Genomic DNA, 55,427 nt, shown 5'->3' with positions numbered 1-55,427 from the left:
CGCGGCGTCAGCGCGTGGCCGGCCAGGTGGTTGACGCCCACCAGCGGCAGCCCGGCCCCCGCCGCGATGCCCTTGGCGCACATGACCCCGGCCATGACCCCGCCGATCAGCCCCGGCCCGGCCGTCACCGCCACCCCCGCCAGATCGCGCAGGCCCAGCCCCGCCTCGGCCAGCGCCTGCTCCACGACAAGGTCCAGCCGCTCGGCATGGGCGCGGGCGGCGATCTCGGGGACGACGCCGCCGAAGGCCTCGTGCAGCGCCGTCTGGCTGCTGACCACGTTCGACAGGATGCGCCGATCCGCCGTCACCACGGCGGCGGCGGTGTCGTCGCAGCTGCTCTCGATGCCGAGGAAGATCAGCTCGCCCATCCTTGCCCTGTCCCTGCGCCGCCCTTACGCCTGAAGCGCCTAGCACCCGAGAAGGGATAAGCCAATGCCGCCGCCCCTGCTGCTGACCCGCCCCGAGGCCGACGCCCGCCGCTTCGCCGCGCTGCTGCCGGGCTGGCCCGCGGTCATCGCGCCCATCCTCAGGATCGAGCCCGTGGCCCATGACGCGCAGGCGCTGGCCGAGGCGCCGGGCCTCGTCTTTACCTCGGCCCATGCGGTCCCTGCGGCGGGCGCGGGGCGGGGCCGCCCGGCGATCTGCGTCGGCGCCCAGACCGGCGCGGCCGCCCGCGCGGCGGGCTTTTCCGTGACCGAGGGGCAGGGGACCGCCGCCAGCCTCCTACCGCTGATCGCGGCCGCCTCCGTGCCGCTGATCCATCCGCATGGCCGGCACCTGGCCCGCGCGCTGCCGGTGCCGGGCATGGTGGTCTACGACCAGGTGCCGCAGCCCCTCGGCGCCGAGGCCGAGGCGCTGCTCGCGGGCGCGGCGCCAGTGATCCTGCCGGTCTTCTCGCCTCGCTCCGCGCGGCTTCTTGCCGAGGCGGTCGCGACCGCCCGCGCGCCCCTGTGGCTGGCCGCGATCAGCGCGGCGGCGGATGACGCCTTCGCGGCCCCGGCGGCGCAGCGGGCGCTGGCCCCCGCACCCTCGGCCGCGGGGATGGTCGCGGCCATCCGCGGGCTTGCCGCAGCGGAACGAAGTTGAGAAGGGCGGGTTGAGCAGCAGGCCGGCCCTCATTAGGCTGCGCCGAGCCGCGCTGCCGCATATCGTTGCGGGCGTGATACGGGGACCAGACGTGACGAAGCCAACCAAGCCACAGCCGACCAAGCCGCGGAGCCGCAAGCCCGACACCGACAACCCCTCCGGCACGGATACCGCGATGGACGCGGCATCCGCCGCGCCCGAGACATCCGCGACGCCGCGGCCGCTTCCGGCCGCGCCCGGCACGCTGTCCAGCACCGAGATCGGCGCCGGCAAGCCCGCCCAGGCCGGCCAGCCCGGCGAGATCAGGCCCATCGAATCGACCCTGGTGGGCGCGGGCGGCGGCCTGCCCGCGGCCGCGCCCAAACCGGATGCGGCCAAGTCGGCGTCGGCCAAGCCGGAGGCTGCGAGCGCCGGACCGGCCCCGGATCGTCCGAAACCTTCTTCGACCGCAGTGCCGCCCGCGACGGCCCCGGCTGCGCGCCGCGAGACGCCCCGCCGCGGCGGCTTCCTGCCGCTGGCCTTGGGCGGCGCCGTCGCCGCCGGCCTCGGCGCCGCGGCGGCCATCCTCGTCCTGCCGCAGCTTCCGCCCGAATGGCAGCCCGCCGGCGGCGCCGCGCCCGAGGCCGCCGCCCCCGAGGCCGCGCCCGTGGACGAAGAGGCGATCCGCAGCATTGTCGCCGCCGAACTCGCCGCCCGGCCCGCGCCCGAGCCGGCCGCGCCCGGCGAGGCGCAGCTTCCGCCCGAGATCGCCCAGCAGCTCGAAGACCAGGCGCAGCGCCTGGCCGCGCTGGAAGGCGCCGAGGCCCCCGAGCAGCCCGATCTCTCGCCGCAGATCGAGCAGCTGACCCAGCAGCTCGCCGCCCAGGCCCAGCAGATCGAGGAGCTGGCCGCCCGTCCCGCCTTCGACGCCGAGGCCACCACCGCCGCGCAGCAGCAGATCGAGCAGGCCGCCGCCGAGGCCGAAGAGCGCCTTGCCGCCGCCCAAGCCGAGGCTGATGCCCTGCAGGCCGCCGCCGCAGAAAGCACCCGCCGCGCCGAGGCCGTCGCCGCCATCGCCGCGCTTCAGGCGGCGCTGGACGAAGGCGTGACGCCCGAGGACGCGCGCCAGCGGCTAGAGGCCGTCGGCGTCGACTCGCCCGAGGCGCTGAACGCCCCGGTCGCCAGCCTGGCCGAGCTTCAGACCGGCTTCCCCGAGGCGTCGCGCGCCGCGCTCCGCGCCTCGTACCAGACCGAAAGCGCGCAGGGCGGCGGCAACGTCATCACCAATTTCCTGCGCGCCCAGACCGGCGCCCGCTCGGTCGCCCCGCGCGAGGGGGACGATCCCGACGCCATCCTCTCGCGCGCCAATGCCGAGATCCAGGCCGGCCGTGTCGCTCCTGCCGTTGACGAGCTGGCCGCCCTGCCCGAACCCGCCCGCGCCGCCCCCGCGATGGCCGACTGGCTGACGCGGGCCGAGGGTTACATCGCAGCGCAGGCGGCCCTGTCCGACCTGTCGGCGCAATCGAATTGAGGACCGCCCGATGCTTCTGTCGCTGCTGAAAATCCTGTTCTTCTTCGCGGTCGTCCTCGCCCTCGCTCTCGGCGCCACATGGCTGTCCGAAACCGGCGAGATGCTGCGGATCGAATATGGCGGGATGGAGTTCGTCCTGACGCCCGTGAAGGCCGTGGTCGCCCTTCTGGTCCTCGTGATCCTGGCCTGGCTGACCGTCAAGCTGCTGGGCCTGCTGGTCGCCTTCCTGCGCTTCTTGGCCGGGGACGAGACCGCCATCAACCGCTACTTCGCCCGCTCGCGCGAGAAGAAGGGCTACGCCGCCTTCGCCGAGGGGATGCTGGCCGTCGCCTCGGGCGAGGGCAAGCTGGCGCAGGACAAGGCCGCCAAGGCCGCGAAATACCTGAGCGAGCCGCACCTGACGAACCTTCTGGCCGCGCAGGCGCACGAGACCGCGGGCGACCGGCAGAAGGCCATCGCCGTCTACCGTGACCTGCTGTCGGACGACCGCACCCGCTTCGTTGGCGTGCGCGGCCTCATGCGCCAGAAGCTGGCCGAGGGCGACACCCACAAGGCGCTGCTGCTGGCGCAGAAGGCCTATGCCCTCAAGCCCCGCCACAAGGAGGTGCAGGACACGCTTCTGGACCTGCAGACGCGCGAGCATGACTGGAAGGGCGCCCGCAAGACCCTCAAGGACAAGAAGGCGCAGGGCGATCTGCCCAAGGACGTGGCCCTGCGCCGCGACGCGGTCCTGGCGCTGCAGGAGGCCAGCGAGGTTCTGGCCAAGGGCAACTCGATCAGCGCCCGTGAGGCTGCCATCTCGGCCGCCAAGGCCTCGCCCGACCTGATCCCGGCCGCCGTTCTGGCGGCGCGCAGCTACATCGCGCAGAAGGACTTCCGCAACGCTTCGCGCATCCTCGAGAAGACCTGGAGCGTGCGCCCGCACCCCGATGTCGCCGCCGCCTATGCCGAGATCGTGCCGGACGAGACGCCGGTCGCGCGCCTTAATCGGTTCGACCGCCTCATCAGCGCGAACCGGGACCACGAGGAATCGCGCCTTCTGCAGGCCGAGCTGCTGCTGGCGGCCGAGGACTTCCCCGGCGCCCGCCGCGCCCTTGGCGATCTGGCCGAGCGGCATCCGACGGTGCGAACCCTCTCCATCATGGCGGCCGTGGAACGCGGCGAGGGCGCGGACGACGCGGTCGTGCGCGCCTGGCTGACGCGGGCGCTGAGCGCCTCGCGCGGGCCGCAATGGGTCTGCGACAAGTGCCACAACGTGATGCACAACTGGGCGCCGGTCTGCGACAGCTGCAACGGCTTCGACACCCTGACCTGGCGCGAGCCCGACACCGAGCTGGCCCGCCCCGCCGCATCCTCGACCGGCTCCGAGATGCTGCCGCTTCTGGTCGGCCGCGACAGCAAGCCCGCGCCCACGGCCGGGCAGGGCGAGATCCCCGACCTGTCCGAGCCGGTCCAGCCGCACCCGCCCGGTCCCGCGGCGCCAGAAGGCCGCCCCGCCGCTGCATCGCGCGCCCCGCGGGTCGCGCCCGGCATGGTCCCGCGCGAGTCCGACTACGACGACGGCCCCGAGCCTTCGCACACGGTGACGACTCCGCAGGCGTCCGCTCCGGCGCATGGCGGCGCCGCACCCGCGGCCCCAGCAGCGGCAAGCCCCATCCTGGCGCCGGTCCCCGAAACCGCGCCCGAGGAAACCGAGGCGCCCGGCGCTGTCCCCGAGCTGCGCCTGCCGGACGATGCCGAACCCGCGCCCGCCCCGGTCCTGCCGGCGGACGTGCCCCGGTTCGAGCGTGCCGGCCGCCCCGAGCCGGCGCTCGGGCCGACGCCCGCGCCGCTGGACGAGCCGCGCATGGTCCGCCCCGATGTCGAGCCGCTGGACGAGCCCGCCTGGACCGAGGGCAAGCCCCGCCGCTGAGGCTCAAACGACGCGCGGGCAGGTGAAAAATCTGCCCGCGCCCCCTTCCCCCCCTCGGCGGAAGGTGCTATCCGCCCTCCACAGCCTGGACGCCGCTGTAGCTCAGCTGGTAGAGCACGTCATTCGTAATGATGGGGTCGGGGGTTCGAGTCCCTTCAGCGGCACCAGGTTGCATTCCGCCACGCACCCGCGCTTCGGCGCCCGTGGCCCCCTCTCCCTCAGGATTGACATCGACAGCCCGTCCGTCGCAGCACGGTAGCGTGCCGAGCTTTGCCCGAAGGAGATGCCATGACGGTCACGCATGAGGACGAGCTGGACGGGCTGAAGGCGATCGGCCGCATCGTCGCGAACACGCTTCACGCCATGACCGCCGCCGCCCGGCCGGGCATGACCACGCGCGAGCTGGACGAGATCGGCGCGCGCCTTCTGGCGCAGGCGGGCGCAGTCTCGGCGCCCCGATCCACCTACGGCTTTCCCGGCGCCACCTGCATAAGCGTCAACGAAGAGATCGCGCATGGCATCCCCGGCGAGCGGCGGCTTGCGGCGGGCGATCTGGTCAACATCGACGTCTCGGCCTCGAAGGACGGTTACGTCGCGGATACCGGCGCCAGCTTCTGCCTCGGGCCCGCGCGACCGGCGCTGCGCCGGCTCTGCCGCGACGGCCGCCGCGCGATGCAGGTTGGCATCGCCGAGGTCGGCCACGGCAAGCCCCTGGCCGGCATCGGCAACGCCATCGGCGCCTTCGCGTCCGGGCGCGGCTATACGCTGATCCGCAATCTCGCCAGCCACGGCACGGGCAGGGCGCTGCACGAGGCCCCCGAGGAGGTGCCGACCTGGCCAACCACCGGCGACCGGCGCCGCATCCATGACGGGCTGGTGCTGACGGTCGAGCCGTTCCTGTCGCGCGGCGGCAACTGGGCGGACACCAGGCCCGGCGACGACTGGACCCTCTACAGTCGGCCCGTCGCGCCGGTCGTGCAATACGAGCACACGGTCGTCGCCACCCGCCGCGGCCCGGTCATCGTGACCCTGCCGGGCTGAGGCGGGGGGCGGCGCTACGCGCGCGGCCCGACGATCCCGCGATAAAGATCCAGCATGTCCTGCAGCGCCGGCGCGATGCCGTCCGGCGCAGCCGCCTCCCAGGCCCGCCACAGGGCCGATCCGGCCTCGTAGCCCTGGGGCAGGGCGGCGGTGCTGCCAAGGTGCAGGGGGCCGGGCGAGAGGCCATGTCCCGGCCTCACCTCAGCCCGCGTCGCCGCGGCCAGCGCCCGCAGATGCGCCAGCCCCTCGGCATGCCCAAGCGCCGTCAGCGCGTCCGCCGCGCCGTGCTGGAGGGCAAGGACGATCCGCTCCTCGGTGGCGTCGATGAAGATCGCGACGTAAAGCCCGCGCCGCATCGAACGGGTCACATGCGGGGCGAAGAAGGCCATCCACGGCACGGCCGCCCAGCCCGGCGCGCCGGTGCTGGCGCGGACCAGCAGCCGCTCGGGTCGATGCGCCACCGCCGCGCGGGCGATCTGCGCCAGCTCGACGCGGAAGAAGCGGGCGAAGGCGCTGCCCGCCACCGGCCCGGCGCGGGCGGCGCCGTAGCCCCGCGCGGCGAGGGCCAGCGCCTCGGGCAGCGTCAGACCAGCCGCCCTTCCTCCATCGCCGCGCGGACGAAGCCGGCGAACAGGGGGGCGGGCGCGAAGGGCTTGGACTTCAGCTCGGGATGGGACTGCACGCCGATGAACCACGGGTGGTCGGCATATTCCACGACCTCGGGCAGCCGCCCGTCGGGCGACATCCCCGAAAAGCACAGGCCCGCCTTTTCCAGCTGCTGGCGATAGGTCGCGTCGACCTCGTAGCGGTGGCGGTGGCGGTCCTCGATCTCGGTCGCGCCGCCATAGATCTCGGAGATGCGCGAGCCCTCGGCCAGGATTGCCGTGTAGGCCCCAAGCCGCATCGTGCCGCCCTTGTCGTCGCCGACCTTGCGCTTCACCGTGTAGTTGCCCTGCACCCATTCCTTGAGGTGGTAGACGACCGGGGTGAACCGCGTCTTGCCGGCCTCGTGGTCGAACTCCTCCGAGCCCGCGTCGGGCATGTCGGCGAGGTTCCGCGCCGCCTCGATCACCGCCATCTGCATCCCGAGACAGATGCCAAGATAGGGCACCTTCTTCTCGCGCGCATAGCGGGCGGCGGCGACCATGCCTTCCGTCCCGCGCTCGCCGAAGCCGCCCGGCACGATGATGCCGTGATAGCCGTCCAGAAGATGCGCGCCCTCGCCCTCCAGCTTCTCGCTGTCCACCCAGTCCGCCTTGACCCGCACCCGGTTCGCCATCCCGCCATGGGTCAGCGCCTCCGAGATGGATTTGTAGGCGTCCTCGAGCTGCGTGTACTTCCCGACGATGGCGATGCGGACCTCGCCCTCGGCGTTCTGCAGCCGGTCCATCACGTCCTCCCACCGCGCCAGGTCGGGGCGGGGGGCGGGGCTGATCGCGAAGGCATCCAACACGGCCCGGTCGAGGCCGGCGCGGTGATAGGCCAACGGCGCCTCGTAGATCGTCTTCAGGTCATAGGCCGGGATCACCGCATCGGGCCGTACGTTGCAGAAGAGCGCGATCTTCGCCCGCTCCTTCTCCGGGATGGGATGCTCGGAGCGGCAGACCAGCACGTCGGGCGCGAGGCCGATCGACTGCAGCTCCTTGACCGAGTGCTGCGTGGGCTTCGTCTTCAGCTCGCCCGAGGCCGCCAGATAGGGCAGCAGCGTCAGGTGCATCAGGATGCACTGGCCCCGCGGGCGCTCGTGGATGAACTGGCGGATCGCCTCGAAGAAGGGCAGGCCCTCGATGTCGCCGACCGTGCCGCCGATCTCGCAGAGCATGAAGTCGACCTCGTCCGCGCCGATGGTCAGGAAGTCCTTGATCTCGTTGGTGACATGCGGGATCACCTGGATCGTCTTGCCCAGATACTCGCCCCGCCGCTCCTTCTCGAGCACGTTCGAGTAGATCCGCCCCGAGCTGACGCTGTCCGTCCGCCGCGCCGACACGCCCGTGAACCGCTCGTAATGGCCGAGATCGAGATCCGTCTCGGCGCCGTCATCGGTCACGAAGACCTCGCCATGCTCGAAGGGGCTCATCGTGCCGGGATCGACGTTCAGGTAGGGGTCCAGCTTGCGCAGCCGCACGGTGAAGCCGCGGGCCTGGAGCAGCGCGCCCAGGGCCGCCGAGGCCAGCCCTTTGCCAAGGCTCGACACGACGCCGCCGGTGATGAAGATGTAACGCGCCATGAGGCCCCCGTGATCTGTCAGTCAAGCTCGACGCGGGCCGCCGGGGCGACAGGCATCACGGGACCCAGCAAATACCCGATTCGCCTGTCAGCCGCAACGGACCGCAAGTTGATGTGGGCCGGCGCAGCGCCGCCCCAAGAAGTGGTGTTGTCTCAGTTGGCAGGCGGCGCGGTGACCTCGCCCGCCGGCGCCGGCGCGGCAGGTGCCGCAGCCTCGGGCGCGGCCGGAGCCGGAGTTTGAGTCGGAGCCGGAGCCGGGGCAGGGGCGACCACGTCGGCGGCCGGTGCCTGTGCCGGGGCGTCCGCCGCCGGCGCCGCGGGCGTCACCGGCTCGGCCGGCGCCGGCGCAGGCGCTGTGGCCTCCGGTGCCGCCGCCTCGGGAGCCGCCGCCGCGGGCGCCTCGGCCTCGGGGGCGGGCGGGGTCAGCGGGTTGCCGGCCGTCGTCGGCGGCGGGGTGTAGGCGGGCAGACCGGGCAGCGTCGGGGCAGGTGCCTGCTGGCCGGCAGGCGCGCCGATCTGGTCCATGATCGAGCCGGTCGTGGCCTGCCGCGCCGCCAGCACCGTCAACGCGAGCGAGGTGCAGAAGATGGCGACGCCGAAGATCCAGGTGAGCCGCGTCATCGCGTTGGCCGCCGCGCGGCCCGACATGACGCCGCCGCCACCGCCACCGCCGCCCATGCCAAGGCCGCCGCCCTCGGACCGTTGCAGCAGGACAACCCCGGTCAGCAGCAGGGCAAGGATCAGATGCACGGTCAGAATGACGTTTTCCACGGCTTTCGGCCTTTCATTTGCGGACGGGCCTATCTAGTCACGGGCGATCATGTTGGCAAGCAAGAGTGTCCCCATGCCCGAAGGGATGAAATGCCCGCGCTGATGATCCAGGGAACCGGCTCGAACGTCGGCAAGTCGCTGCTGGTCGCGGGCCTCTGCCGGGCGGCGCTGCGGCGCGGGATCAAGGTCGCCCCCTTCAAGCCGCAGAACATGTCGAACAACGCCGCCGTCACCGCGGACGGGGGCGAGATCGGCCGCGCCCAGGCCCTGCAGGCTCGCGCCTGCGGGCTGGAGCCGCTCACCGACATGAACCCCGTGCTCCTCAAGCCCGAGACGGAACGCGGCGCGCAGGTGATCCTGCACGGCCGCGCCATCGGCCGGGCCGAGGCGCGCGACTACCAGGCCCTGAAGCCCCGCCTGCTGACCGGGGTCCTCGACAGCTTCGCCCGCCTGACCGCCGCCCACGACCTTGTCATCGTCGAGGGCGCCGGCAGCCCGGCCGAGGTGAACCTGCGCCCCCGCGACATCGCCAACATGGGCTTCGCCCGCGCCGCCGGCGTGCCCGTGGTGCTGGTCGGCGACATCGACCGGGGCGGGGTGATCGCGCAGATCGTCGGCACGCAGGCCGTGATCGACCCCGAGGACGCCGCCATGATCCGCGGCTTCCTGATCAACAAGTTCCGGGGCGACCCGCGCCTCTTCGACGACGGCTACCGGATGATCGAGGCGCGCACCGGCTGGCGCGGCTTCGGCGTGGTCCCCTGGTTTCCCGGCGCCCACCGGCTGCCGGCCGAGGACGCGGTGGACCTGCGCAGCGGCCGGGGCGAGGGGCTGCACGTCGTCTGCCTAACCTTCTCGCGCATCGCCAATTTCGACGATCTCGACCCGCTGGCCGCCGAGCCGGAGGTGCGTCTCACCATGCTGCGCCCCGGCCGGCCGATCCCGGGCGACGCGGACCTCGTGATCCTGCCCGGCACGAAATCGACGCTCGGCGATCTGGCGTTCCTGCGGGCGCAGGGCTGGGACATCGACCTTGCCGCCCACCACCGGCGCGGCGGCCACGTTCTGGGCATCTGCGGCGGCTTCCAGATGCTGGGCCGGCGGATCGAGGACCCCTCGGGCGCCGATGGCGTCACCGGCGGCGCCGAGGGCCTCGGCCTTCTGGACGTCACCACCGTCATGGCTCCGGACAAGCGACTGGAGCGCATCGCCGGCACCGCCCTCGGCCAGCCTGTCACCGGCTACGAGATCCACATGGGCCGCACCGCAGGCCCCGACTGCGCCCGCCCCTTCGCCCATCTGCCGCAGCCCGACGGCGCGATCAGCCCGAACGGGCGGGTGACGGGCAGCTACCTCCACGGCCTCTTTGCGGGCGACGCCTTCCGCGCGGCCTTCCTCGCGCGCCTTGGCGCCCCCTCGCAGCCCGGCTTCGAGGCCGGGGTCGAGGCCGCGCTGGACGATCTGGCGGGTCACCTCGAGGCGCATCTGGACGTGGCGGGCCTGCTGGCCGTTGCGCGCTGATCGTTAATGATGCGTGCGTTGTCGGTGCACGTTCGGTGTACGCGCCGTGCACCCTTTGTGACCGCCCGGTGCTGGACGAAACGGGGCCGGCGCGCTACCTGATGGGCCATGGAACACGCAAAGCCGCCCCTGACCCTCTACCTCGCCGCCCCGCGCGGCTTCTGCGCCGGCGTCGACCGCGCGATCAAGATCGTCGAGATGGCGCTCGAGAAGTGGGGCGCCCCCGTCTACGTCCGCCACGAGATCGTCCACAACAAGTATGTCGTTGACGAGCTTCGGGAAAAAGGCGCGGTCTTCGTCGAGGAACTGGACGAGTGCCCGCCCGACCGGCCGGTGATCTTCTCGGCCCATGGCGTGCCCAAATCCGTCCCCGCCGAGGCGCAGCGCCGGAACATGGTCTATGTGGACGCGACCTGCCCGCTGGTGAGCAAGGTCCATATCGAGGCCGAACGCCACTTTGCTGCCGGCCTCCAGATGGTGATGATCGGGCACGAAGGCCACCCGGAAGTCATTGGCACGATGGGACAATTGCCTCCCGGCGAGGTGGTCCTGGTCGAGGATGTGGCCGATGTCGCCACCGTCGAGGTGCGCGATCCGCAGCGCCTCGCCTTCATCACCCAGACCACGCTCTCGGTCGACGACACCGCCGCCATCGTCGCCGCCCTTCAGGCCCGCTTCCCCGCCATCACCGGGCCGGCGAAGGAGGACATCTGCTACGCCACCACCAACCGCCAAGCGGCGGTCAAGGAGGTCGCGCCCAAGGTCGACGCGCTGCTGGTGATCGGCGCCGAGAACTCGAGCAATTCCAAGCGCCTGGTCGAGGTCGCCCGCACCGCCGGCTGCGGCTATTCGCAGCTGGTCATGCGCGCCGCCGACATCGACTGGCGCGCGCTGGAGGGCATCCGCAGCGTCGGCGTCACCGCCGGCGCCAGCGCCCCCGAGGTGCTGGTGAACGAGGTCGTGGACGCCTTCCGCGCCCGCTTCGACACGGTCGTGGAGCTGGTCGAGACGGCGGTGGAGCGCGTCGAGTTCAAGGTGCCGCGGGTTCTGCGGGAAACCGCCTGACGGCGAGGGAAAGCCGGGGGCCAGCCCCCGGACTCCCAGGGTATTTCGGCAACGAAGAAGAGGTCAGGGGTGCGGCTCTATTCGATGCCCTCGTCGGGCAACAGCTACAAGCTGCGGCTTCTGCTGGCGTTCCTGGGACGTGAGGTCGAGATGGTCGATGTCGAGGCAGGAAGCGCGGCCTTGGCGTCGGCGAAGGCCGAGGGGCGGCTGCCCTTCGGCAAGGCGCCCGTGCTGGAACTGCCGGACGGGCGGCTGCTGCCCGAGTCGAACGCGATCCTCTGCTGGCTGGGCGAGGGCACGCGCTTCGTGCCTGCCGACCCGCTGGAGCAGGCCGAGATGCTGGGCTGGATGTTCTGGGAGCAGAACAGTCATGAGGGCGTGATTGCCGTGCGGGCAGCGCTTCGCTGCTATCCCCACCGCAGGGCGGAAGCCACGCCCGACCGGATGGCGGCGCTGCTGGAGGCGGGGCATGGGCTGCTTGCCATCATGGAGCGGCGGCTGGCGGGGCGGGACTGGCTGGTGGGCGCGGGTCCGAGCCTTGCCGATATCTGCCTTTACGCCTACACGCACTCGGCCGGAAGCCGGGGCGGGTTCGAGATGGAGCGCTTCCCCCATGTCCGCGACTGGCTGGATCGGGTGGCGGCGCTGCCGGGATACAAGGGGCTGCATGACTGAGCTTTTCGCATGGACCGACGGCGCCTGCAGCGGCAATCCCGGACCGGGGGGCTGGGGTGTCCTGATGCGCGCGCTGGAGGGCGAGGCGGTCCTGAAGCAACGCGAGTTGCAGGGGGGCGAGGCGGCCACCACCAACAACCGCATGGAGCTGATGGCGGCAATCAGCGCGCTCGAGGTGCTGACGCGGCCGACGAAGATCGTGATCGTGACCGACAGCGCCTATGTGAAGAACGGCGTCACGCAATGGATTCACGGCTGGAAGCGGAACGGCTGGAAGACCGCCGACCGCAAGCCGGTGAAGAATGTCGAGCTGTGGCAGCGGCTGGACGAGGCGCAGAAGCGCCACGAGGTCGAGTGGCGCTGGATCAAGGGCCATGCCGGCCATCCCGAGAACGAGCGCGCGGACGAGCTGGCGCGGGCCGGCATGGCGCCCTTCAAATGAACGTCGCGGCGCTGGTGACGGCGCTGGATTACGGCTCGGTGCTGATCTTCGCGCTGACCGGGGCGCTGGTGGCCAGCCGGGCGCAGCTGGACCCGGTGGGCTTCATCTTCATGGCGGCGCTGACCGCAGTCGGCGGGGGCACGCTGCGCGACCTCATCCTGAACCGCGAGGCGGTGTTCTGGGTCGCCGAGCCCTCCTACGTGCTGCTGGCGGCGGGGGCGGCGCTGGCCGTCTTCTGGACCGCGCATCTGATCGAGAGCCGCTACTCGCTGCTGGTCTGGCTCGACAGCGTCGCGCTTGCCGTGGCGGTGGCCGCCGGGGCGGGGGTGGCGCTGGAGATGGGCTCGCCGCCGGTGATCGTGGTCATCATGGGGATCGTGACGGGCACCTTCGGCGGGCTGATGCGGGACGTGGTCGGCAACGAGCTGCCGCTGGTCCTGAAGCAGGGCGAGCTTTACCTCACCGCGGCCTTCGGAGGTGCGCTCGCGGCCGTGCTGCTGGTCTGGACCGGCGCGCCGCGGCCGGTCGCGCTTCTGGCTTGCGCGCTGGTCGTGTGGGTGCTGCGGGCGGGCAGTTTGCGCTTCGGCTGGAAGCTGCCGGTCTATCGGCCGCGTCCGCCGCGGGATCGCGGCTGAGGAACATCCCCTCGCGGAGGGGGTTGGGGCGCCGTAACAGGAGGCATCCATGAGCCAATCGCACACCACCAAGGATCACGACACCATCCGCAAATGGGCCGAGGCCCGCGACGGCCATCCCGCCAAGGTCGATACCGGCGGCGAGGGCGGCATCCTGCGGATCGACTTCGGCGAACCCGAGGACAGCCTGACCCAGATCGAATGGGACGAGTTCTTCGAGATCTTCGACGAGAACGGCCTTGATTTCCTCTATCAGGACAAGGCCGCCGATGGCGGGACCAGCCGCTTCAACAAGTTCGTGAAGGGCTAGCGGAGGCCGGTCACCGCAAGAGAGGCGGCCCGCCGCGGCCGGCGTCGATGTTCTGGGTTCCGGCCCGCAGCCCCTGGCCGATGCGGTGGGCGAGCTGCGACCAGGCCCGCGCGCTCCACGGGGGCAGGGTGCGGCGGAGCGACTCGTCGAAGAGCGCCAGCCAGATCGCGAAATGCTCGGGTCGGACGTTGCCGGCTGCCAGATGCGCACGCATCGGGCTGCCGTTGTAGCCGGCCTTGTGCAGGATCGCGCCCTGCCAGAAGGCGGCGATGCGGTCCTCATGCGCGGGCCAGTCGCCGACATGCTCGGCGAAGATTGGGGCGAGGATCTCATGCCGGCGGACGGCGGCGTAGAAGGTCGCGATGACCTTGCGGATCTCGGCCTCGGTGATGTCGAAGCGGGGCGGGATGGTCTCCATCCCCCGCATCTGGCGCGGGCGCGCGGCGGTTGCAAGGGGGCGGGCACGGGCATAGAAGGGCCGCCCGGTCGCAGCCCACCCGGTCAAAACAGGAGCCTCCATGAGCCACTACACCGACACGCTGACCCAGCTCGGCAACGCCACGTCCCTACCGCGATCGCCCGAGGAGGCGGTGCTGGAGCGTGTGCCGAACCCGCAGGCGGGCACCGCCTTTGTCGTGCGCTTCACGCAGCCCGAGTTCACCAGCCTCTGCCCGCTGACGGGTCAGCCTGATTTCGCGCATCTGGTGATCGACTATGTCCCCGGCGACTGGCTGGTCGAGTCGAAGTCGCTGAAGCTGTTCCTGGGCAGCTTCCGCAACCACGGCGCCTTCCACGAGGACTGCACCGTCGGGATCGCCAAACGGCTGGTGGAGCTGCTGGACCCGGCCTGGCTGCGGATCGGGGGCTACTGGTACCCGCGCGGCGGGATGCCGATCGACGTCTTCTGGCAGACGGGTGCGGCGCCGGCGGGGGTCTGGGTGCCCGATCAGGGCGTTGCACCCTATCGCGGGCGGGGCTAGGGGGCGCTGCCCCCGTCCCGTGCCGGGACTCCCCCGGGATATTTAAGCACAGAAGATGGGGGTGCTTGCGGGGGGGCCGCGCCGTTTCTATAGAGGGCGCATGAGATTTCAGGGACAGGCCCGGCGAATTAGCGGCCCGGTGGCGTGAGGGTTCGCGCTGCCGGGTTTTGCCCTGCCTGATCTTCCAAGGATGTCCCCCATGAGCGACGCGACCCCCGATTACCGCGACACCGTCTTCCTGCCGCAGACCGACTTTCCCATGCGCGCCGGCCTTCCGCAGCGCGAGCCCGACTGGCTGGAGCGGTGGGCGCGGATCGGCGTCTACGACCGGTTGCGCGAGCGCAGCGCGGGGCGGGCGCCCTTCGTGCTGCATGACGGGCCGCCCTATGCCAACGGGCATCTGCATATCGGGCACGCGCTGAACAAGACGATCAAGGACATTGTGGTCCGCTCGCACCAGATGATGGGGCGGGACGCACGTTACGTGCCGGGCTGGGACTGCCACGGTCTGCCGATCGAGTGGAAGATCGAGGAGAAGTACCGCAAGGAGGGCCGCGACAAGGACGCGGTCGACGTGGTCGAGTTCCGCCAGGAATGCCGCCGCTTCGCCGATGAATGGGTGGCGATCCAGCGCGACGAGTTCCAGCGACTTGGCATCACCGGGGCCTGGGACCGGCCTTACCTGACGATGGACTATCACGCCGAGGCCGTCATCGCCGCCGAGTTCATGAAGCTGGTGATGAACGGGGCGCTCTATCAAGGCAGCAAGCCCGTGATGTGGTCGCCGGTCGAGAAGACTGCGCTGGCCGAGGCCGAGGTCGAGTACAAGGACCATACCAGCCACACGATCTGGGTGCGCTTCGTCGTGCTGGGCGAGGGGGCGCTGGCGGGGGCGACAGTCGTCATCTGGACGACGACGCCCTGGACCATCCCGCAGAACCGCGCGGTGGCCTTCAACCCGGCGATTGGTTACGGGCTCTACGAGGTCGTGGCGGTCGCGGAGGGCTCGACCGCCGTCGCGGGCGAGCGGCTGGTGCTGGCGGATGCGCTGGCCGAAGGCGTGATGGCGCAGGCGAAGGTCGTCGAGGGCCGGCGCGTCGCCGATGTTGCCGCGGGCGATCTGGAGGGGCTGGTCATGGCTCATCCCCTGCGCGGCGTCGAGGGTGCGGCGGGCGAGTGGGACTATGACGTCCCCATGCTGCCCGGCGATCATGTCACGGACGACGCGGGGACGGGCTTCGTGCACACGGCCCCGAGCCACGGCGACGACGACTATCAACTGGGCCTGCGCTTCAAGCTGCCGATGACATACAATGTCGAGCCGGACGGTAGCTACCGCCGCGATCTGCCTCTGTTCGGAGGCGAGGCCATTATCCTGCCGGACGGCAAGGACGGGCCGGCCAATGTCAGCGTCATCAAGCAGCTGGCCTGGGCCGGGGCACTGCTGGCCAAGGGGAAGATCAAGCACTCCTACCCGCACAGCTGGCGGTCGAAGGCGCCGCTGATCTACCGCAACACGCCGCAATGGTTCGCCGCCATCGACAAGCCGCTGGAGGACGGGATGGGCCAGCATGGCGCGACGATCCGCAGCCGGGCCTTGACCTCGATCGATAAGCTGGTCGCGTGGTGGCCGCAGTCCGGGCGCAACCGCATCCACTCGATGGTCGAGAACCGCCCGGACTGGGTGCTCTCGCGCCAGCGGGCCTGGGGCGTTCCGCTGACCTGCTTCGTCAAGCGCGGCGCCAAGCCCACGGACGAGGGCTTCCTGCTGCGCGATCCCCGCGTCAACGACCGCATCACCGCCGCCTTCGAAACCGAGGGCGCCGATGTCTGGTATCGCCCGGGCTTCAAGGCTCAGATGCTGGAGGGGATCGTCGATCCCGAGGACTATGAGCAGGTCATGGACGTGCTGGACGTGTGGTTTGACTCGGGCTCGACCCATGCCTTCGTGCTGCGCGACCGCGAGGACGGGGCGCCGGACGGGATCGCCGATGTCTACCTGGAGGGCACCGACCAGCATCGCGGCTGGTTCCAGTCGTCCCTCTTGCAGGCCAGCGCGACCAAGGGCCGCGCGCCCTACCGGAACGTGGTGACCCACGGCTTCACGCTGGACGAGAAGGGCATGAAGATGTCCAAGTCGCTCGGCAACACCATCGTGCCGGCCGAGGTCATCAAGCAATACGGCGCCGACATCCTGCGGCTCTGGGTGGCGCAGACCGACTACACCGCCGACCAGCGGATCGGGCCCGAGATCTTGAAGGGCACCGCCGACAGCTACCGCCGCCTTCGGAACACGCTGCGCTTCCTGCTGGGCGCGCTGGCGGGTTGGGACGAGGCAGAGCGGGTCCAGCCCGCCCAGATGCCCGAGCTGGAGCAGTGGGTGCTGCACCGCCTCGCGCAGCTGGATCACCAGGTCCGGCGCGGCTACGAGCGCTTCGACTTCCAGGGCGTCTTCCAGACGCTGTTCCAGTTCTGCACGGTGGATCTGTCGGCCTTCTTCTTCGACATCCGCAAGGACGCGCTCTACTGCGACGCGCCCGAGGCGATGCGGCGGCGGGCGGTGCGGACGGTGATGGACATCGTCTTCCACAGGCTGGTCACCTGGCTCGCGCCGATCCTGCCCTTCACGATGGAGGATGTCTGGCTCTCGCGCTTCCCGTCCGAGGATAGCAGCGTCCATCTGCAGGACTTCGCCGAGACGCCGGCCGATTGGCTGAACGAGCCGCTGGCCGCGAAATGGGACCATGTCCGCCGTGCCCGCCGCGTGGTGACCGCCGCGCTGGAGGTGAAGCGGTCCGACAAGACCATCGGCGCCAGCCTCGAGGCCGCGCCGGTCGTGCATGTCGAGGAGCCCGAGATGCTGAAGGCGCTGCGCTCGGTGCCCTTCGCGGACCTCTGCATCACCTCGGACCTCGTGCTGACGGCCGATCCGGCCCCGGCCGAGGCGTTCCGCATGGGCGATGCGCCGGGGATCGGCGTGGTCTTCGAGCTGGCGGATGGCGAGAAGTGCCAGCGCTGCTGGAAGATCCTGCCCGATGTCGGCACGCACAAGCATCCCGGCACCTGCGCCCGCTGCGACGCGGTCCTTGGATGAGACGGGCTTGAGTGTGGCGGGCCTGGATGTGGCCGGCCTGAGCGAGGCGGACCTGCGCGCGGCGATCCTCGCGCAGGCCGCCCGGCTCCGCCCTGGAACCACCTGCTGCCCGAGCGAGATCGCCCGCGCCCTGTCTGTGGACTGGCGTCCGCTCATGGCGCCGCTGCGGGCGGAGGCGTTCGCCTTGGCGGCGGACGGGCGGCTGGTGGTGACGCAGAGGGGCCGCGTCGTGGGGCCGGATGCGGCAGGACCGATCAGGCTCGGCCGGCCCGAGGCAGAGGCGCCGTAGGCGGCTCGCCCCGATCCGTCAGACCAGCCACCAGCCCTTCGCCTTGATCTGGTTGCGGATCGCCCGCTCCAGCCGGGGCAGGGAGGCACCGTCGAAGATCGGGCGGACCTTGTCGCGGCCCTTTCTCTGGTAGATCAGCTTTCGCGCCGGCTCCCAGTTGCGCAGGACCTGCTTGATCTCCTTCCCGGCCACCGCGTCCTCGAGCAGGGCGATCTGGCCCGGCGCGCCGAAGACGTAGAGAAGGGGCAGCTTGCGGTAGTGAAAGCTCGCCTCGCCGTCCAGCGCGGCAAGTGCGGGGCCGGGGCGGCCGCCACCGAGGCTGTGCACCACCAGCGGCAGGATCACCTGGTCGAGCCACGGCTCGAGCGTCTGGCAGGCCAGCTCGTCCTGCGGATCGTCCCGCACCTCGCGCGCCCAAGTGAGGAAGCGCCGCCCGAACTCGGCCGGATCCGGCCCGAGGAACCAGCCCGCGTTGAAGTAGAGATACCGCTCCCAGTGCTCGTCGGGCTGGCCTTCGTCCAGCGATGTCTCGAAGTCCAGCCCGAAGCGCCGATAGAGCGAGCGCCAGATCCCGGTGAAACCCGGCCCATAGGCGGGGGGGACCGGCCAGGTCCCCTCTCGCCGCATCGAGGCCGTCGGGCGCGAGACGTCGATCCCGTCCAGAGGTCCGGTGATCAGCGTGTCGGTGTCGAAGAAGATGAACGGCTCGCCGGCCGGCAGCAGCGCCAGCGCCTCGATCTTGTTGCCTTGGGGGTAGGCGGCGCCGAAGACGGTCGCGGTGAAGGGCAGGATCTCGCCGCCGAGCCCGGAGATGACCGCGCGCCCCTCATCCGAGAGCCGCGTCTCATGCCCGCTCCATGCCCCGACCGGCTGCGGCTCGGCCACGATCACGCGCCCGGCAAAGCTTGGCGAGGCGCGGCGCAGGCTGGCCAGGAAGATGATGGCCTCAAATTCCAGCCGGCCCGCCTGCGCCACGATCAGGATGTTGAAGGCAGGACTTGGAGGCATCGGATCAACCTGAGGATGTGGAGTCTGGATCTTGATACCGCTGATCGTCCCGATGAAAAACCCGGAACGCGACATGCTGGACGCGAAAATGCCGGGAACTGCCCGGCGAGCGTAAAAATCAGCTGTCATGGGGGGAAAGTGGTGGGCGACCCTGGAATCGAACCAGGCGTGGGTCTCCCCGGCGGAGTTACAGTCCGTTTTTGCTGGCTTCTAGCGGGTCCTCATCTTCCCGAATAAGCAGACATCGGCTTGCGTTTTCGGGCACTTCGCTTCTAAATGTCCGTCACGAGCCCCCGCCGTTTCTACGTCAGGCGCTTACAGATTGCTTACATGGCGGGCCGGATGACCGAGAAAAGACTGAAGTTGACGAAGACGAGCGTCGCCGCTCTTGCCGGCGAGCCCGGGAAGCAGTGCTTGATCTGGGATAGCGAGATCCGGGGCTTCGGGCTGCGCATCGCGCCTGGCGGCGCTAAGGCCTATGTGATGCAGCGCCGTGTCGGCAGGCAGACCCGCCGCGTGACGATCGGCCGGGCCGACGACATCTCGGCCGAGGCAGCACGGAAGAAGGCGACGATCCTGGCGGCCGAGTTCGCGAGCGGTGTTGATCCGGTGGAAGCCAAGCAGGCCGCGGTCAGAAGCGCCCTCACGCTGCGGCAAGCGATGGAGGCCTACGTGAGCGCCCCGAAGAAGAAGGGCATCGGCAAGGGGGCGGAGAAGAAAGCCCGCACCCAGCGCGACATCCGCGTGGTGTTCCAGAGGAAGTTCGACGACTGGCTAGACAAGCCGCTGACAGAGATCACCGAAGCGATGGTGAAGGAACGGCACGCAGGCCTCGCCAAGGCCTCGCCCGCGCAGGCCAACCTAGCCTTCCGCTACCTACGCGCTGCGATGAACAACGTAATGGCCGACGTCGACGAGGGGCAGGCGCCGATCATCAAGGCAAACCCGGTGACGCGCCTCAACAGGACAAACCAGTGGGCCGACGTGCGGCCGGCAAAGGGCCGCATCCCCGACAAGGAAATCCCGGCGTGGGTCGAGGCAGTGAAGACAGGGCTGGACGATCTGGCGCTGGGCTCAGAGATGCGCGACGCGCTACTGTTCATGCTGCTGACAGGCGCCCGGATCGGCGAACTGCTTGGATCGAAGGCCGACGGCTACCCGCCGTTGCGCTGGGCCTCTGTAGACCTGCGGCGTGAGAAGGTGACGTTTCCGGATACCAAGAACCGGCTCGACCATGAACTGCCGCTGCCTGCGCAGCTGGTGGCCCTCCTGAAGCAACGGAAAGAGCGGGCTGGTCCGCAGTTCGTCTTCAGCGACGACAAGGGCCGGCTGCCCGCGGACCTGCGCCCGGCGTTCCGGCGGCTGGCGACCCTGACGGGCATCAGTATCACGGCGCACGACTTGCGCCGCACTTTCGCCAGCACAGCGAGCAAGCTGGACATCTCGACGTTCAAGGTGAAGGCGCTGACGAACCACATCAGCGGCAACGACGTGACGGCCGATTATGTCGAAGTAGAGTTCGAAGACCTGCGAGAGGCGATGCAGAAGATCGCGGACCACATGCTGCGGATCCCTCCCGAGCCAGAGGCCATCGACGATTAGAAAAAGTGACCGCACCTTATCTCTCGAGGCCCAGCATCCCTTATGCCAGAAAAATCTAACAGACGCGCCACTTCATAATCTGACATACAACAATGTTGATTAAGGCAGCGGCGACAAAGCTTTAGGTGCGGCTACCTGACACGCTAGTCGCACCAAGTTGTATGTCATAGTAAAATCAGAGACTTAAGGGGCTGCGAGGATTGACAATGCGCTAGTTTGCGTCCATTATCGGTCCTAAGGTTTCCCGAGAAACCGACGTCGCCACGGACGGATGAACAGGATTTACAGGATACAACGGAGTTAACTGCTCGACCTGAAAGGGCGAGCGGCCGCGGCACTCAACGATTAACGCGAGGCAAACATGCGCCTCTCGCTGGAGTAATGCCGATGGCTAAAGCGCAGCTATATTCAACGGGCACTGAATTCGAACAGCCGGCAGCGGCGACACGATCGATAACCCAAGAGACCGTTCCAGTCGCGCGGTTGATCAACCAAGAGATCGCTGCCGGCCTTCTTGGCGTCTCGCCTAAATGGCTCGAGCGCGATCGCTGGGCAGAACGGCGCATCCCATATGTCAAGATCGGCCGTCTGGTTCGTTACCGGGCCAGCGATATTGCGGCATATATCGACGCAAACACCCAGGGCGCCGCATAAAGAAAACCGCCACTCCGGGAAAGGAGCGGCGGCGGTATATCAGTGCTGCTCTGATAATATGACGCCTATCGCTCTTGCCCGCAAGGCTTGAGGGAAGAATGACGTACGAGAACAAACCGCAGAGCCGCCAAACGCGGAAGGCTCATGACACGCGCGCGGCGAAACGCCTCATCGCTGAGATGACGGTGATGGGCTTGGATGGCGAGCGACGGCCATTGCGCAGCCCAACGGCAGCGAAGGTGATCGAAAGAGGCACGCGACAACTGTTCCTGCGCGGCGGCGAACCTTTCGCAATGCAGATTTCGCATAAGGAGGCAGCCGCCTTCTTCACGGAGGACGTCGACCAGGAAAGCCGGTTCGCCATCGCTTTCGCGATCGACGGGAACTGCCGGCCATATTGCACCCTACCGGTCGAAGCGTTTCGTGCCGCTGATCATGACGGGCCCGCGCCATCCGCTCGTGCCTTGGTAGAAAAGGCCGAGCAGTTGGCGTTCCGGTCCCTATTCAACGAGGCGATGGGGCTCTGGCCGCACATGCTCGCCCGCGACCCGGGGGCGGATGCATGACCGGGTCGGAACAGAACGAACAGCTGGCAGGCGCGCTGGACGCTGCCAAGCGCGGCTGGCATGTCTTCCCGGCCCCGCCGGGCCAGAAGAAGAGTCACAAGAGCGCTGCCTTTAGCGGCGGGCGCCTCTGGGGCGCGACAAAGGACGTCGAAGAGATCGCTGACGATTGGTCCCGTTGGCCGGCGGCGAATGTCGGCCTGCCGACCGGCAGGATCAACGGCTTCTTCGTCGTCGACCTCGACACCGCGGACGGGCATGGCGTCGACGGCCTGGGCGGCTTCGCTCTCATGGCCGACGCCTTCGGCCTGCCCGACACGGTGACGGCGGGAACGCCTTCTGGCGGACGGCATCTGTATTTCCAATGCCCCGACGACGTGCGGATCTACAACAGCCAAGGCGCGGTTCTTCCCGGCGTCGACGTGCGCGGCGAGGGCGGGATGGTCCTTGCCCCTCCAAGCGTGAAACCGGGCGTCTCGGCCCCGTACAGGTGGATCAACGCCCCCGGCGAGTATCTGATCGCAGAGTGCCCTGCTTGGCTGCTGAAGGCCTGTCTGGAGGCCTCTGCGAAGGCGCTGCGGCCTGCGCCCCGAAGTGTCACCGCGGCACCCGCGGTCTTCGGGCAGCGATCGCCCGCCGGCAAGACAGCCGAAGATTACGAACAGCTTATCGAGCAACTGGCGGAAGACGGCGCCAAGCACGCGGCGGTTCGCGACGTCGCCGCCAGCATGGCGGCGCAAGGATGCACGCCGCAGTTCGTCGAAGGCTTCATCCGGCATCACTGCCCGGTTTGGGATGACAACGTCGAAAACAGCATCCGCAGCGCGTTCGAGAAGTTCGCGGAAGATGAGGTGGCGCAGCACTTTGCCGGCGATCCTGTGGACCTGTGGGGACGGTTCGACCCGCCGGCGCTGCCGTCAGGATTGCTGCCCGAGATCTTAGAGACGTTCGCCCGGACGCAGGGCGAGCAGATGGGCGCGGATCCTGCGGGGCTGGCAGTTGCGGCTCTTGTGACCTGTGCCGCAGCCATTCCCGATCGGATCAAGGCCAAGGTGAAGCAGCATGACGACCAGTGGTTCGAGGCGCCGCGGATCTGGGCCGCGCTGGTCGGCAGCCCCTCGACGAAGAAGTCGCCGATACTGGGGGCGGCAACCGAACCATTGCGGCGGATCGATACGCAGCTATTTCGCGACTGGCAGGGCAGGATGACACTCTGGGCCGCGCTGACGAAGGAAGAGCAGCGCAAGACGCCGAAGCCGGTGCCGACGCGCCTGCGGATCGAAGACGCCACTGTAGAGGCCACCCAAGCGGCGCTCGAGCATTCGCCAGACGGCGCGATGATGCTACAGGACGAGTTGACCGGCTTCTTCGGGATGATGGACAAGTACAGCGGCGGGAAAGGCGCTGCCGCGGATCGCGCATTCTGGCTGCGGTCCTTCAACGGTGGCGAGTATGCACTGGACCGGGTCGGCCGGGGCTCCGCGCTGATAGAGAACCTTTCCATCTGCCTGCTTGGCGGCATCCAGCCCGAGCCGATCCGCAAGATCGCAGCGGACACGCAAGACGACGGCCTTCTGCAGCGTCTCTTTCCGATCGTCCTGGCCCCTGCAACGCAAGGCAGGGACGCACCCGCCCCGCCTGTGGCCGGGCGCTATGGCGACCTGGTGCGCGCGCTGCGCAACCCGGCGCCGATCGCCGGCGGCGGCCTGTTCCTGCAGTTCGGCGATGAGGCGCAGTCGATCCGGCGGAAGCTGGAAGCGGCGCATCTGCGGATGCAGTCGACGGAGACGATCAGCCGGAAGCTGGCGTCGCATATCGGCAAGTATGACGGCCTGTTCGTCCGCCTCTGCATCATCTGGCACTGCGTCGAACATGCAGGTGCCCAGATGCTGCCTCAGCGCATCAGCGCGGCCACTGCAGAGCGCGTGGGGGCCTTCCTGCATGACTTTCTGCTGCGGCACGCCTTCGCCTTCTACGCCGGCGTCCTGGGGCTGTCAGAGGATCATGACCGGCTGGCGGCAATCGCTGGGCACATCCTGGCGCGGAAGCTGGACAAGATCACGAACCGCGATGTTCAGCGAGGCGACCGGACAATGCGGTCCCTGCGCGATCAGGACATCCAGCCCCTGCTTCAGCAGCTGGCGGCGATGGGTTGGCTCGAGAAGGTCGACGGGCCCCGGCCGTCGTCGGCGCCTCACTGGTTGGTCAACCCGGCGGTGCATGGGCGCTTTGCGGCACGGGCGCAGGCCGAACGAGAACGGCGCGAGGAAGCGCGCCAGGTGCTGGCAGGATTGGCGGGTGGAGCATGAGAACAGCAATCAGACATACAAGCGGGGCTCAGACGGCCGCCGCTGGGTGGTTGATAGAGTTGTATGTCGGACCTGTGGGGCGCCGTTCGCGGAACGTCCCGGCCAAGTTTCTAGCGCCTGGTGAAGCGTTCTGGGGCTTGTTTTGTCCGCAATGTCCCTTGCGCGCATGTAACGAAGATAAGAATTCCTCTCTTTCTTCTATAGCGACAGTTTTCGCCTCACCCGCGCAAGGGACATCACGGACGAAAGTCGGCAGGCTCGCTCGCAGCGTTTTCTGTGGCCAAAGGCAAGGGAACGCTCTTGCAGATATAGAGCGCGGACGGCCGGAACGCACGCTGCGGCGCCCGGACCTAAAGCGATGCGGACTTAAACCCTACGCGCGCAGTCTTCCGATCAGGCTGAGCGGGACGCGGGGGCAAAAGCATGGCCGGTAAAAGGACAGCACCCCCCGCATTCATCGCGGCCGGCACCGAGGCCCTGCGCAAGGTAAATGCCCGGCGGCACCTGATGCCGAAGTGCCGGGCCAAGTCGAAGACGACAGGGCAGCAGTGCGGGCAGATGCCGATGGCGAACGGCGTTTGCTACTACCACGGCGGCCGGACGCCCAAGGGCAAGGACTGGCACAAGCCCAGATGGCCGAAGAAGACGGCGCCGGATGCCGAGCGCAAGATGGTCGCGCGCCTCCGTAACCTGGAGCGTGGGGAAAAGCAGCGCCAGAAGCGGCTGGCAAAGATGTCGCCGGAAGAGCGCGCCGCCTTCGACAAGTGGCACCGCGACCGGCCGACGGGCACCCCCGCGCAGCGCGCAGCCAAGAAGCGCGCCAGGCAGCAGAACGACGACGCGCGCGCCCTCTTCGCGCAGTCGCAGGAACCGCGCCCAGTAAGCGCCGAGGTTGCCGCCCTTCAGGCGCAGATCGAGGAACTGGAGGCTCTGCGCGCGGCGCTGGGCGCTGCGGCAACTGCCCCGATGGACGCACCGAGTAGGGCCGGCCCCGATCGGCACGGACCTGAAGATGATCTGAACCCTGAACTGTGGAGCATATTCGGATGAACAGGCGAGACCCCCTGACCAGCAAGCGCGCGCTCATGGCGCGTATCCAGACAGAAGGCATAGAAGCCGCCTTCGAAGCACTGATGGACGTCTGCAAGGACAAGAAGGCGCCAGCGCCAGCACGCGCCACGGCCGGCACATCGATCTTTCGCGCCGGCGGCTTGATGAGCAACAAGCCGGAAGTCTTGGACAAGCCGCCAGAGGAAATGTCAGCGGCGGAAATCGTGGCACGGATCAACGAACTGGAGGCAAAGCGGAACGGCCTTCTGGCGGGCATCTACAGCGACGTCTCCGACGATGATCAGGACGACGACGACAACGACGAGCGTCGCGGCGAAGGAGAAGGCGACGATGATCAGACGCCGAACGATCTATTCGGCTAACGCGCAGACAAGGCGCAGCGGGGCGAGATGACGCCCCGCTGCAGCCGCTCAGAGGTTTACGCGTCAGAACGGGAACGGTCCGCGAGATATGCTCTGACAGCGTCGCCCAGTGCCCCAATGTCGCCACCGAAGTCTTTGTCGCTGAACGACACCCATCTCTCCGGTGCGGAGTCATCCTCAGTCGCAGACGCTTCCCCGCCTTCTTGATCGATTGTCCAGCCATGGTCGACGAGGCAGGCTTCGTACCGCTTCTGCACCGCCGATGTTTGGCAGTACAGGGCGGACGCTGTAATTTCATCCCGCGCGACCGAAAGCAGGTACTCATCGTTTGCCGCTTTGGCGTTCGCCAGCAGGCTGAAGTTCCGCATTAGCGTTTCCGTGTCTCGTTGGCGCTGGGACAGGCTGTTCCAGCGATCGGACGCTGATGTAGCGGCTTCGGAGGCGGTGGTTTCGGTGAACATGGCTTCTCTCCTTGGTCACTGTGCTGAAGAATTGACCGGTGCTGGCGCTGCCGCACCCTTGCCTGCGTCTTCGCTGCCATTCAGGATGCGATAGACGCTGGCGCGGCCGATACCGAGGCGCTTGGCAATCTCAGTTCCCCCGACGCCTTCACGATGCAGCCGCAGAACGTCGTCTGCCTTCGCCTGTGCCGTCGGCGCGCGCCCCTTGTATCTGCCGGCGGCCTTGGCCTTGGCAATGCCTTCGCGCTGGCGTTCGAGCATGATTTCCCGCTCGAACTCTGCGACGCCGCCTAGGATGGTCAGCATCAGCTTGCCCGTCGGGGTCGACGTGTCGATCCCCATTGCCATAATGCGCAGGGATACGCCTTTGGCCTCCAGCTGCGCCAGCAGTTCGACCAGGTGGGCCACGGAACGCGCCAGGCGGTCCAGCTTCGTCACGATCAGGGTATCCCCGGACCGCGCGAAGGAAAGCGCCTCTACAAGCCGCTCACGCTTCGCCACGTCAACGGAGGACACTTCCTCTTCAAAGATCCTTTCGCAGCCGGCGGCGGAAAGATCGCGCTTCTGCGCCTCAAGTCCGGCCTTCTGGTCCAGGGTGGATGTGCGGGCATATCCGATCAGCATGACGCGGGCTCCATCTGTCTCACTGCTTCTAAGACTTTATAGGCCGAACTGTCTCAGTGCGTCAACGCCTTTCTTGTGAGACAGTTTGAACATGCTTCTGAGGCGTCCCGCTAGGCCTTGCCCTGTAAGACAGGTTCTTGAGAATCTAAGGCGGGTGGCCGTAGCTTGAAAGAAGTGGGGCCGCTGCGTTCTCATAAGTGAGCTAAAGTACGGTCTTGCAATAGAGCAAGTGAAAGAAGGCTTGATGACTTACACGTTGGAAGATCTGGAACGCGCCGAAGCCGATCTCGCTTCTTTACAGGAGCGAGACAGCATGGACACGTCTGGGAACCCGGACAAGTACCATACTCGAATCAATTCGGCTCGATCTGAAGTGCGCGAAATAGAGCGGGCACTGAAGGCGGCCGGCTTGATCCCTCACACGGAGCAAGAACTACTAGAGCAACGACTAGACGCTGCGTTTCCTAAGGCAGCAAGCAGAGAGGAAGTTGAGTTCGAAGGCGATAGTTATTGCCTCCGGTTCAGGCCGCTGAGCAAAAGCCGTTCCGGGAAGACCGTGACAGCATGGCATCGATACTGGCAGAAGCTAGACAGTTGATCGGGGTCGGGCGGCGGCTCGGGGTGGCCCCCTGGTGGGCACCCCGAGTTTCTCCCCAAGACACGCGTGTCATGCCCGCTGAAAAGTGTCGGTCGCTGGAACTTTGAGTCGCCCGTCATGCAAATTCGACTCGCTCGGCCATCGGGAGAAGTGGCGGCGGCTGTTCGAGTGGTCCCATACACTTACTCCTGACGGGGCACCGCGTCAGAAGAACCGCTCCATTCGAAGCCACTGATCGACTTGGAAGCCGGTCTCGGCCTCCCCAGTAGGACCGCATGCGTCTTCGCCGGCCATGGCGCTGATCTTGATGAAGCTGGAAGGGGCGAATTGATCGCCGAAGCCCTTTATGCGCCTCATCAGTCAGTGCCCCATGGGACACTCAAGGCAAAGCACTTGAACGTCTAGTCATGTGACTTTCTGCCGGATTGGCAGCGCGCAGTTCTAGGTTCACGTCCTGACAAAAAGCCAGGTGCATCTCACTTCCAGCATTCACTTCCATAATGACAGTACATTTGCCCGGCTAGCATACCGTCTGCAACAAAGAATACCTCTCCAGCCTCATTATAAGAAAACTGGCCACCCCAGACATTGAGTTCGAAGTTTGTCGGATCACCGCCTTGTCGCTTCTCCGCTTTGGCATCACGTGTACCACGGATAAGCCCTGATGCCGACCATTGACTATTCCCTTCAGAACTCATCGTGTAACATGTGCCGCCCTGAATGTCGCCAATATCACGATAAAAATGGATGCTGAATATTGCGCCCGGGACATCTCCATATTCAAGATTTAGGTACTTCGCCCACGTATGAGCCGGGTTTTGCAGAGGACAGTTCGGCGAGCCAGGGTAGAAATAAGCGGCAGAACTACCTACAAACAAGAAAGACAGGGTCCAACCGAACAGTAGCTTTAACGCGAGCTTCATCGATCCCTCCTCTATGACATTCCTAGTCCCGATGATGCATCTCCACAGGTGGCGCGGGCGCTCTATCGAAGCGTACGGGAGGATGCGCAGCCCGTGATAACGGCCTTGGCGTGATATTCATCCCCCGCGCTGTACCAGTCTGTGTAGGCGGCAGATAAATTTGTGAGTCCGCATCCAATAGGCCTGATGAGGAAAGTGCAGGTCCGGAGGGTAATGGTGATCCTCTCCGGTCACGGGCGATATTTTCTATGGCCTGTTGATGGGAGCTTCTATGTGCCGCTCGCAGCTGCTCTAGTTTCTCACCAATCCGTTTTGCCTCTGCTCGTTTTTTATCTCTTTCATCTCGTAGTGCCAGCCCCTCGCTTCGAATCCTATGATAAAATCGTGGCGTCAGCGGTCCACCTGTGATGGTGAACCCATTACTCCCAGGATAGGCTGAAACGTAGATCCCCACTATCTTTGTTTCGCTATTCAAACTATAGATCGTAGGCTGTTCCCCCGGTGCGCCATCAAGCGCGAAGGATTCTCGAATTGCATCCACAGTAGTTTTGCCGTAGGTCAGATACTGAAAGTCCTTTACCTCTGTAATTGCGCCTTGCCCGTTCATGGTAGCCTGGACATAGAAGACGTGCACTTCGCCAAATTTTGGCCTTGCACCGATTTCTTTCAAATATGATTCCAATCGATCTTTGATTTGGTTTTGGCGGAGGTAATCACTAATCATGCTTGCGTTTAAGAAGACCGCTTCTACTCGATCTGCGACCGCCCCCGCACGCCCTTTGGCACGCGCAGAATAATCTAAATTCAATGTCGGTCGAGGGTGCTCGCTCTGTGTATATGACGGCTCTGGCGACGTAGACAAAGCGGCGAACAAACCAAAGACGAAGCATCGCCAAGTAGACATCGGCGCCTCCTTGCGTCAAATCGTTCTGTCATTCTACTAGGATCCTCTGATTCTGACAAAGATTATCAACCTGCCGTGTCGGTCGGAATTTCTGCACCGTAAGATTTTTTTGCAGGCATGATCCTCGAGGTGAACGGACTGCTAGCTAAGCTCGGCAAGACCGCAAGCCCCGATGAAGCCGCGCACGGGCGCAAGCGGACTGATCAACGCAGAGCTGGCGGTGCCCAGAATGCGCGGCGGGCTACAAATTCTCCCTGCGCGGTGGTGTGCGGCGTGGCAAGCCCAGCAGGTGGCGGCAAAGCAGAGGAGGGCAAAGGCATGACCTGGCGCCAGCAGGCGGCAGCCAACATCGCTAAGCCCACGAGGGCGTTGCCTTGGATAAGACTAGACCGCTCCATTTCAAGCGCAATGACTCTTCGTCGCTGTGCGGCCTTCCAAGACAGGCGCGTCGCTATCGCCGCAGCGCCAGCAGCGACGAAGGACCCTCCAGCAGCAAGCTAACCCGCGGCAGTCGAAACTTGAGTGCCCTGAGGCGCGGCGTTCGCCACAGCTGCATTGCGGTCCAGTACTCGTTCAGCCAATCCTTCATCGCGTACTCTAGGAGATCCTTCAGATCGAAGGGGGAAACTTTGAAAAAACGGAGGGATTGCGCATCAGAGCGGCCATATGGACCTCATGAATTACCCACCGATGCTCGCGAACTTCGTCACGAAATGCGTCGATTTCCGTACAGGTGAGAAAGTATCTGGCGTCGCGCAGTCCTGGCATCCCTGCCTCATTGAGCGCGGGCATCAAGAAAACACCTTCTGCCGCAACTTCGTCGTCTACCACCGAGTTGATTTCCTGGACGTATCCATGTGCGATCTGGTTCCGCTTCGAAGCCAGTTTATCCAAATGTCTCAAGGCATCCTTGACGAATATGGTTTCCTCCGAACTAAGAACCTCCGGGTATCGTTCGAGTGCCTCGCGAAGCATCTTCACGCGTATGCTGCGCGGCGCCGTAAGGAAAGCCTGTCGCGCAACCGGCTCTTTCACACAGAGGAGATTAAATAGTCCCATCTGAATGTCCTCGCTGTGTTCCCAATAGGAGAGCGCGAGCCCAACGGACAGGTAAGTTTCATTTGGCGTAAAGCTGCTGATCTTTGCATTTGCCGCGATCTTCAATGTCCATCCCTCCGCCCGACACCACTTCGTAATTTTTCACGTTCTACCAACCTAGAGATTCTGGTCCTTCACCAGCCCGCGGACATGCTCCTCGAGATAGTCCGGCATCGAGCGCCCCTCCCTGCACGGTCGTGCGAGCCGGCAGAGATCTGGCGGATCGCTGCTTGTTTGTGGTGACGGTATAAAAATCGCACGTGGTGGGCTCCTGGGGCCGGGCTTGGCGCAGCCTGCCGCCGCTGGCGCAGGGCCGTCAAGCGCGCCGGCTGCCCTCGATTGGCCACCCGTGTGGCTGGTGAGCCCATAGATGGCTGGAGAGTTGGCGAACTTTTTCAAGCGCCACTTCCAGCGTAGCAACCGTGCCACTGCGCGCAGGCATCGTGATGACGGTCCACATCCACTGAGGGCACCCTTGGCGACTCGTCTGCTGGGCGTCCAGCATTACTCGCCCCACCATCAGCCCATCGCGCAGCACCACCCAGTCGTCGGCGTCAGGCTCGAATGTCGGCTTGCGCGCCCACCGGCTCATATCCGCACCGGGAGCCTGCGGCGCGGGATCCGCGCCCCCTCCTGAAAGGTCAGCGTGTCGCTGGGCGAGAACCTGCTAAGTGCCCACCATGCGGCCGTCATTGACGCGAAGGAGCCGGCCGCGACCGAGTAGCGTTCGCCGCCTCGTTCTTCGCACCAGATGATGAAGAGCGGGCGGTTAAGCGGAAAAACAGGCTCGTGCATCCTGAAGCGGGTCATGGTGATTCCTTTCTTGGCCACCATGAACAAAGCAAGAACTACGTGACAAGAGACGGTGGTAGCCGCCGATACCCGCGACGCTGCGCTGGTCGACATGTCGTCATTCCGGTACAGCGCCGTCACGCCGTAAATCAAGACCCGCGGGAACTGTTCATGGCCGCGCGCATCGACCAGTTCGACGACCTTCCCGAGGCCGCGCCTCGCTTGATGCGGCCGGCACCAGCCGGGCGCAGCTAGACCGCGTCGAAGCCTCCGAGAAGGTGCAGGAATGCCGCTACGCGCCCGGTTCCGCGTCGTCGGTGGGCCGCGTCACCCGGCACGGCGACACGGGCGTAGCGGACGCCATGCACGGGCTGTGGAAGTCGGCCCGGCCGCGCGAGGCCGTGCGCGAGGTGCTGGAGACTGCTCGGCGCACGCCGCACAACCTGAAGAACGCCCGCGCGGCCTTCTTCGAGGATCTGGCGCGCACGACCACCAACACAGCGCACGACGCCGCCGGCAACATCGTCTGGAACGGTCGGATGCTCGACGGCTTCCTGAAGAACCCCAAGGTGGGCGCGGTCATGGACGAGTTGTGGAAGGGGAACGAAGGACACCTGCAGGACTTGCGGAAGATCGGCGAGGCGCTGATCGACAGCGAAAGCGCCTTGCGGGCAAGTCCGGCGGCATCGTCTGGCACGGCTTCCATCAGCCTTCAGGGCAAGGTGCACCCGGCGCTGACGGCCACGTCCATTTCCTCGACCCTGCGGTCCGTTCAGCGCGGCCAGATGTCAAAGCCGATCGCCGGCGTGCATCTGCTGGCTGGTTGGGTGCGCGGCCGCTCGGCACGCGTCCATGCTGCTGCGATCAACGAACTGATGACGAAGGCGATGGACGATCCGAAGCTGGCGGTCGAACTGCTGCGCAAGCGCAATCCCTATGACGCCGAGGTCATGGGCCGGCGCTTCCTGCGGAAGTGGGGGCTGCGCGTGCCGCAGCTGGCGAAGATCGTGAACGAGGAACTGGGCGGCTACAGCGAGCAGGACCAGGCGATTGACGAGTTTGTCGGCGGCGACTAGGCGACAAAACCATCAAGAGCCACTTGGTGCCTAGAGGGCGCGCCTTACACGCCTTCTTTTTGCGGCTCGCGCTTTCCGAAGGCATCTAGCTTCTTCAAGACGTCTCGCGACAAAGTCGGCTGCTCATCTTTCCGCGGCTCAAACGTCAACGACCCGGACGCCTGCTGCGGGCGCTGGTACGGGAAGTCCACCTTCTCCGAAGTGGGGATGTGCTTAGCATACATGATCTGGCTGGCTCCTGTTAAGTTCCGGAGGATAGAAGTGCTTCCTCTTTATCCATTTGAAACCTTCCCATCTGGTTACCGTCGCGATGTCCGTAGCGCCTCCTACGATGTTTGCCCCTGAGGCGAAGGAGAAGTAGCCCTTGGTGACATCTACTAGGTACTCCGCAAGACGAATTGCGTCGATCGTCGGCATTGGGTTGTGCGCGAACCCTGTCAGCAACCCGTTGCGTGCAACATTCCATACCTCTTCGGCTACAGAGGGATCAGCGCCGGCGTCGACTAGAACTGATTTGATCGCGGGGTCCACACCTAGCAGCAGACGAGCTATCGCAGAGGTCTGCCCGCCCCAGTTAATCCCTCCTGCATCGTTACCTGATTGCAACTGCTCCGCAGCCTGCAGTGTTCCAGCGACGATGCTGATCTTCCAGACTTCCCCGTGAGCAGCATCTGACCCATAGCCAGAGATAAAGAAGTCAAAGCCGTGCCCGCGCTCTGATAAAATTGCGCTGTACTTGTCATCAAAGAAGCTATGGGCCGCCTGCACAACGTCGGCAATCTGGTAGTTTTCCTCATCAAGACCGTTCATTAGATCCCGGCGAAATTCTTTAGCCAAGTTGCTGATCGAGCGCCCCGCGATGTGCCCCATGCCGCAAGTCATCGCGGCTATCGGGAGACGGCGGTGCAGATTGAATACCTTATCAGCGTTGTTGAAGACATTCTGCACAGCACCTTGGGCGTCGACCAAGGTGGAAGCGCTGTCGGCCGCAAACACGATGCAGTCATGCACTTTGATGGACACGCAGACGGTCAAATAGCGCTCCCCGAATCACCCGCAGAAAGCATCGCACACCCCTGACTCTGTCTCCAAGGCGTTTGTGCGCCTAAGCTTACGGTGTGCGAACAGCCCCAAAACTTCGCTGTGTGAATGCACAAGAACAGGCCGCAGCATGGGCGGCGAAAGGGGCCTCCAGCATGACGGCAGCCAAGCTTCTTGACGACGCCCAGCGGTTCAGCGCCAGCGCCGCGTCGATCGCGCAGGATCTGGAGCGCGCCGCGGCGGGCGTCGACGTGGCCTGCTACGCCGCCCGCGCGTTCGCTCCGCTGCACAGCGCTGCCGTAAGCCGCATCATGGGATCGTCGGACAGGGTGCCCACTGACACGGCGCGTCAGCGGCAGGAATAGTCGAACACGTACCGACCTTCCCCGCCGGACCTGCCGGGTCCGACTGAACACACGCGCTGACGGCTGCGCAGGTAGTCGCGCGCAGCGCTCCGGTACTCATTCTCAGAATCTTCGATGCCAGTGGCCATCAGCGCGACCCCCAACTGGCCCCGCCGATCGGCGATGTACCAAGCGTGCCCCTTGTAGAAGTGTTCATCGGCAGTACCGAAATCGGACACTGGAGGGGTAGCGCAACCACCCACGGCTAGCAGTGCAATCAGTGTATATTTCATGCTGCTGTCAGTCCCTGACAACCACGCGGCCGCGCCGCTCTTCCAGATAGATGCGCACCATCTCCGGCTGCGTGGGCTCAGGGTCTAGCTTTGCGCGTTCAATGTCCAGCCATGCCAGAAGATCCGGATGGAGCCGGACCAGCACCGGAACGCCTTGGCCCGTAGCCGGACGGCCACCACGGTTCCTGGCTTCAATTTGCGGTTGATCACTCAAAAACCTGTTTTAATGCAGAGGCCATGGATGCAGGAGCGTTCGACGCAACTCGCGAAAAACTGTTCGGAGCGCGGGCCCGCATGGCGGCACTCACAGTTGCGAAGACCCAAGACGAACTGCACCACGACTACGAAGACGATCTAGCGACCCTTTCAGATACAATCGATATGTTCAGCGCCCTGTCAGCAGAGTGCCAAGCCCTATTGGAACTTGCAGACGCTGCCACAGCCCGTTTGATGATCGTCGCGAACAAGATCTGCGCAGACGCCTGACACGCTGAATCAGGGACCTGTCATAGCGCCCGGCTCGGCCGGGCGTCTTGATATGTATCTCCTACCGGAAGCAGGGCAGGCGGCATTGCTATGGAAGATGAGCCCAAACGAACCCGCAGGGCTTCTACCTTGTCTGCTTACATCTTGCTTACAGGGGCGCGCTTACATGCTTCCTCGGAAGCACAGGTTTCACCAGCTAACTCGTTGAAATAATTAGTGGTGGGCGACCCTGGAATCGAACCAGGCGTGGGTCTCCCCGGCGGAGTTACAGTCCGCTGCCGCACCTTGCAGCACGTCGCCCGCCGATCGCTTTCGGCGTGCGGGGTGATTAGACCGGGCGTCCGGGGCCGTCAAGCGGATTTGCCAGGGCTTGCGCGAAAGCCGCGCGGCGCGCAGAGAAGGGGCAACCAAGGAGCCGCGCCATGTCCGAGAAAGCCAAGAAACCGACCTGGGTCATCGACAAGGAACGGGCGCGCCGCGCCGCCGCGGCCGAGACGGTCTGGCTGTTCGGCCTGCATGCCGTGCGCGACGCGCTGGCCAATCCCGCACGCGAGAAGCTGCGGCTGGTCGTGACGCAGAACGCGCTGGCCCGGCTTGGCGATTTGCACGGGATGGCGCCCGAGATCACCGACCCGCGCGTCTTCGACAAGGCCGTGCCCCTGTCGCCCGACAGCGTCCATCAGGGCGCGGCGCTTGAGGTGAAGCCGCTGAAATGGGGCAGCCTCAGCGAGGTCGCGCTGCGCGAGGCGCCGGGCGAGCGGCGGCCGCTGCTGGTCGCGCTGGACCGCGTGACCGACCCGCACAACATCGGCGCGGTCCTGCGCTCGGCCGAGGTCTTCGGCGCCCGTGCCGTCATCGCCCCGGCGCGCCATTCGGCGCCCGAGACGGGGGCGCTGGCCAAGACCGCCTCGGGCGCGCTGGAGCGGCAGCCCTATCTGCGCGTGCCGAACCTGGCCGAAGCGCTGAGCCAGCTGAAGCACATGGGCTTCGTGCTCGTCGGGCTGGATGGCGGCGGCAGCGCCGAACTGCCCGAGGTGCTGGACGCTCTTCCGGGTCGGGCGGTGTGCCTGGTGATGGGCGCGGAGGGGCCGGGGATGCGCGAGTTGACGGTCAAGAGCTGCGATCATGTCGCGCGCATTCCCTTCGCGGCGGATTTCGGCTCGCTCAACGTCTCGAACGCGGCAGCGGTGGCGCTTTACGCCGCAAGCCGTGCATAAGGATCACATCGCTGCGACACAGGTCTGCGGCGCGTTGTTTATCTGCCTGTGCGCTGCCAAATGGGCGGCACACAGCCTGACCGAGCCGACATGCGCCACCTGATTCTCGCCCTCGTCCTTTCGACCCCCGGCCTTCCCGCCGCTGCCCAGAACTGGGCGCTCGGCGGATTCGACCCCGTGGGCTATGCCAGCGACGGCCGCGCGACCCCGGGGCGCAGCGACATCGTGACGATGTGGCAGGGGCAGCTGTGGCACTTCGCCTCGGAGGAGAACCGCGCGCGCTTCGAATCCGACCCGCGCGCCTTCGAGCCTGCCTTCGACGGCAACTGCCCAGTGACCCTGGCCGAGGGGCGGCGCGAATCCGGCGATCCGCGTCGCTTCGCCGTGGTCGGCGGCACGCTCTACCTGCTGCGCTCTGGCCAGGCCGAAGAGCAGTTCCGGCAGGACCCGCGCGGAATCATAGAGCGGGCGCGCGGCAACTGGGACGCGATGCGCTAGCTGCCCCGTCGCCCGGCTTTAGAGCTTCCGCATCACGAACGCGCGAGGTCTCTGGAACTTTTGGCAGGTGATGCACATTTACACCTCAGGGCATGACCTCGGAACGGTCATGTTCGGATCACTGTCCCTCGTTCCGCACTTGCGCCCGGCCTTCACTGGACCGGGCGCCTTTTCTATGTAACGGTCGCCACACGTCTGGAGGGGGGTGCTGCCATGGAAGCTCAGCTTGACGAGGAGCAGGACATCGCACGGATCGCGCGGCAGGCGCGGGTCATCGCGGTGGTCGGCATGTCCCCGAACGAGGCGCGGCCCAGCTGGGGCGTGGCGCGCTATCTGCAAGCCCAGGGCTTCCGCATCATCCCGGTCAATCCCGGCCATGCGGGCAGCGTCATCCTGAACGAGCGCGTCTACGCGAGCCTTGCCGACATCCCCGCCAGCGAGGGCGTCGACATGATCGACATCTTCCGCCGCTCGGACGCGGTCTCCGACATCGTCGACGAGACGCTGGCCCATCAGCCGGGCGCGAAGGTGATCTGGACGCAGCTTGGCGTGCGCGACGATGCCGCGGCAGCCCGCGCCCGGGCGGCCGGCCTGACCGTCATCCAAGACCGTTGCCCCAAGATCGAGTTCCCGCGCCACCTCTGACCGCCGGCTTTGCCGCTTGACGGCCCGGCGGGCAGCTTCTAATGAAGCGCGACCGCAGGGGTATAGCTCAGTTGGTAGAGCATCGGTCTCCAAAACCGAGGGTCGTGGGTTCGAGTCCCCCTGCCCCTGCCAGGTCTCTCCAAGACATCAGGTGAACCGGCCCGCATCTCGCAGGCCGGAACCAGTTCATCCAAGTGCGAGGCCGCAGCTCTTGCTGCGGTTGACCGCCTCGATCGCCTGCATCTCGCCCTTCAGGCGCGCCACCTCGGCGGCATGTGCGCCGTCGCCCTTGATCATGAACAGCGCCGGCCAGAACAGGATCGTGCCCACGCCGACGGCCACCGCGTCGCTGCTGGCCCGCTTGTCTTGCGCGGCGAAGGCGTTCTGCGCCCGTGCCGACGTGCCCTGCGCCTCGGCGGCGAGCTGCTGGCAGCTCATCGCTTGGAAATGCATCGGCGAGACGTAGGCCGCGCCGATCTCGTCGGCCTTGTCTGCGCATCCGGACACGCCGAAGGCCGTCGCGCCCACCAGCATCATCTTGAAAATGTTCGTTATCATCGATTGCTCCTATGATCGCTTGCAACGGCGTTCATCAGGCGCGGAAAGGCTTGAGGCCGGCTTAAGGCGCGCGGATGATCTGTGTCAGCTTTGAGCCAAATGCGCCCGGTCCCGCGCCCGTGAGGTCGGGACGCTTGAACCTTGGGCGTCGAGCCGTTAGATCGGCGCCAGCAACCGAGGAGCCTGCCGTGGCCACGAACCCTGTCCAGTTCATCAACCAGGTCCGTGCCGAGACCGCCAAGATCGTCTGGCCGACCCGGCGCGAGGTGATCACGACCACGATCATGGTCTTCATCTTCGCCTCGCTCACCAGCGCCTTTTTCTTCCTCGTCGACCTCGCGATCCGGACCGGGCTGACGCAGGGCCTGCGCCTCATCAGCGGCTGATCGGGCTTGCAATCCCCGGGCGTCGGCGGTATGTGCCCCCGACTGTCCGGAAAGCGGCGTGCATCGAATCCGCATGCGCGCCGATTTCAGTTTTTCGGAACCGATGGAATATCAGGGGATTGGCGGCTCGGCGCGCGATTCCCGGTCAAGAAGCAGGGGTCGATCGAGTCATGGCAAAGCGTTGGTATTCGGTCAGCGTCCTTTCGAACTTCGAAAAGAAGGTCGCCGAAGCGATTCGCCAGGCCGTGGCCGAGAAGGGCCTCGAAGAGCAGATCGACGAGGTGCTGGTCCCGACCGAGGAGGTGATCGAGATCCGCCGCGGCAAGAAGGTCACCAGCGAGCGCCGCTTCATGCCGGGCTACGTGCTGGTGCACATGGACATGTCGGACCGGACCTATCACCTGGTCAACTCGATCAACCGCGTCACGGGTTTCCTCGGCGCGCAGGGCAAGCCGATGCCGATGCGCGACGACGAGGTGAACGCGATGCTGAACCGCTCGGGCGACGGCGAGCCGGCGGCACCGCGCAACCTGATCCGCTTCGACGTGGGCGAGAAGGTGAACGTGACCGACGGCCCGTTCGAGGGCTTCTCGGGCATGGTCGAGGAGGTTGACGAGATCTCGTCGCGGGTGAAGGTCACCGTCTCGATCTTCGGCCGGCCGACGCCGGTCGAGCTGGAATTCACGCAGGTCTCCAAGGCCTCGTGATCGTGCGCGGGAGGCTTGGGACAGGTGCCCGGCCGGACCGCTAAATCGGCCCCGATGCGGGGCCTGATGATGAAGGAGAAGGCCAGATGGCCAAGAAGGTAGTGGGCAGCCTCAAGCTGCAGATCAAGGCGGGTCAGGCGAACCCGTCGCCCCCCGTCGGCCCGGCTCTGGGTCAGCGCGGCATCAACATCATGGCGTTCTGCAAAGAGTTCAACGCCAAGACCCAGGAGATGGAGCCGGGCTCGCCCGTCCCCGTCGTGATCACCTATTACGCCGACAAGTCGTTCAGCTTCGAGACGAAGACGCCCCCGGCGTCCTTCCTGCTGAAGAAGGCTGCCGGCCTGAAGCCTGTCGGCAAGCGCAACCGCGCCAAGGGCTCGGACAAGCCGGGCCGCACCAATGCGGGTTCGGTGACCGTCAAGCAGGTGCGCGAGATCGCCGAAGCCAAGATGGCCGACCTGTCCGCGAACGACATCGACGCCGCGATGAAGATCATCGTCGGCTCGGCGCGTTCGATCGGCATCGAAGTGAGGGGCTGATCCATGACCAAGATGTCGAAGAAGAAGACCGCCGCGCGTGAAGCTTTCGCCGGCAAGTCGAACCTCAGCGTCGAGGACGCCGTCAAGCTGGTGAAGTCCGCTGCCTCGGCCAAGTTCGACGAGACTGTCGAGATCGCGCTGAACCTGGGCGTCGATCCGCGCCACGCCGACCAGATGGTCCGCGGCGTCGTGACGCTGCCCGCCGGCACCGGCAAGGACGTCCGCGTCGCCGTCTTCGCCCGCGGCCCCAAGGCTGACGAGGCGAAAGCCGCCGGCGCCGAGATCGTGGGCGCCGAGGACCTGATGGAGACCATCCAGTCCGGCAAGATCGAGTTCGACCGTTGCATCGCGACGCCGGACATGATGCCGCTGGTCGGCCGCCTCGGCAAGATCCTGGGCCCGCGCAACCTGATGCCGAACCCCAAGGTCGGCACCGTGACCATGGACGTGACCGCTGCGGTCAACGCGGCCAAGGGCGGCGAGGTCCAGTTCAAGGCCGAGAAGGCCGGGGTCGTGCATGCCGGCATCGGCAAGGTCTCGTTCGACGAGGACAAGCTGATCCAGAACCTGCGCGCCTTCGTGGACGCGGTTCAGAAAGCCAAGCCCACGGGCGCGAAAGGGACCTACATGAAGAAGGTCTCGATCAGCTCGACCATGGGTCCGGGCGTGTCGGTGGACGTTCCGTCCGCGACCGGCGCCTGAGACCAAGAGTTTCCCGGCCCGCAAGGGTCGGGGATGGCGGGGCAGCCAAGGCCGCCCCGTCCTGTCCGAGACGGAGGGTGCAAGGGAGACCTTGCTTAATGTCCTTCCTGAGATGGGGAAGCATTTTTCCGAAGACCGCATCGCGGCCACTTCGGGCGATCTTGCCCTAACGGACCCGACCCGGTCCTATCGGTCCGGGAAAGTGAGAGCCGGGGGGATGACCCCCAACTTGGAGTGAAACCGTGGATAGAGCACAAAAAGAACAGGTGGTCGATGAACTCGGCCAGATCTTTGAAAGCTCTGGCGTCGTGGTGGTTGCCCACTACGAGGGGATGACGGTTGCACATATGCAGGACCTCCGCGCGCGCATGCGCGAAGCGGGTGGTTCGGTTCGCGTTGCCAAGAACAAGCTCGCCAAGATCGCCCTGGAAGGTAAGCCTTGCGCAAGCATCGCCGACTACCTGACGGGCATGACCGTGATCACCTATTCGGAAGATCCGACCGCTGCGGCCCGGATCGCCGACAAATACGCCAAGGATAACGAGCGCTTCGTGATCTTGGGCGGTGCGATGGGTGACTCGGCTCTGGACCCCGCCGGTGTGAAAGCCGTCGCCTCGATGCCGTCGCGTGAAGAGCTCATCGCTCAGATCGTCTCGTGCCTCGGTGCGCCTGCCTCCAGCATCGCCGGTGCCATTGGCGCGCCTGCTTCGAACATCGCGAGCATCCTCACGACCCTCGAGGAACGTGAGGCTGCGTAAGCAACCCGATCCCTGCGTGTGGTTGAAGACCCGACGTTGGAACACTAACTGGAAAGAACGGAAAAATGGCTGACCTGAAACAACTCGCCGAACAAATCGTGGGCCTGACCCTGCTGGAAGCCCAGGAACTGAAAACCATCCTAAAAGACGAATACGGCATCGAGCCGGCCGCTGGCGGCGCCGTCATGATGGCTGGCCCGGCTGCTGCTGCCGAAGCGGTCGAAGAGAAGACCGAATTCGACGTCGTCCTGACCGACGCCGGCGCCAACAAGATCAACGTGATCAAGGAAGTGCGCGGCATCACCGGTCTGGGCCTGAAAGAAGCCAAGGACCTGGTCGAAGCTGGCGGCAAGGTCAAGGAAGGCGCTTCGAAAGCCGACGCCGAAGAGATCAAGAAAAAGCTCGAAGCGGCTGGCGCCAAGGTCGAGCTGAAGTAATCGGTCGCAAGATCGGTGTCGACAGGGCAGGGTCCGGGATTTCCCGGTCCCTGCCGAACCTGTCTTGAAGGGCGGTTTGGGTACCAGACACTCCTTCAGGGCATGTTCGAGGTTCGGGAGCCACGCGGTGGGACGCGCGGCACGAATGGGACCTCACCCCTGCATTCGTAGGTGCGCTCCGGGGGCCCCGACCCGGACCGCACGCGAAGACGAAAGGTGACAAGACCCCATGGCGCAAGCTTATGTCGGCCAGAAGCGTATCCGTCGCTACTATGGCAACATCCGCGAAGTTCTCGAGATGCCGAACCTCATCGAGGTTCAGAAATCCTCGTATGACCTGTTCCTGAACTCGGGCGAGGGAAGCGGGCACAACGACGGCGACGGCATCCAGGGTGTCTTCCAGTCGGTCTTCCCGATCAAGGACTTCAACGAGACGGCTGTGCTGGAGTTTGTGAAATACGAGCTCGAGCGCCCGAAATACGACGTGGACGAGTGCCAGCAGCGCGATATGACCTATGCCGCGCCGCTGAAGGTCACCCTGCGTCTGATCGTGTTCGATGTCGACGAGAACACCGGCGCCAAGTCCGTTAAGGACATCAAGGAGCAGGACGTCTACATGGGCGACATGCCCCTGATGACGACCAACGGCACGTTCATCGTGAACGGGACCGAGCGGGTCGTCGTCAGCCAGATGCACCGCAGCCCCGGCGTCTTCTTCGACCATGACCGCGGCAAGACGCACAGCTCGGGCAAGCTGCTGTTCGCCTGCCGCATCATCCCCTATCGTGGCTCCTGGCTGGACTTCGAGTTCGACGCCAAGGACCTGGTGTTCGCGCGCATCGACCGCCGCCGGAAGCTGCCGGTGACGACGCTTCTCTATGCGCTCGGCATGGACCAGGAGGCGATCATGGACGCCTTCTACCAGACCGTCAGCTACACCCTTCGCCGCGACGGGCGCGAGCAGGGCTGGGTCACGCGCTTCTTCCCCGAGCGCGTGCGCGGCACCCGTCCGGCCTTCGACCTGGTGAACGCCGAGACCGGCGAGGTCATCACCCCTGCCGGCGAGAAGGTCACGCCGCGGCTCGTGAAGAAGCTGCTCGAGGCGGAGGGCCCGGTGAACCTCCTGGTCCCGTTCGAGCGCATCGTCGGCCGCTTCGTCGCCAAGGACATCATCAACGAGGAAACCGGCTTCATCTACGCCGAGGCTGGCGACGAGATCACGGCCGAGTACAACAAGGAGGGCGACCTGTCGGGCGGCCTTCTGAAGGTGCTGCTGGACAACGACATCACGGACGTTCCGGTCCTCGACATCGACCACGTCAATGTCGGCCCCTACATCCGCAACACGATGGCCGCGGACAAGAACATGGGCCGCGAAGGCGCGCTGATGGACATCTACCGCGTCATGCGCCCGGGCGAGCCCCCCACCGTCGAAGCCGCGCAGACCCTGTTCAACAGCCTGTTCTTCGACAGCGAGCGCTATGACCTCTCGGCCGTCGGTCGGGTCAAGATGAACATGCGCCTCGATCTGGACGCGCCGGACACGCAGCGCACCCTGCGCCATGAGGACATCGTGGCCTGCATCCGCGGGCTCGTGGAACTGCGCGACGGCAAGGGCGAGATCGACGACATCGACCACCTCGGCAACCGCCGGGTCCGCTCGGTCGGCGAGCTGATGGAGAACCAGTACCGCGTCGGCCTGCTTCGCATGGAACGCGCCATCCGCGAGCGCATGTCCGGCGTCGAGATCGACACCGTGATGCCGCAGGACCTCATCAACGCCAAGCCCGCGGCGGCCGCGGTGCGCGAGTTCTTCGGCAGCTCGCAGCTGTCGCAGTTCATGGACCAGACCAATCCGCTGTCCGAGGTGACGCACAAGCGCCGCCTCTCGGCGCTTGGGCCGGGCGGTCTGACGCGCGAACGCGCGGGCTTCGAGGTCCGCGACGTCCACCCGACCCATTACGGCCGGATGTGCCCGATCGAGACGCCGGAAGGGCAGAACATCGGCCTGATCAACAGCCTCGCGACCTTCGCGCGGGTGAACAAGTACGGCTTCATCGAGACCCCCTACCGCAAGGTGATCGAGGGCAAGGTCACCGATGACGTGGTCTACATGTCCGCGACCGAGGAGATGCGTCACACGGTGGCCCAGGCCAACGCGACGCTGGACGAGGAAGGCCGTTTCGTCGACGAGCTGATCTCGACCCGTCAGTCGGGCGACTTCATGCTGAACCCGGTCGATGCCGTCGACCTGATCGACGTCTCGCCCAAGCAGCTGGTCTCGGTCGCCGCGGCGCTGATCCCGTTCCTCGAGAACGACGACGCCAACCGCGCGCTGATGGGCTCGAACATGCAGCGCCAGGCGGTTCCGCTTCTGCGGGCCGAGGCACCGTTCGTCGGCACCGGCATGGAAGCGACCGTGGCCCGCGATTCGGGCGCCGCGATCATGGCGCGCCGCAGCGGGGTCATCGACCAAGTGGACGCGCAGCGGATCGTCGTTCGCGCGACCGAGGATCTGGGCGCCGGTGACGCGGGCGTGGACATCTACCGTCTGCGCAAGTTCAAGCGCTCGAACCAGTCTTCGACCATCAACCAGCGTCCGCTGGTGAAGGTGGGCGAGAAGGTCTCGCGCGGGCAGGTGATCGCGGACGGTCCCTCGACCGACCAGGGCGAACTGGCCATCGGCCGGAACGTGGTCGTCGCATTCATGCCGTGGAACGGCTACAACTACGAGGACTCGATCCTGATCTCGGAGCGGATCCACCGCGACGACGTGTTCACCTCGATCCACATCGACGAATACGAAGTGGCGGCCCGCGACACCAAGTTGGGGCCGGAGGAGATCACGCGCGACATCCCGAACGTCGGCGAGGAGGCGCTGCGCAACCTCGACGAGGCCGGCATCGTCTATATCGGCGCCGAGGTCGGGCCGGGCGACATCCTGGTGGGCAAGATCACCCCCAAGGGCGAAAGCCCGATGACGCCGGAAGAGAAGCTCCTCCGCGCCATCTTCGGCGAGAAAGCCTCGGACGTGCGCGACACCTCGCTGCGTCTGCCGCCGGGTGCCTACGGCACGATCGTCGAGGTGCGGGTCTTCAACCGCCACGGCGTCGACAAGGACGAGCGTGCGCTGCAGATCGAGCGCGAGGAAGTCGAGCGTCTGGCCCGTGACCGGGACGACGAGCAGGCCATCCTCGACCGCAACATCTATGCGCGCCTGAAGACGCTGATCCTCGGCAAGACCGCGCTGAAGGGGCCGAAGGGCATCAAGGCGAACAGCGAGATCACCGAAGAGCTGCTGGGCACGCTGTCGCGCGGCCAGTGGTGGCAGCTGGCCGTGTCCGAAGAGGACGTGGCCAAGGAAGTCGAGGCGCTGAACCAGCAATACGACACCCAGAAGAAGCTGCTCGAGGCCCGCTTCGAGGACAAGGTCGAGAAGGTCCGCCAGGGCGACGATCTTCCGCCGGGCGTGATGAAGATGGTCAAGGTCTTCGTCGCCGTGAAGCGCAAGCTTCAGGCCGGGGACAAGATGGCCGGTCGTCACGGCAACAAGGGCGTCGTGTCCAAGGTCGTGCCGATCGAGGACATGCCCTTCCTGGCCGACGGCACGCCAGTCGACCTGGTGCTGAACCCGCTCGGCGTGCCGTCGCGGATGAACGTCGGGCAGATCCTTGAGACGCATATGGGCTGGGCGTCGCGCGGCCTCGGGATCAAGATCGACGAGGCGCTGGAGAACTACCGGCGCAGCGGCGACATGACCCCGGTGCGAGAGGCGATGCGGATCGGCTACGGCGACGAGCTGTATTCGGACACTTTCGCGGAGATGGACGACGAGACGCTGCGCGAGCATGCCGACACCGTCCGGACGGGCGTTCCGATCGCGACGCCGGTCTTCGACGGCGCCAAAGAGGCTGACGTCAACGACGCGCTGACGCGTGCCGGTTTCGACACCTCGGGTCAGTCGGTGGTCTTCGACGGCCGCACCGGCGAGCAGTTCGCCCGGAAGGTCACCGTAGGGATGAAATACGTCCTCAAGCTGCACCACCTTGTCGATGACAAGATGCACGCCCGCTCGACCGGGCCGTACAGCCTCGTCACGCAGCAGCCCCTGGGCGGCAAGGCGCAGTTCGGTGGTCAGCGTCTCGGCGAGATGGAGGTCTGGGCGCTGGAAGCCTATGGTGCCGCCTACACGCTGCAGGAGATGCTGACGGTCAAGTCGGATGACGTCGCCGGCCGGACCAAGGTCTACGAGTCCATCGTCAAGGGCGAGGACAACTTCGAGGCCGGGGTCCCGGAAAGCTTCAACGTGCTGGTCAAGGAGGTCCGGGGTCTGGGCCTCAACATGGAACTCCTGGATGCGGAGGAAGAGGAGTGAGGGCTTCGGCCCTCCTCCACCCCTTTTGCGCCCTTTCAAGGATTGAAAAATGAACCAGGAACTCGCCACCAATCCGCTGAACCCGCTGGCTGCGCCGCGGCAGTTCAACGAAATCAAGATCTCGCTGGCCAGCCCGGAAGAAATCCTCGCCTGGTCCTTCGGCGAGGTGAAGAAGCCGGAAACGATCAACTACCGCACGTTCAAGCCCGAGCGTGACGGCCTGTTCTGCGCGCGCATCTTCGGTCCGATCAAGGACTACGAGTGCCTGTGCGGCAAGTACAAGCGCATGAAGTATCGCGGCCTCGTCTGCGAGAAATGCGGTGTGGAAGTGACGCTGCAGAAGGTCCGGCGCGAGCGCATGGGCCATATCGAGCTGGCCGCCCCCGTCGCGCATATCTGGTTCCTCAAGTCGCTGCCGTCGCGCATCGGCCTGATGCTGGACATGACGCTGCGCGATCTCGAGCGGATTCTCTACTTCGAGAACTACGTCGTCATCGAGCCGGGCCTGACCGACCTGACCTATGGCCAGCTGCTGTCCGAGGAAGAGTTCCTCGACGCGCAGGACAACTACGGCGCCGACGCCTTCCAGGCCGACATCGGGGCCGAGGCCATCCGCGCCATGCTGGCGAACATCGACTTGGCGGCGACGGCCGACCAGCTGCGCGAGGACCTCAAGGAGGCCACGGGCGAGCTGAAGCCGAAGAAGATCATCAAGCGCCTGAAGATCGTCGAGAGCTTCCTCGAGTCGGGCAACCGGCCCGAATGGATGGTGCTGACCGTGATCCCGGTCATCCCGCCGGAGCTGCGTCCGCTGGTTCCGCTGGACGGCGGCCGCTTCGCGACCTCGGACCTGAACGACCTCTACCGCCGGGTCATCAACCGGAACAACCGCCTCAAGCGGCTGATCGAACTGCGCGCGCCCGACATCATCGTCCGCAACGAGAAGCGGATGCTGCAGGAATCGGTCGACGCCCTCTTCGACAACGGCCGCCGCGGCCGCGTCATCACGGGCAACAACCGTCGCCCGCTGAAGTCGCTGTCGGACATGCTGAAGGGCAAGCAGGGCCGCTTCCGCCAGAACCTTCTGGGCAAGCGCGTCGACTTCTCGGGCCGCTCGGTCATCGTGACCGGTCCCGAGCTGAAGCTGCACCAGTGCGGTCTGCCCAAGAAGATGGCGCTCGAGCTGTTCAAGCCGTTCATCTATTCGCGGCTTGAGGCCAAGGGCCTGTCCAGCACCGTCAAGCAGGCGAAGAAGCTGGTCGAGAAGGAGCGCCCCGAGGTCTGGGACATCCTGGACGAGGTCATCCGCGAGCACCCGGTCCTGCTGAACCGCGCGCCAACCCTGCACCGTCTCGGCATCCAGGCCTTCGAGCCGATCCTGATCGAAGGCAAGGCGATCCAGCTGCACCCGCTGGTCTGCTCGGCCTTCAACGCCGACTTCGACGGCGACCAGATGGCCGTGCACGTCCCGCTGTCGCTCGAGGCGCAGCTGGAAGCGCGCGTCCTGATGATGTCGACGAACAACGTGTTGTCGCCCGCCAACGGCGCGCCGATCATCGTTCCCTCGCAGGACATGATCCTAGGGCTCTACTACACCTCGATGCAGCGCGACGGCATGAAGGGCGAGGGCATGGCCTTCACCAATGTCGAGGAGGTCGAGCACGCCCTTGCCGCCGGCGAGGTCCATCTGCATGCCAAAGTCCAGGCCCGCATCAAGCAGATCGACGAGAACGGCAACGAGGTGATGGTCCGCTTCGAGACCACGCCGGGCCGCGTGCGGCTTGGCGCGCTTCTGCCGCTGAACGCCAAGGCGCCCTTCGACCTGGTCAACCGCCTGCTGCGCAAGCGGGACGTCCAGCACGTCATCGACACCGTCTACCGCTACTGCGGCCAGAAGGAATCGGTGATCTTCTGCGACCAGATCATGACGCTCGGCTTCCGCGAGGCCTTCCGCGCCGGCATCAGCTTCGGCAAGGACGACATGGTCGTGCCCGACACCAAGTGGGAGATCGTGGGCGAGGTCCAGGACCAGGTGAAGGAGTTCGAGCAGCAGTATCTCGACGGCCTCATCACCCAGGGCGAGAAGTACAACAAGGTCGTGGACGCCTGGTCGAAGTGCAACGACCGCGTGACCGAGGCCATGATGACCACCATCTCGTCCGCCAAGCGCGACGAGAACGGCGCCGAGATGGAGCCGAACTCGGTCTACATGATGGCCCATTCCGGTGCGCGGGGCTCGGTCAACCAGATGAAGCAGCTCGGCGGGATGCGCGGCCTGATGGCCAAGCCTTCGGGCGAGATCATCGAGACGCCGATCATCTCGAACTTCAAGGAAGGTCTGACCGTTCTTGAATACTTCAACTCGACCCACGGCGCCCGGAAGGGCCTGTCGGACACCGCGCTGAAGACGGCGAACTCGGGCTACCTGACCCGCCGTCTGGTGGACGTGGCGCAGGACTGCATCATCCGCGAGCATGACTGCGGCACCGATCGTGCGATCACGGCCTCGGCCGCGGTCAACGACGGCGAGGTCATCAGCCCGCTCTCCGAGCGCGTGCTGGGCCGGACCTCGGCCGAGGACGTGCTGGTTCCGGGCAGCGACGAGATCATCATCCGTGCGAACGAGGTGATCGACGAGCGCAAGGCCGACGCCATCGAGGCGGCGGGCGTGCAGACCGTGCGCATCCGCTCGGCCCTGACCTGCGAATCCGAGGACGGGATCTGCGCGCTGTGCTATGGCCGTGACCTGGCCCGCGGCACGCTGGTCAACATCGGCGAGGCTGTCGGCATCATCGCCGCGCAGTCCATCGGCGAGCCCGGCACGCAGCTGACGATGCGGACCTTCCACATCGGCGGCATCGCGCAGGGCGGGCAGCAGTCCTTCCAGGGCGCCTCGCACGAGGGGATCGTCCAGTTCCGCAACCAGAGCGTGCTGGCCAATGCCAATGGCGAGCAGATCGTGATGTCGCGCAACATGCAGCTGCTGGTCGTGGACGAGCAGGGGCAGGAGCGTGCCAGCCACAAGCTGTTCTACGGCAGCAAGCTGTTCGTGAAGGATGGCGACAAGGTCACGCGCGGCCTCAAGCTGTTCGAATGGGACCCCTATACCCTGCCGATCATCGCCGAGAAGGCGGGGACCGCTAAGTTCGTCGACCTGCTGTCGGGCATGTCGGTGCGCGACGAGACGGATGATGCCACGGGCATGACCCAGAAGATCGTGACCGACTGGCGCTCGGCGCCCAAGGGCAGCGATCTCAAGCCCGAGATCATCATCATGGACGCCAACGGCGAGCCGGTCCGCAACGACCAAGGCAACCCGGTCAGCTACCCGATGTCGGTCGACGCCGTCCTCTCGGTCGAGGACGGGCAGGAGATCGCGGCGGGCGACGTCGTGGCGCGGATCCCGCGGGAGGGCGCTCGGACCAAGGACATCACCGGGGGTCTTCCCCGCGTGGCGGAACTGTTCGAGGCGCGTCGTCCCAAGGACCACGCCATCATCGCCGAGATCGACGGCTATGTGCGCTTCGGCAAGGACTACAAGAACAAGCGCCGCATCAGCATCGAGCCCTCGGAAGAGGGTCTGGCGCCGGTCGAGTACATGGTGCCGAAGGGCAAGCACATCCCTGTGCAGGAAGGCGACTTCGTGCAGAAGGGTGACTACATCATGGACGGCAACCCGGCGCCGCATGACATCCTGCGCATCATGGGGATCGAGGCCCTGGCCGACTATCTCATCGACGAGGTGCAGGACGTCTACCGGCTGCAGGGCGTGAAGATCAACGACAAGCATATCGAGGTGATCGTTCGCCAGATGCTTCAGAAGATCGAGATCCTCGACAGCGGCGAGACCACGCTGCTGAAGGGCGAGCATGTCGAGCGAGACGAGTTCGCCGAGGAGAACGCCAAGATCGAGGCGCGCGGCGGACGTCCCGCCTCGGGCGAGCCTGTCCTCTTGGGCATCACCAAGGCGTCGCTGCAGACCCGCAGCTTCATCTCGGCGGCGTCCTTCCAGGAGACGACGCGGGTGCTGACCGAGGCTGCCGTGCAAGGCAAGCGCGACAAGCTGGTGGGCCTCAAGGAGAACGTCATCGTGGGTCGCCTGATCCCGGCGGGCACCGGCGGCGCGACCAGCCGCGTGCGCCGCATCGCGACCGAGCGCGACGCCGAGGTGATCGAGGCGCGCCGCGCCGAGGCCGAGGCCGCCGCGGCCCTGGCCGCGCCGGACGAGGGGGTGCAGCCCACGGGCTTCGCCGCCGACGCGCCCGAGAACGCCGGCGAGTGATCGCCGCGACATGATCTGGAAAGGCCCGGCCATCGCGCCGGGCCTTTTCGCATTCCGGTGCCGGCATCCCTTGACCCCGCCGATCCGCCGCAGATACTCGCGCCGGGCAGGGGGGTGATCATGCAGGCATGGCGGAACGCGCGGGACCTTGGCCGCGGCGCAGGATCGTGGCGGGCCGGCCACCGCTTCGCGGCGCCGGGGTGAAGGCGCGGCCGCCTTCCGCTCCTGACACCTGACCGCGAACCGGAACCCGTCCATGGCACCACCTCTCATCTCGCCCCTGCGCCGCGTCCGGCCCGCCTCGGTCCGGCCCCTTGCCCATGCGCCGGGTGACAACCTGCGGGGGGCGGCGCTGATGACCGCCTCGATGCTGGGTTTCACCTGCAACGACGCGGTGATGAAATTCGTCACCCAGGACATGCCGCTCTACCAGGCGATCACGCTGCGCGGGCTCTTCATCATGATGGCGCTGGCGCTGCTGGCGCAGCGGCAGGGCGGGCTGAGGCTGCGGATCGCATCTTCGGCGCGGCGGCCGATGTCCCTGCGGGTGCTGGGCGAGGTCGCCTCGACGCTGCTCTTTCTCAACGCGCTGCAGAACATGGCCATCGCGGACCTGACCGCGATCATGCAAGCGCTGCCGCTGGCGGTGATGCTGGGCGCGGCCATCTTCCTCGGCGAGAGCCTCGGCTGGCGGCGTGTGACGGCGGTGGTGATCGGGCTCATCGGCGTCCTGGTGATCCTGCGCCCCGGCACCAGCGCCTTCGGGATCTGGTCGCTCGTGGGCCTCGGCGCGATGCTGATGGTCACGCTGCGCGATCTGGCCACGCGCGGCTTCGGGCGCGAGGTCAGCTCGACCACCATCGCCTTCTACGCGGCGGTCGCGGTGACCCTGACCGGCTTCGTCCTCAGCCTCGGGCAGGGCTGGATCATGCCGACGGCGGGGCAGGTGGGGCTGCTGGTCCTCGGCTCGGGCTTCCTGACGGTCGGCTACATCTCGGCCGTCTCGGCCATGCGCGTGGGCGAGATCGCGGCGGTCTCGCCCTTTCGCTACACCTCGCTTCTGGCCGCGATCCTCCTCGGCCTGGTGGTCTTCGGCGAATGGCCGGACTTCTGGACCTGGGCAGGTTCGGCGCTGGTCGTCGGCGCGGGGATCTACACGATCTGGCGCGAGTCCAGGATCGGGCGGATCAGATGAAGCTCCAGATGCTGGGTCTCTGCCGGTTCTCCTATGTCGGGCTGCGCGGCTACCAGGTCGAGCATGCGAGCTTCGAGGAGCGGCGCGCCTATCTCTACGCCCCCGAGCGGCTGGCCCGGCGCTGGCTGTGGTTCACCGAGGTCGCGCTGCCCGGCTGGCGCGCGCAGACGGACCCCGACTTCACGCTGGTGGTGATGACCGGCCCCGACCTGCCCGAGCCCTACCTGTCGCGCCTGCGCGACCTGGCAACCGAAATCCCGCAGCTGCGGCTGGAGCTGGTCCCGCCGATGGAGCGGCACCTCGCCGCCTGCCGCGCCGCCGTCGCGCCGCATCTGGACGACGGCGCCGACGTGATCGGCCATTTCCGCCATGACGACGACGACGCCGTGGCGCTGGATTACGTCGCCCGGACGCGCGCCGACTTCGCCCGCGTCGCGCCGCTCTGGCAGGAGGAGGGGAAGCTGTCGCTCGACTATGCCCGCGGGTTGATGCTGAAGATGGAGGGCGGGCGGATGGAGATCACGCCGCGCCTGTGCCACAACATGGGTGTCGCGCTGACCATCTTCCTGCGCCCCGATGCGGCCGAGACAGCCCTTAGCTTCGACCACTCGAAGCTGGCGCAGTGGATGCCGGGCGTGTCGATCAACCGGCCGCTGATGTTCATCCGCTCGATCCACGGCGACAGCGACAGCGGCGCGATGGGGCCAGGCACGCCCTGGCAGGTCGAGCCGGGGACCGAGGGGCGGCTACTGCGCGAGCGCTTCGGCCTGAAGCGGGGCGCGCTGAAGGAACTGGCGCAGCGCCTCGGCTGAGGCAGGGCAGGGGCCGCGGCCGGGATGCGGAACCGGGGGCCCGTGTTGACACTTCCCGCGATTCCCCCTATAGCCCCGCTACCCGCCGGGCGAGCCGCGCGGGATACCAGAACCTTTGTTGGTCAAGATCCGGGTTCCGAACGCCCCGATCCTCTGGAAGTTTGCCCGTCAGCCCGTTATGGGCCGGACGGGCTTGGCATTTTGCGATTCGCGCAAGATGTCGTCGAGAAGCGGCGCAGCCGAACTGGCTGCGAGTATTGACAGAGCAAGACGGGGAACCGAATGCCGACGATCCAACAGCTGATCCGCAAACCGCGGCAGCCGAAAGTGCAGCGCTCGAAGTCGCAGCACCTTCAAGGCTGCCCGCAGAAGCGCGGCGTCTGCACGCGCGTCTACACCACGACGCCGAAGAAACCGAACTCCGCTATGCGTAAGGTCGCCAAGGTGCGCCTGACGAATGGCTTCGAGGTCATCTCCTACATTCCGGGCGAGAAGCACAACCTGCAGGAACACAGCGTCGTGCTGATCCGCGGCGGCCGCGTCAAAGACCTTCCGGGTGTCCGTTACCACATCCTGCGCGGTGTGCTGGATACCCAGGGCGTCAAGGACCGTCGTCAGCGTCGTTCGAAATACGGCGCGAAGCGTCCGAAGTAAGGAGAGGCATCCATGTCCCGTCGTCACGCCGCTGAAAAGCGCGAAGTCCTGCCCGACGCCAAGTTTGGCGATCGCGTGCTGACCAAATTCATGAACAACCTGATGGTTGACGGCAAGAAATCGACCGCCGAGCGGATCGTCTACAGCGCGCTCGACCGCGTCCAGACCCGCCTCAAGCGCGAGCCGATCGAAGTCTTCCACGAGGCGCTGGAAAACGTGAAGCCGTCCGTCGAAGTGCGTTCGCGCCGCGTCGGTGGTGCCACCTACCAGGTCCCCGTCGAGGTCCGCCCGATCCGCCGCGAGGCTCTGGCCATCCGCTGGCTGATCACCGCCGCCGCCAAGCGCAACGAGAACACGATGGAAGAGCGCCTTGCGGGCGAGCTGGCCGACGCCGTCAACGGCCGCGGCACCGCCGTGAAGAAGCGCGAAGACACGCACAAGATGGCCGACGCCAACAAGGCGTTCAGCCACTACCGCTGGTAAGGCGAAAGGATCCGACCCATGGCACGCGAATATCCGCTGCAGCGTTACCGCAACTTCGGCATCATGGCCCACATCGATGCCGGGAAAACGACGACGACCGAGCGTATCCTCTTCTACACCGGCAAGTCGCACAAGATCGGCGAAGTGCATGACGGCGCCGCGACCATGGACTGGATGGAGCAAGAGCAGGAGCGCGGCATCACGATCACGTCTGCCGCGACCACCACGTTCTGGCAGCGTCAGGAAGACCCCACCAACGAGGGGACTTCGGACACGAAGTACCGCTTCAACATCATCGACACGCCGGGCCACGTGGACTTCACCATCGAGGTCGAGCGTTCGCTGGCCGTTCTGGACGGCGCGATCTGCCTTCTGGACGCCAACGCCGGCGTCGAGCCGCAGACCGAGACCGTCTGGCGCCAGGCCGACCGCTACAAGGTCCCGCGGATCGTGTTCGTCAACAAGATGGACAAGATCGGCGCCGACTTCTTCAACTGCGTGAAGATGATCAAGGACCGCACCGGCGGCACCCCGTGCCCGATCGCCCTGCCGATCGGCGCCGAGGACAAGCTGGAAGGCATCATCGACCTGATCAAGATGGAAGAGTGGGTTTGGCAGGGTGAAGACCTTGGCGCCAGCTGGATCCGTCAGCCGATCCGCGAAGAGCTTCAGGACCTGGCCGCCGAATGGCGCACCAACCTGCTGGAACTCGTGGTCGAGCAGGACGACGCCGCGATGGAGGCCTATCTCGAGGGCAACGAGCCCGACGAGGCGACCCTGCGCGGCCTGATCCGCAAGGGCACGCTTTCGCTGTCCTTCTTCCCGGTCACCGCTGGCTCGGCGTTCAAGAACAAGGGCGTGCAGCCCCTCCTGAACTCGGTCATCGACTTCCTGCCCTCGCCGCTGGACGTGCCCGCCTATATGGGCTTCACGCCGGGCGACGAGAGCGAGACGCGCAACATCGAGCGCCGCGCCGACGACGCGCAGCCGTTCTCGGGCCTCGCGTTCAAGATCATGAACGACCCGTTCGTCGGCTCGCTGACCTTTACGCGCATCTATTCGGGCGTGATGAAGAAGGGCGATCAGATGCTGAACGCCACCAAGGGCAAGCGCGAGCGCGTCGGCCGCATGATGATGATGCACTCGATCAACCGCGAAGAGATCGAGGAAGCCTTTGCGGGCGACATCATCGCGCTGGCCGGTCTGAAGGACACGACCACGGGCGACACGCTGTGCGATCCCGCCAGCCCCGTCGTTCTGGAAACGATGACCTTCCCCGAGCCGGTGATCGAGATCGCCGTCGAGCCGAAGTCGAAGGCCGACCAGGAGAAGATGGGCCTCGCCCTTCAGCGCCTGTCGGCCGAAGACCCGTCCTTCCGCGTCGAGACCGACCTCGAGTCGGGCCAGACGATCATGAAGGGCATGGGGGAACTTCACCTCGACATCCTGGTCGACCGCATGAAGCGCGAGTTCAAGGTCGAGGCGAACATCGGTGCGCCGCAGGTGGCTTATCGCGAGACCATCTCGCAGCAGGCCGAAATCGACTACACGCACAAGAAACAGACCGGTGGTACCGGCCAGTTCGCGCGCGTGAAGCTGACGATCACCCCGACCGAGCCGGGCGAGGGCTACTCGTTCGAGAGCAAGATCGTGGGTGGCGCGGTGCCGAAGGAATACATCCCCGGCGTCGAGAAGGGCATCAAGTCGGTCATGGACTCCGGTCCGCTGGCAGGCTTCCCGGTGATCGACTTCAAGGTCGCGCTCACGGACGGCGCGTTCCACGATGTCGACTCCTCGGTCCTCGCCTTCGAGATCGCCGCGCGCGCCGCGATGCGTGAAGGTCTGCGCAAGGCCGGTGCGAAGCTGCTCGAGCCGATCATGAAGGTCGAAGTCGTGACGCCGGAGGAATATACCGGTTCGATCATCGGCGACCTGACCAGCCGTCGCGGCATGGTCCGCGGCCAGGACAGCCGCGGCAACGCGAACGTCATCGACGCCTTCGTGCCGCTGGCCAACATGTTCGGCTACATCAACAACCTGCGTTCGATGTCCTCGGGCCGGGCGGTGTTCACCATGCTGTTCGACCACTACGAGGCCGTGCCGCAGAACATCTCGGACGAGATCCAGAAGAAATACGCCTGATCCTGCGGCGGGGCTCCGGCCCCGCCCCTTCACCTGCATTTGACGAACAAGGAGCCATCTGATGGCAAAGGCAAAGTTTGAACGGACGAAACCGCACGTCAACATCGGCACGATCGGCCACGTTGACCACGGCAAGACGACCCTGACGGCAGCGATCACGAAGTATTTCGGCGAGTTCCGCGCCTATGACCAGATCGACGGCGCGCCCGAAGAGAAGGCCCGCGGGATCACGATCTCGACCGCGCATGTGGAATACGAATCCGAGGCGCGCCACTACGCCCACGTGGACTGCCCGGGCCACGCCGACTACGTCAAGAACATGATCACCGGCGCGGCGCAGATGGACGGCGCGATCCTGGTCGTGAACGCCGCCGACGGCCCGATGCCGCAGACGCGCGAGCACATCCTGCTGGGCCGCCAGGTCGGCATCCCCTACATGGTAGTCTACCTCAACAAGGTCGACCAGGTGGATGACGAGGAGCTGCTCGAACTGGTCGAGATGGAGGTGCGCGAGCTGCTGTCCTCCTACGACTACCCGGGCGACGACATCCCGATCATCAAGGGCTCGGCGCTGGCCGCGATGGAAGGCCGCGATCCCGAGATCGGCGAGAACTCGATCCGCGCGCTGATCGCCGCGGTGGACGAGTACATCCCGACCCCCGAGCGCGCCATCGACCAGCCGTTCCTGATGCCGATCGAGGACGTGTTCTCGATCTCGGGCCGCGGCACGGTGGTGACCGGCCGGATCGAGCGCGGCGCCGTCAACGTCGGCGACGAGCTGGAGATCGTGGGCATCCGCGACACCAAGAAGACGACCTGCACGGGCGTCGAGATGTTCCGCAAGCTGCTGGATCGCGGCGAGGCGGGCGACAACGTGGGCGTCCTGCTGCGCGGCATCGACCGTGACGGCGTCGAGCGCGGCCAGGTCCTGGTCAAGCCGAAGTCGGTGACGCCGCACACGCAGTTCGAGGCCGAGGCCTACATCCTGACCAAGGAAGAGGGCGGCCGCCACACGCCGTTCTTCGCGAACTACCGCCCGCAGTTCTACTTCCGCACGACGGACGTGACGGGCACCGTGAAGCTGCCGGAAGGCACCGAGATGGTGATGCCGGGCGACAACCTGAAGTTCGAGGTCGAGCTGATCGCCCCGATCGCGATGGAAGAGAAGCTGCGCTTCGCCATCCGCGAAGGCGGCCGCACCGTCGGCGCCGGCGTCGTCTCGAAGATCATCAAGTGATCTGAGCCACAGCGACCACGCGAAAGGCCGCCCC

Annotated in this window: 54 protein-coding genes and 3 tRNA genes (1 of these 57 running past the window's edge); 41 read left to right on the top strand and 16 right to left on the bottom strand. The window is 66.3% G+C overall.

The annotated features are described in order from the left end of the window. Nucleotides 1-368 carry the start of a tRNA (adenosine(37)-N6)-threonylcarbamoyltransferase complex transferase subunit TsaD gene (tsaD, locus tag BLP73_RS14255; RefSeq protein WP_090746013.1) on the bottom strand. 700 nt of this gene lie to the left of the window's left edge, so only the first 368 of its 1,068 coding nucleotides appear in the window; its start codon is at nt 366-368; its stop codon lies off the left edge, out of view. Nucleotides 369-432: 64 nt separating this feature from the next. Between tsaD and BLP73_RS14250 the strand changes: the two genes are divergently transcribed. From BLP73_RS14250 to map, 5 genes are all read left to right on the top strand, one after another. Continuing rightward, complete coding sequence (locus BLP73_RS14250) at nt 433-1,086, top strand: uroporphyrinogen-III synthase (protein ID WP_090746010.1); 654 nt, start codon at nt 433-435, stop codon at nt 1,084-1,086. A 91-nt stretch (nt 1,087-1,177) separates the two neighbouring features. Then, nucleotides 1,178-2,596 carry a COG4223 family protein gene (locus BLP73_RS19450; protein WP_175453372.1) on the top strand — a complete coding sequence of 473 codons (1,419 nt, stop codon included), beginning with the start codon at nt 1,178-1,180 and terminating at the stop codon, nt 2,594-2,596. Nucleotides 2,597-2,606: 10 nt separating this feature from the next. Next, entirely contained in the window at nt 2,607-4,508 is a 1,902-nt protein-coding gene (locus BLP73_RS14240) for a heme biosynthesis protein HemY (protein ID WP_090746005.1), read from the top strand. A gap of 91 nt (nt 4,509-4,599) precedes the next feature. After that, nucleotides 4,600-4,675: transfer RNA gene (locus BLP73_RS14235), tRNA-Thr, on the top strand. 121 nt (nt 4,676-4,796) lie between these two features. Continuing rightward, the gene (gene map / locus BLP73_RS14230; protein WP_090746002.1) at nt 4,797-5,549 is read left to right on the top strand and encodes a type I methionyl aminopeptidase; all 753 of its coding nucleotides are present in this window, start codon (nt 4,797-4,799) and stop codon (nt 5,547-5,549) included. A 14-nt stretch (nt 5,550-5,563) separates the two neighbouring features. Here the strand turns inward: map and BLP73_RS14225 are convergent, their stop codons facing one another. From BLP73_RS14225 to secG, 3 genes are all read right to left on the bottom strand, one after another. Beyond that, nucleotides 5,564-6,244: an MrcB family domain-containing protein gene (locus tag BLP73_RS14225; RefSeq protein WP_090746231.1), complete on the bottom strand. Its 681-nt coding sequence runs from the start codon at nt 6,242-6,244 to the stop codon at nt 5,564-5,566. Next, nucleotides 6,133-7,776, bottom strand: coding sequence for a CTP synthase (locus tag BLP73_RS14220; protein WP_090745999.1), 1,644 nt, complete (start codon nt 7,774-7,776; stop codon nt 6,133-6,135). Before BLP73_RS14220 ends, BLP73_RS14225 begins: the two co-directional genes overlap by 112 nt. Before the next feature lie 152 nt (nt 7,777-7,928). Next, on the bottom strand, nt 7,929-8,546 hold the full coding sequence (gene secG, locus BLP73_RS14215) for a preprotein translocase subunit SecG (protein ID WP_090745996.1): 618 nt from the start codon (nt 8,544-8,546) through the stop codon (nt 7,929-7,931). Between the two features lie 90 nt (nt 8,547-8,636). Between secG and BLP73_RS14210 the strand changes: the two genes are divergently transcribed. The 6 genes from BLP73_RS14210 (at nt 8,637) to BLP73_RS14185 (ending at nt 13,194) form a co-directional block, all read left to right on the top strand. Then, nucleotides 8,637-10,067 carry a cobyric acid synthase gene (locus BLP73_RS14210; RefSeq protein WP_090745993.1) on the top strand — a complete coding sequence of 477 codons (1,431 nt, stop codon included), beginning with the start codon at nt 8,637-8,639 and terminating at the stop codon, nt 10,065-10,067. Between the two features lie 108 nt (nt 10,068-10,175). Further along, the gene (ispH, locus tag BLP73_RS14205; RefSeq protein ID WP_090745990.1) at nt 10,176-11,132 is read left to right on the top strand and encodes a 4-hydroxy-3-methylbut-2-enyl diphosphate reductase; all 957 of its coding nucleotides are present in this window, start codon (nt 10,176-10,178) and stop codon (nt 11,130-11,132) included. A gap of 69 nt (nt 11,133-11,201) precedes the next feature. After that, the gene (locus BLP73_RS14200; protein ID WP_090745986.1) at nt 11,202-11,807 is read left to right on the top strand and encodes a glutathione S-transferase family protein; all 606 of its coding nucleotides are present in this window, start codon (nt 11,202-11,204) and stop codon (nt 11,805-11,807) included. Continuing rightward, nucleotides 11,800-12,249, top strand: a complete 450-nt coding sequence (gene rnhA, locus BLP73_RS14195; RefSeq protein WP_090745981.1) for a ribonuclease HI — start codon at nt 11,800-11,802, stop codon at nt 12,247-12,249. The genes BLP73_RS14200 and rnhA overlap by 8 nt, the downstream gene beginning before the upstream one ends. After that, nucleotides 12,246-12,884: a trimeric intracellular cation channel family protein gene (locus BLP73_RS14190; RefSeq protein WP_090745978.1), complete on the top strand. Its 639-nt coding sequence runs from the start codon at nt 12,246-12,248 to the stop codon at nt 12,882-12,884. The genes rnhA and BLP73_RS14190 overlap by 4 nt, the downstream gene beginning before the upstream one ends. Nucleotides 12,885-12,933: 49 nt before the next feature. Continuing rightward, entirely contained in the window at nt 12,934-13,194 is a 261-nt protein-coding gene (locus tag BLP73_RS14185) for a hypothetical protein (RefSeq protein WP_090745974.1), read from the top strand. A 10-nt stretch (nt 13,195-13,204) separates the two neighbouring features. On the opposite strand, the gene BLP73_RS14180 is transcribed toward BLP73_RS14185, so the two are convergent. Continuing rightward, nucleotides 13,205-13,612, bottom strand: a complete 408-nt coding sequence (locus BLP73_RS14180) for a group III truncated hemoglobin (protein WP_090745971.1) — start codon at nt 13,610-13,612, stop codon at nt 13,205-13,207. A 100-nt stretch (nt 13,613-13,712) separates the two neighbouring features. On the opposite strand from BLP73_RS14180, the gene queF reads away from it, so the two are divergent. The 3 genes from queF to BLP73_RS14165 all read left to right on the top strand — a co-directional run bounded on the left by queF (nt 13,713) and on the right by BLP73_RS14165 (nt 17,557). Next, nucleotides 13,713-14,174: a preQ(1) synthase gene (queF, locus tag BLP73_RS14175; RefSeq protein ID WP_090745968.1), complete on the top strand. Its 462-nt coding sequence runs from the start codon at nt 13,713-13,715 to the stop codon at nt 14,172-14,174. Between the two features lie 190 nt (nt 14,175-14,364). Continuing rightward, nucleotides 14,365-17,268 (top strand): isoleucine--tRNA ligase, encoded by a 2,904-nt coding sequence (gene ileS / locus BLP73_RS14170; protein WP_090745967.1) that lies wholly within the window; start codon nt 14,365-14,367, stop codon nt 17,266-17,268. A 28-nt stretch (nt 17,269-17,296) separates the two neighbouring features. Continuing rightward, complete coding sequence (locus BLP73_RS14165; protein WP_245686685.1) at nt 17,297-17,557, top strand: DUF3253 domain-containing protein; 261 nt, start codon at nt 17,297-17,299, stop codon at nt 17,555-17,557. A gap of 18 nt (nt 17,558-17,575) precedes the next feature. Here the strand turns inward: BLP73_RS14165 and BLP73_RS14160 are convergent, their stop codons facing one another. Then, nucleotides 17,576-18,565: a hypothetical protein gene (locus tag BLP73_RS14160; RefSeq protein ID WP_090745962.1), complete on the bottom strand. Its 990-nt coding sequence runs from the start codon at nt 18,563-18,565 to the stop codon at nt 17,576-17,578. Nucleotides 18,566-18,907: 342 nt separating this feature from the next. Here BLP73_RS14160 and BLP73_RS14155 point away from each other — a divergent pair, with 342 nt between their 5' ends. From BLP73_RS14155 to BLP73_RS14130, 6 genes are all read left to right on the top strand, one after another. Next, nucleotides 18,908-20,167, top strand: coding sequence for a tyrosine-type recombinase/integrase (locus tag BLP73_RS14155; RefSeq protein WP_175453370.1), 1,260 nt, complete (start codon nt 18,908-18,910; stop codon nt 20,165-20,167). A gap of 387 nt (nt 20,168-20,554) precedes the next feature. Next, a complete protein-coding gene (locus tag BLP73_RS14150) occupies nt 20,555-20,821 on the top strand; it encodes a helix-turn-helix domain-containing protein (RefSeq protein ID WP_217630695.1) in 267 nt (88 codons plus the stop codon). A 98-nt stretch (nt 20,822-20,919) separates the two neighbouring features. Next, entirely contained in the window at nt 20,920-21,387 is a 468-nt protein-coding gene (locus BLP73_RS14145) for a hypothetical protein (RefSeq protein ID WP_090745956.1), read from the top strand. Beyond that, nucleotides 21,384-23,693: a DUF3987 domain-containing protein gene (locus BLP73_RS14140; protein ID WP_090745953.1), complete on the top strand. Its 2,310-nt coding sequence runs from the start codon at nt 21,384-21,386 to the stop codon at nt 23,691-23,693. The genes BLP73_RS14145 and BLP73_RS14140 overlap by 4 nt, the downstream gene beginning before the upstream one ends. A 423-nt stretch (nt 23,694-24,116) precedes the next feature. Then, on the top strand, nt 24,117-24,743 hold the full coding sequence (locus tag BLP73_RS14135) for a hypothetical protein (RefSeq protein WP_139165976.1): 627 nt from the start codon (nt 24,117-24,119) through the stop codon (nt 24,741-24,743). Continuing rightward, nucleotides 24,740-25,126, top strand: a complete 387-nt coding sequence (locus BLP73_RS14130; RefSeq protein WP_090745947.1) for a hypothetical protein — start codon at nt 24,740-24,742, stop codon at nt 25,124-25,126. The genes BLP73_RS14135 and BLP73_RS14130 overlap by 4 nt, the downstream gene beginning before the upstream one ends. Nucleotides 25,127-25,182: 56 nt before the next feature. Here BLP73_RS14130 and BLP73_RS14125 read toward each other — a convergent pair whose 3' ends face one another. From BLP73_RS14125 to BLP73_RS14105, 6 genes are all read right to left on the bottom strand, one after another. Beyond that, on the bottom strand, nt 25,183-25,587 hold the full coding sequence (locus tag BLP73_RS14125; protein ID WP_090745945.1) for a hypothetical protein: 405 nt from the start codon (nt 25,585-25,587) through the stop codon (nt 25,183-25,185). A 15-nt stretch (nt 25,588-25,602) separates the two neighbouring features. After that, entirely contained in the window at nt 25,603-26,211 is a 609-nt protein-coding gene (locus BLP73_RS14120) for a recombinase family protein (RefSeq protein ID WP_090745944.1), read from the bottom strand. Nucleotides 26,212-27,285: 1,074 nt separating this feature from the next. Next, nucleotides 27,286-27,732, bottom strand: coding sequence for a hypothetical protein (locus BLP73_RS19085; RefSeq protein ID WP_139165973.1), 447 nt, complete (start codon nt 27,730-27,732; stop codon nt 27,286-27,288). Between the two features lie 22 nt (nt 27,733-27,754). After that, on the bottom strand, nt 27,755-28,636 hold the full coding sequence (locus BLP73_RS19080; RefSeq protein WP_139165972.1) for a hypothetical protein: 882 nt from the start codon (nt 28,634-28,636) through the stop codon (nt 27,755-27,757). Nucleotides 28,637-29,245: 609 nt separating this feature from the next. After that, nucleotides 29,246-29,800 (bottom strand): hypothetical protein, encoded by a 555-nt coding sequence (locus tag BLP73_RS19075; RefSeq protein WP_139165971.1) that lies wholly within the window; start codon nt 29,798-29,800, stop codon nt 29,246-29,248. Nucleotides 29,801-30,322: 522 nt separating this feature from the next. Beyond that, a complete protein-coding gene (locus tag BLP73_RS14105) occupies nt 30,323-30,667 on the bottom strand; it encodes a hypothetical protein (RefSeq protein WP_139165970.1) in 345 nt (114 codons plus the stop codon). 176 nt (nt 30,668-30,843) lie between these two features. Between BLP73_RS14105 and BLP73_RS14100 the strand changes: the two genes are divergently transcribed. Next, complete coding sequence (locus tag BLP73_RS14100) at nt 30,844-31,602, top strand: hypothetical protein (protein WP_090745935.1); 759 nt, start codon at nt 30,844-30,846, stop codon at nt 31,600-31,602. A gap of 213 nt (nt 31,603-31,815) precedes the next feature. Here the strand turns inward: BLP73_RS14100 and BLP73_RS14090 are convergent, their stop codons facing one another. Beyond that, complete coding sequence (locus BLP73_RS14090; protein ID WP_139165969.1) at nt 31,816-32,625, bottom strand: hypothetical protein; 810 nt, start codon at nt 32,623-32,625, stop codon at nt 31,816-31,818. Between the two features lie 173 nt (nt 32,626-32,798). Between BLP73_RS14090 and BLP73_RS14085 the strand changes: the two genes are divergently transcribed. Further along, the gene (locus BLP73_RS14085; RefSeq protein ID WP_090745926.1) at nt 32,799-33,008 is read left to right on the top strand and encodes a hypothetical protein; all 210 of its coding nucleotides are present in this window, start codon (nt 32,799-32,801) and stop codon (nt 33,006-33,008) included. 279 nt (nt 33,009-33,287) lie between these two features. On the opposite strand, the gene BLP73_RS19070 is transcribed toward BLP73_RS14085, so the two are convergent. Further along, a complete protein-coding gene (locus tag BLP73_RS19070) occupies nt 33,288-33,425 on the bottom strand; it encodes a hypothetical protein (RefSeq protein WP_217630694.1) in 138 nt (45 codons plus the stop codon). A gap of 92 nt (nt 33,426-33,517) precedes the next feature. Between BLP73_RS19070 and BLP73_RS14080 the strand changes: the two genes are divergently transcribed. Then, nucleotides 33,518-33,766: a hypothetical protein gene (locus BLP73_RS14080; RefSeq protein WP_090745923.1), complete on the top strand. Its 249-nt coding sequence runs from the start codon at nt 33,518-33,520 to the stop codon at nt 33,764-33,766. A gap of 217 nt (nt 33,767-33,983) precedes the next feature. Here the strand turns inward: BLP73_RS14080 and BLP73_RS14075 are convergent. Beyond that, nucleotides 33,984-34,067 (bottom strand) — tRNA-Tyr (locus tag BLP73_RS14075). Between the two features lie 121 nt (nt 34,068-34,188). Between BLP73_RS14075 and rlmB the strand changes: the two genes are divergently transcribed. The 4 genes from rlmB to BLP73_RS14055 all read left to right on the top strand — a co-directional run bounded on the left by rlmB (nt 34,189) and on the right by BLP73_RS14055 (nt 36,258). Next, the gene (rlmB, locus tag BLP73_RS14070) at nt 34,189-34,983 is read left to right on the top strand and encodes a 23S rRNA (guanosine(2251)-2'-O)-methyltransferase RlmB (RefSeq protein WP_090745920.1); all 795 of its coding nucleotides are present in this window, start codon (nt 34,189-34,191) and stop codon (nt 34,981-34,983) included. Between the two features lie 90 nt (nt 34,984-35,073). Continuing rightward, the gene (locus tag BLP73_RS14065) at nt 35,074-35,481 is read left to right on the top strand and encodes a YHS domain-containing (seleno)protein (RefSeq protein ID WP_090745918.1); all 408 of its coding nucleotides are present in this window, start codon (nt 35,074-35,076) and stop codon (nt 35,479-35,481) included. Between the two features lie 213 nt (nt 35,482-35,694). Beyond that, on the top strand, nt 35,695-36,126 hold the full coding sequence (locus BLP73_RS14060; RefSeq protein ID WP_090745915.1) for a CoA-binding protein: 432 nt from the start codon (nt 35,695-35,697) through the stop codon (nt 36,124-36,126). A gap of 56 nt (nt 36,127-36,182) precedes the next feature. Beyond that, nucleotides 36,183-36,258 (top strand) — tRNA-Trp (locus tag BLP73_RS14055). Between the two features lie 54 nt (nt 36,259-36,312). Here the strand turns inward: BLP73_RS14055 and BLP73_RS14050 are convergent. Beyond that, nucleotides 36,313-36,684 (bottom strand): hypothetical protein, encoded by a 372-nt coding sequence (locus tag BLP73_RS14050; RefSeq protein ID WP_217630693.1) that lies wholly within the window; start codon nt 36,682-36,684, stop codon nt 36,313-36,315. Between the two features lie 188 nt (nt 36,685-36,872). Here BLP73_RS14050 and secE point away from each other — a divergent pair, with 188 nt between their 5' ends. From secE to tuf, 14 genes are all read left to right on the top strand, one after another. Beyond that, nucleotides 36,873-37,070, top strand: a complete 198-nt coding sequence (gene secE / locus BLP73_RS19780; protein ID WP_245686684.1) for a preprotein translocase subunit SecE — start codon at nt 36,873-36,875, stop codon at nt 37,068-37,070. A 170-nt stretch (nt 37,071-37,240) separates the two neighbouring features. Then, nucleotides 37,241-37,777, top strand: coding sequence for a transcription termination/antitermination protein NusG (nusG, locus tag BLP73_RS14040; protein WP_090745908.1), 537 nt, complete (start codon nt 37,241-37,243; stop codon nt 37,775-37,777). An 86-nt stretch (nt 37,778-37,863) separates the two neighbouring features. After that, nucleotides 37,864-38,316: a 50S ribosomal protein L11 gene (gene rplK / locus BLP73_RS14035; RefSeq protein ID WP_090745905.1), complete on the top strand. Its 453-nt coding sequence runs from the start codon at nt 37,864-37,866 to the stop codon at nt 38,314-38,316. 3 nt (nt 38,317-38,319) lie between these two features. Next, entirely contained in the window at nt 38,320-39,018 is a 699-nt protein-coding gene (gene rplA, locus BLP73_RS14030) for a 50S ribosomal protein L1 (RefSeq protein ID WP_090745902.1), read from the top strand. A 242-nt stretch (nt 39,019-39,260) separates the two neighbouring features. After that, nucleotides 39,261-39,776 carry a 50S ribosomal protein L10 gene (rplJ, locus tag BLP73_RS14025; RefSeq protein WP_090745898.1) on the top strand — a complete coding sequence of 172 codons (516 nt, stop codon included), beginning with the start codon at nt 39,261-39,263 and terminating at the stop codon, nt 39,774-39,776. Between the two features lie 65 nt (nt 39,777-39,841). Next, nucleotides 39,842-40,213 (top strand): 50S ribosomal protein L7/L12, encoded by a 372-nt coding sequence (gene rplL, locus BLP73_RS14020; RefSeq protein ID WP_090745895.1) that lies wholly within the window; start codon nt 39,842-39,844, stop codon nt 40,211-40,213. Nucleotides 40,214-40,442: 229 nt separating this feature from the next. Next, nucleotides 40,443-44,588, top strand: coding sequence for a DNA-directed RNA polymerase subunit beta (gene rpoB / locus BLP73_RS14015; RefSeq protein ID WP_090745892.1), 4,146 nt, complete (start codon nt 40,443-40,445; stop codon nt 44,586-44,588). 49 nt (nt 44,589-44,637) lie between these two features. Continuing rightward, entirely contained in the window at nt 44,638-48,870 is a 4,233-nt protein-coding gene (rpoC, locus tag BLP73_RS14010) for a DNA-directed RNA polymerase subunit beta' (protein ID WP_090745889.1), read from the top strand. Nucleotides 48,871-49,126: 256 nt separating this feature from the next. Next, nucleotides 49,127-50,065, top strand: a complete 939-nt coding sequence (locus tag BLP73_RS14005; RefSeq protein ID WP_090745886.1) for a DMT family transporter — start codon at nt 49,127-49,129, stop codon at nt 50,063-50,065. Continuing rightward, entirely contained in the window at nt 50,062-50,877 is an 816-nt protein-coding gene (locus tag BLP73_RS14000; RefSeq protein WP_245686683.1) for a putative rhamnosyl transferase, read from the top strand. Before BLP73_RS14005 ends, BLP73_RS14000 begins: the two co-directional genes overlap by 4 nt. Nucleotides 50,878-51,159: 282 nt before the next feature. Next, nucleotides 51,160-51,531, top strand: a complete 372-nt coding sequence (rpsL, locus tag BLP73_RS13995) for a 30S ribosomal protein S12 (protein ID WP_022705687.1) — start codon at nt 51,160-51,162, stop codon at nt 51,529-51,531. 12 nt (nt 51,532-51,543) lie between these two features. Beyond that, nucleotides 51,544-52,014, top strand: a complete 471-nt coding sequence (gene rpsG, locus BLP73_RS13990; protein WP_090745883.1) for a 30S ribosomal protein S7 — start codon at nt 51,544-51,546, stop codon at nt 52,012-52,014. Between the two features lie 18 nt (nt 52,015-52,032). Further along, nucleotides 52,033-54,156, top strand: a complete 2,124-nt coding sequence (fusA, locus tag BLP73_RS13985; RefSeq protein ID WP_090745880.1) for an elongation factor G — start codon at nt 52,033-52,035, stop codon at nt 54,154-54,156. A 61-nt stretch (nt 54,157-54,217) separates the two neighbouring features. Beyond that, nucleotides 54,218-55,393: an elongation factor Tu gene (gene tuf, locus BLP73_RS13980; protein ID WP_090745876.1), complete on the top strand. Its 1,176-nt coding sequence runs from the start codon at nt 54,218-54,220 to the stop codon at nt 55,391-55,393. The last annotated feature ends 34 nt before the right edge of the window (nt 55,394-55,427 follow it).

This window comes from Paracoccus tibetensis (assembly GCF_900102505.1).
In the GTDB taxonomy this organism is placed as follows: Bacteria; Pseudomonadota; Alphaproteobacteria; order Rhodobacterales; family Rhodobacteraceae; genus Paracoccus; species Paracoccus tibetensis.
This window is presented reverse-complemented; position numbering and strand designations above follow the sequence as displayed.

Excerpts from the sequence above, each read along its gene's own strand:
- BLP73_RS14250 (WP_090746010.1), top strand. The coding sequence starts at position 433 with ATGCCGCCGCCCCTGCTGCTGACCCGCCCCGAGGCCGACGCCCGCCGC.
- BLP73_RS14240 (WP_090746005.1), top strand. The coding sequence starts at position 2,607 with ATGCTTCTGTCGCTGCTGAAAATCCTGTTCTTCTTCGCGGTCGTCCTC.
- map (WP_090746002.1), top strand. The coding sequence starts at position 4,797 with ATGACGGTCACGCATGAGGACGAGCTGGACGGGCTGAAGGCGATCGGC.
- BLP73_RS14220 (WP_090745999.1), bottom strand. The coding sequence starts at position 7,776 with ATGGCGCGTTACATCTTCATCACCGGCGGCGTCGTGTCGAGCCTTGGC.
- BLP73_RS14210 (WP_090745993.1), top strand. The coding sequence starts at position 8,637 with ATGCCCGCGCTGATGATCCAGGGAACCGGCTCGAACGTCGGCAAGTCG.
- ispH (WP_090745990.1), top strand. The coding sequence starts at position 10,176 with ATGGAACACGCAAAGCCGCCCCTGACCCTCTACCTCGCCGCCCCGCGC.
- rnhA (WP_090745981.1), top strand. The coding sequence starts at position 11,800 with ATGACTGAGCTTTTCGCATGGACCGACGGCGCCTGCAGCGGCAATCCC.
- BLP73_RS14190 (WP_090745978.1), top strand. The coding sequence starts at position 12,246 with ATGAACGTCGCGGCGCTGGTGACGGCGCTGGATTACGGCTCGGTGCTG.
- BLP73_RS14185 (WP_090745974.1), top strand. The coding sequence starts at position 12,934 with ATGAGCCAATCGCACACCACCAAGGATCACGACACCATCCGCAAATGG.
- BLP73_RS14180 (WP_090745971.1), bottom strand. The coding sequence starts at position 13,612 with ATGGAGACCATCCCGCCCCGCTTCGACATCACCGAGGCCGAGATCCGC.
- queF (WP_090745968.1), top strand. The coding sequence starts at position 13,713 with ATGAGCCACTACACCGACACGCTGACCCAGCTCGGCAACGCCACGTCC.
- ileS (WP_090745967.1), top strand. The coding sequence starts at position 14,365 with ATGTCCCCCATGAGCGACGCGACCCCCGATTACCGCGACACCGTCTTC.
- BLP73_RS14160 (WP_090745962.1), bottom strand. The coding sequence starts at position 18,565 with ATGCCTCCAAGTCCTGCCTTCAACATCCTGATCGTGGCGCAGGCGGGC.
- BLP73_RS14155 (WP_175453370.1), top strand. The coding sequence starts at position 18,908 with ATGACCGAGAAAAGACTGAAGTTGACGAAGACGAGCGTCGCCGCTCTT.
- BLP73_RS14150 (WP_217630695.1), top strand. The coding sequence starts at position 20,555 with ATGGCTAAAGCGCAGCTATATTCAACGGGCACTGAATTCGAACAGCCG.
- BLP73_RS14145 (WP_090745956.1), top strand. The coding sequence starts at position 20,920 with ATGACGTACGAGAACAAACCGCAGAGCCGCCAAACGCGGAAGGCTCAT.
- BLP73_RS14140 (WP_090745953.1), top strand. The coding sequence starts at position 21,384 with ATGACCGGGTCGGAACAGAACGAACAGCTGGCAGGCGCGCTGGACGCT.
- BLP73_RS14135 (WP_139165976.1), top strand. The coding sequence starts at position 24,117 with ATGGCCGGTAAAAGGACAGCACCCCCCGCATTCATCGCGGCCGGCACC.
- BLP73_RS14130 (WP_090745947.1), top strand. The coding sequence starts at position 24,740 with ATGAACAGGCGAGACCCCCTGACCAGCAAGCGCGCGCTCATGGCGCGT.
- BLP73_RS14125 (WP_090745945.1), bottom strand. The coding sequence starts at position 25,587 with ATGTTCACCGAAACCACCGCCTCCGAAGCCGCTACATCAGCGTCCGAT.
- BLP73_RS14120 (WP_090745944.1), bottom strand. The coding sequence starts at position 26,211 with ATGCTGATCGGATATGCCCGCACATCCACCCTGGACCAGAAGGCCGGA.
- BLP73_RS19085 (WP_139165973.1), bottom strand. The coding sequence starts at position 27,732 with ATGAAGCTCGCGTTAAAGCTACTGTTCGGTTGGACCCTGTCTTTCTTG.
- BLP73_RS19080 (WP_139165972.1), bottom strand. The coding sequence starts at position 28,636 with ATGTCTACTTGGCGATGCTTCGTCTTTGGTTTGTTCGCCGCTTTGTCT.
- BLP73_RS14085 (WP_090745926.1), top strand. The coding sequence starts at position 32,799 with ATGACGGCAGCCAAGCTTCTTGACGACGCCCAGCGGTTCAGCGCCAGC.
- BLP73_RS14080 (WP_090745923.1), top strand. The coding sequence starts at position 33,518 with ATGGATGCAGGAGCGTTCGACGCAACTCGCGAAAAACTGTTCGGAGCG.
- rlmB (WP_090745920.1), top strand. The coding sequence starts at position 34,189 with ATGTCCGAGAAAGCCAAGAAACCGACCTGGGTCATCGACAAGGAACGG.
- BLP73_RS14065 (WP_090745918.1), top strand. The coding sequence starts at position 35,074 with ATGCGCCACCTGATTCTCGCCCTCGTCCTTTCGACCCCCGGCCTTCCC.
- BLP73_RS14060 (WP_090745915.1), top strand. The coding sequence starts at position 35,695 with ATGGAAGCTCAGCTTGACGAGGAGCAGGACATCGCACGGATCGCGCGG.
- BLP73_RS14050 (WP_217630693.1), bottom strand. The coding sequence starts at position 36,684 with ATGATAACGAACATTTTCAAGATGATGCTGGTGGGCGCGACGGCCTTC.
- nusG (WP_090745908.1), top strand. The coding sequence starts at position 37,241 with ATGGCAAAGCGTTGGTATTCGGTCAGCGTCCTTTCGAACTTCGAAAAG.
- rplK (WP_090745905.1), top strand. The coding sequence starts at position 37,864 with ATGGCCAAGAAGGTAGTGGGCAGCCTCAAGCTGCAGATCAAGGCGGGT.
- rplA (WP_090745902.1), top strand. The coding sequence starts at position 38,320 with ATGACCAAGATGTCGAAGAAGAAGACCGCCGCGCGTGAAGCTTTCGCC.
- rplL (WP_090745895.1), top strand. The coding sequence starts at position 39,842 with ATGGCTGACCTGAAACAACTCGCCGAACAAATCGTGGGCCTGACCCTG.
- rpoB (WP_090745892.1), top strand. The coding sequence starts at position 40,443 with ATGGCGCAAGCTTATGTCGGCCAGAAGCGTATCCGTCGCTACTATGGC.
- rpoC (WP_090745889.1), top strand. The coding sequence starts at position 44,638 with ATGAACCAGGAACTCGCCACCAATCCGCTGAACCCGCTGGCTGCGCCG.
- BLP73_RS14005 (WP_090745886.1), top strand. The coding sequence starts at position 49,127 with ATGGCACCACCTCTCATCTCGCCCCTGCGCCGCGTCCGGCCCGCCTCG.
- BLP73_RS14000 (WP_245686683.1), top strand. The coding sequence starts at position 50,062 with ATGAAGCTCCAGATGCTGGGTCTCTGCCGGTTCTCCTATGTCGGGCTG.
- rpsL (WP_022705687.1), top strand. The coding sequence starts at position 51,160 with ATGCCGACGATCCAACAGCTGATCCGCAAACCGCGGCAGCCGAAAGTG.
- rpsG (WP_090745883.1), top strand. The coding sequence starts at position 51,544 with ATGTCCCGTCGTCACGCCGCTGAAAAGCGCGAAGTCCTGCCCGACGCC.
- fusA (WP_090745880.1), top strand. The coding sequence starts at position 52,033 with ATGGCACGCGAATATCCGCTGCAGCGTTACCGCAACTTCGGCATCATG.
- tuf (WP_090745876.1), top strand. The coding sequence starts at position 54,218 with ATGGCAAAGGCAAAGTTTGAACGGACGAAACCGCACGTCAACATCGGC.